This window comes from Micromonospora orduensis, assembly GCF_006228125.1.
Taxonomy (GTDB): Bacteria; Actinomycetota; Actinomycetes; order Mycobacteriales; family Micromonosporaceae; genus Micromonospora; species Micromonospora orduensis.
Window position 1 is genome coordinate 1 of the sequence record NZ_VDFY01000111.1, and the last position, 40587, is coordinate 40587.

General features: G+C 72.3%; 34 protein-coding genes and 1 pseudogene. 17 read left to right on the top strand and 18 right to left on the bottom strand.

All coding sequences use genetic code 11. The annotated features are described in order from the left end of the window. The first annotated feature begins 311 nt into the window (after window positions 1–311). Window positions 312–1913, top strand: coding sequence for a cellulase family glycosylhydrolase (locus FHG89_RS07645; RefSeq protein ID WP_139583661.1), 1602 nt, complete (start codon window positions 312–314; stop codon window positions 1911–1913). A 239-nt stretch (window positions 1914–2152) separates the two neighbouring features. Continuing rightward, window positions 2153–2896, top strand: coding sequence for a cellulose binding domain-containing protein (locus FHG89_RS33615; RefSeq protein WP_244295234.1), 744 nt, complete (start codon window positions 2153–2155; stop codon window positions 2894–2896). A 77-nt stretch (window positions 2897–2973) separates the two neighbouring features. Here the strand turns inward: FHG89_RS33615 and FHG89_RS07655 are convergent, their stop codons facing one another. From FHG89_RS07655 to FHG89_RS07670, 4 genes are all read right to left on the bottom strand, one after another. After that, window positions 2974–3420: a hypothetical protein gene (locus FHG89_RS07655; protein WP_139583662.1), complete on the bottom strand. Its 447-nt coding sequence runs from the start codon at window positions 3418–3420 to the stop codon at window positions 2974–2976. A 75-nt stretch (window positions 3421–3495) separates the two neighbouring features. Further along, entirely contained in the window at window positions 3496–4899 is a 1404-nt protein-coding gene (gene sthA / locus FHG89_RS07660; protein ID WP_139583663.1) for a Si-specific NAD(P)(+) transhydrogenase, read from the bottom strand. A gap of 131 nt (window positions 4900–5030) precedes the next feature. Next, the gene (locus tag FHG89_RS07665; protein ID WP_139583664.1) at window positions 5031–5669 is read right to left on the bottom strand and encodes a response regulator; all 639 of its coding nucleotides are present in this window, start codon (window positions 5667–5669) and stop codon (window positions 5031–5033) included. Beyond that, window positions 5666–6865 (bottom strand): sensor histidine kinase, encoded by a 1200-nt coding sequence (locus tag FHG89_RS07670; protein WP_139583665.1) that lies wholly within the window; start codon window positions 6863–6865, stop codon window positions 5666–5668. The genes FHG89_RS07665 and FHG89_RS07670 overlap by 4 nt, the downstream gene beginning before the upstream one ends. A 146-nt stretch (window positions 6866–7011) precedes the next feature. On the opposite strand from FHG89_RS07670, the gene FHG89_RS07675 reads away from it, so the two are divergent. Next, window positions 7012–7770: an ABC transporter ATP-binding protein gene (locus FHG89_RS07675; RefSeq protein ID WP_139583666.1), complete on the top strand. Its 759-nt coding sequence runs from the start codon at window positions 7012–7014 to the stop codon at window positions 7768–7770. After that, window positions 7767–10301, top strand: coding sequence for an FtsX-like permease family protein (locus FHG89_RS07680; protein WP_139583667.1), 2535 nt, complete (start codon window positions 7767–7769; stop codon window positions 10299–10301). Before FHG89_RS07675 ends, FHG89_RS07680 begins: the two co-directional genes overlap by 4 nt. A gap of 46 nt (window positions 10302–10347) precedes the next feature. Here the strand turns inward: FHG89_RS07680 and FHG89_RS33275 are convergent, their stop codons facing one another. The 3 genes from FHG89_RS33275 to FHG89_RS07690 all read right to left on the bottom strand — a co-directional run bounded on the left by FHG89_RS33275 (window position 10348) and on the right by FHG89_RS07690 (window position 12479). Then, the gene (locus tag FHG89_RS33275) at window positions 10348–10920 is read right to left on the bottom strand and encodes a hypothetical protein (protein WP_208760891.1); all 573 of its coding nucleotides are present in this window, start codon (window positions 10918–10920) and stop codon (window positions 10348–10350) included. Between the two features lie 9 nt (window positions 10921–10929). Next, window positions 10930–11961, bottom strand: a complete 1032-nt coding sequence (locus FHG89_RS33280) for a ricin-type beta-trefoil lectin domain protein (RefSeq protein WP_244295236.1) — start codon at window positions 11959–11961, stop codon at window positions 10930–10932. Between the two features lie 95 nt (window positions 11962–12056). Beyond that, complete coding sequence (locus FHG89_RS07690; protein ID WP_139583668.1) at window positions 12057–12479, bottom strand: DUF2000 domain-containing protein; 423 nt, start codon at window positions 12477–12479, stop codon at window positions 12057–12059. A gap of 50 nt (window positions 12480–12529) precedes the next feature. On the opposite strand from FHG89_RS07690, the gene FHG89_RS07695 reads away from it, so the two are divergent. After that, a complete protein-coding gene (locus tag FHG89_RS07695; RefSeq protein ID WP_208760893.1) occupies window positions 12530–13357 on the top strand; it encodes a helix-turn-helix transcriptional regulator in 828 nt (275 codons plus the stop codon). A gap of 85 nt (window positions 13358–13442) precedes the next feature. Here the strand turns inward: FHG89_RS07695 and FHG89_RS07700 are convergent, their stop codons facing one another. From FHG89_RS07700 to FHG89_RS07720, 5 genes are read right to left on the bottom strand one after another with little or no spacing between them, the layout of a single operon-like run. Continuing rightward, window positions 13443–14408, bottom strand: coding sequence for a quinone oxidoreductase family protein (locus FHG89_RS07700; RefSeq protein WP_139583670.1), 966 nt, complete (start codon window positions 14406–14408; stop codon window positions 13443–13445). Continuing rightward, on the bottom strand, window positions 14405–14767 hold the full coding sequence (locus FHG89_RS07705; protein WP_139583671.1) for a hypothetical protein: 363 nt from the start codon (window positions 14765–14767) through the stop codon (window positions 14405–14407). Before FHG89_RS07705 ends, FHG89_RS07700 begins: the two co-directional genes overlap by 4 nt. Further along, entirely contained in the window at window positions 14764–15627 is an 864-nt protein-coding gene (locus tag FHG89_RS07710) for a DODA-type extradiol aromatic ring-opening family dioxygenase (protein WP_139583672.1), read from the bottom strand. Before FHG89_RS07710 ends, FHG89_RS07705 begins: the two co-directional genes overlap by 4 nt. 32 nt (window positions 15628–15659) lie before the next feature. Further along, window positions 15660–16430: a citryl-CoA lyase gene (locus tag FHG89_RS07715; RefSeq protein WP_139583673.1), complete on the bottom strand. Its 771-nt coding sequence runs from the start codon at window positions 16428–16430 to the stop codon at window positions 15660–15662. Further along, on the bottom strand, window positions 16415–17551 hold the full coding sequence (locus tag FHG89_RS07720; protein WP_139583674.1) for a CaiB/BaiF CoA transferase family protein: 1137 nt from the start codon (window positions 17549–17551) through the stop codon (window positions 16415–16417). The genes FHG89_RS07715 and FHG89_RS07720 overlap by 16 nt, the downstream gene beginning before the upstream one ends. A gap of 195 nt (window positions 17552–17746) precedes the next feature. Here FHG89_RS07720 and FHG89_RS07725 point away from each other — a divergent pair, with 195 nt between their 5' ends. The 3 genes from FHG89_RS07725 to FHG89_RS07735 all read left to right on the top strand — a co-directional run bounded on the left by FHG89_RS07725 (window position 17747) and on the right by FHG89_RS07735 (window position 22095). Continuing rightward, window positions 17747–19183, top strand: coding sequence for an amidohydrolase family protein (locus tag FHG89_RS07725; RefSeq protein ID WP_139583675.1), 1437 nt, complete (start codon window positions 17747–17749; stop codon window positions 19181–19183). Window positions 19184–19186: 3 nt separating this feature from the next. Continuing rightward, complete coding sequence (locus FHG89_RS07730; protein WP_139583676.1) at window positions 19187–19990, top strand: IclR family transcriptional regulator domain-containing protein; 804 nt, start codon at window positions 19187–19189, stop codon at window positions 19988–19990. A 524-nt stretch (window positions 19991–20514) separates the two neighbouring features. Further along, window positions 20515–22095 carry a DHA2 family efflux MFS transporter permease subunit gene (locus tag FHG89_RS07735; RefSeq protein WP_139583677.1) on the top strand — a complete coding sequence of 527 codons (1581 nt, stop codon included), beginning with the start codon at window positions 20515–20517 and terminating at the stop codon, window positions 22093–22095. Window positions 22096–22147: 52 nt separating this feature from the next. Here the strand turns inward: FHG89_RS07735 and FHG89_RS07740 are convergent, their stop codons facing one another. Together FHG89_RS07740 and FHG89_RS34415 are read right to left on the bottom strand one after the other, a co-directional pair. Continuing rightward, window positions 22148–22609: a DUF5709 domain-containing protein gene (locus FHG89_RS07740; RefSeq protein WP_139583678.1), complete on the bottom strand. Its 462-nt coding sequence runs from the start codon at window positions 22607–22609 to the stop codon at window positions 22148–22150. A gap of 428 nt (window positions 22610–23037) precedes the next feature. Further along, window positions 23038–23145, bottom strand: a pseudogene (locus FHG89_RS34415) (sigma factor); the annotation flags it as partial. A gap of 284 nt (window positions 23146–23429) precedes the next feature. Between FHG89_RS34415 and FHG89_RS07750 the strand changes: the two are divergent. Continuing rightward, window positions 23430–24194, top strand: coding sequence for a YqjF family protein (locus tag FHG89_RS07750; RefSeq protein WP_139583679.1), 765 nt, complete (start codon window positions 23430–23432; stop codon window positions 24192–24194). Here the strand turns inward: FHG89_RS07750 and FHG89_RS07755 are convergent. Further along, window positions 24188–25165 carry an aldo/keto reductase gene (locus FHG89_RS07755; RefSeq protein WP_139583680.1) on the bottom strand — a complete coding sequence of 326 codons (978 nt, stop codon included), beginning with the start codon at window positions 25163–25165 and terminating at the stop codon, window positions 24188–24190. The genes FHG89_RS07750 and FHG89_RS07755 overlap by 7 nt on opposite strands. A gap of 122 nt (window positions 25166–25287) precedes the next feature. Here FHG89_RS07755 and FHG89_RS07760 point away from each other — a divergent pair, with 122 nt between their 5' ends. Beyond that, the gene (locus FHG89_RS07760; protein WP_139583681.1) at window positions 25288–26196 is read left to right on the top strand and encodes a hypothetical protein; all 909 of its coding nucleotides are present in this window, start codon (window positions 25288–25290) and stop codon (window positions 26194–26196) included. A gap of 452 nt (window positions 26197–26648) precedes the next feature. Here the strand turns inward: FHG89_RS07760 and FHG89_RS07770 are convergent, their stop codons facing one another. Together FHG89_RS07770 and FHG89_RS07775 are read right to left on the bottom strand one after the other, a co-directional pair. Next, window positions 26649–26855 carry a DUF397 domain-containing protein gene (locus FHG89_RS07770; RefSeq protein ID WP_139583682.1) on the bottom strand — a complete coding sequence of 69 codons (207 nt, stop codon included), beginning with the start codon at window positions 26853–26855 and terminating at the stop codon, window positions 26649–26651. Then, window positions 26848–27735, bottom strand: coding sequence for a helix-turn-helix domain-containing protein (locus tag FHG89_RS07775; RefSeq protein WP_139583683.1), 888 nt, complete (start codon window positions 27733–27735; stop codon window positions 26848–26850). Before FHG89_RS07775 ends, FHG89_RS07770 begins: the two co-directional genes overlap by 8 nt. Window positions 27736–28046: 311 nt before the next feature. Between FHG89_RS07775 and FHG89_RS07780 the strand changes: the two genes are divergently transcribed. From FHG89_RS07780 to FHG89_RS07800, 5 genes are all read left to right on the top strand, one after another. Then, on the top strand, window positions 28047–30716 hold the full coding sequence (locus FHG89_RS07780; RefSeq protein WP_208760895.1) for a carboxylate--amine ligase/circularly permuted type 2 ATP-grasp protein: 2670 nt from the start codon (window positions 28047–28049) through the stop codon (window positions 30714–30716). A gap of 98 nt (window positions 30717–30814) precedes the next feature. Next, the gene (locus FHG89_RS07785; protein WP_139583684.1) at window positions 30815–32593 is read left to right on the top strand and encodes an N-acetylglutaminylglutamine amidotransferase; all 1779 of its coding nucleotides are present in this window, start codon (window positions 30815–30817) and stop codon (window positions 32591–32593) included. Next, window positions 32594–34429, top strand: a complete 1836-nt coding sequence (locus FHG89_RS07790; protein WP_139583685.1) for a S9 family peptidase — start codon at window positions 32594–32596, stop codon at window positions 34427–34429. Between the two features lie 17 nt (window positions 34430–34446). Next, window positions 34447–35013, top strand: a complete 567-nt coding sequence (locus tag FHG89_RS07795) for a hypothetical protein (protein ID WP_244295238.1) — start codon at window positions 34447–34449, stop codon at window positions 35011–35013. Between the two features lie 73 nt (window positions 35014–35086). After that, window positions 35087–35641, top strand: coding sequence for a dihydrofolate reductase family protein (locus tag FHG89_RS07800; protein ID WP_139583686.1), 555 nt, complete (start codon window positions 35087–35089; stop codon window positions 35639–35641). Window positions 35642–35649: 8 nt separating this feature from the next. On the opposite strand, the gene FHG89_RS07805 is transcribed toward FHG89_RS07800, so the two are convergent. Next, window positions 35650–38682, bottom strand: a complete 3033-nt coding sequence (locus tag FHG89_RS07805) for an AfsR/SARP family transcriptional regulator (RefSeq protein ID WP_139583687.1) — start codon at window positions 38680–38682, stop codon at window positions 35650–35652. Window positions 38683–38747: 65 nt separating this feature from the next. On the opposite strand from FHG89_RS07805, the gene FHG89_RS07810 reads away from it, so the two are divergent. Next, window positions 38748–39155 (top strand): hypothetical protein, encoded by a 408-nt coding sequence (locus FHG89_RS07810; protein ID WP_139583688.1) that lies wholly within the window; start codon window positions 38748–38750, stop codon window positions 39153–39155. Window positions 39156–39452: 297 nt separating this feature from the next. Further along, window positions 39453–40587: amylo-alpha-1,6-glucosidase (locus tag FHG89_RS07815; RefSeq protein ID WP_280116054.1), on the top strand; the 1135-nt coding region annotated here is incomplete at its 3' end.

Below are 40587 nucleotides of genomic sequence, written 5' to 3' on the forward strand. Positions count from 1 at the left end.
GAGGTGTATAAGAGCCAGGAGCGGGGCAGGGCATGGGCGCCGGGATGGCTCGGGCGGGCCGGATGGCTGGTTGACGCATCGAGGTGGGCTGATCAGAATGAGCGGCGGAGCCAGGTAGGGCACCGGCACGAGGGCGACGAGGGCGGGGACACCGCCGTCGGAGGGTCGCCGGTGAGCGTTCGCGAGTGTCCACGTCCGCGTGACATGGGTCGTCGCGCACTGTCCGCGTACCCCTTGAGGGGCGTGACATGCGGACGGCCGCCCGCCGACGTCGTTCATCGACGGCGTCGGACCTCCGAAGTGGAGCTCGAATGTTCCGTCCCACCGCTCTCGGCGGCGCCTTGACCGCGCTCGCCACCGTCGCGGCCGGCGTGTTCATCGCCGCCGCCGTCAGCACCAGCCCGGCCGTGGCCGCTGGCACCGGTACCGGGTACCTGCACACCAACGGCAATCAGATCGTGGACAGCACCGGCGCCACGGTCCGGTTGACCGGTATCAACTGGTTCGGCATGGAGACCGACAACAAGACCTTCCACGGGCTGTGGTCGAGCAACCCGTGGCGGGGGCAGCTCGACACGATGGCCCGGCTGGGTTACAACACGTTGCGGGTGCCGTACTCGAACGACGCGTTGAAGCCGGGCGCGACCGCCAGTGGGGTCAACGACTTCGTCAACCCGGACCTGGTCGGGCTGTCGCCGTTGCAGATCCTGGACAAGGTCATCGACTACGCCGGCAGCAAGGGGATGCGGATCATCCTGGACCGGCACCGGCCGACGGCGGCCGGGCAGTCGCCGCTGTGGTACACGTCGACGGTCTCCGAGGCGACCTGGATCAACGACTGGAAGATGCTCGCCCAGCGGTACGCGGGCAACCCCACGGTGATCGGCGCGGACCTGCACAACGAGCCGCACGCGGAGGGTACGAACCCGGCGGCCACCGGCGCGTGCTGGGGCTGCGGCGACACCGCGCGGGACTGGCGGCTCGCCGCCGAGCGGGCCGGCAACGCCATCCTCGGTGTCCAGCCCAACTGGTTGATCTTCGTGGAGGGGGTGAGCTGCCCGAGTGGTGGCCTCTCCAACGTGTGGGACAACGACCCGAGCAACGACGAGGACTGTGGCTGGTGGGGTGGCAACCTGTCCAAGGCCGGCCAGTTCCCGGTACGGCTGAGTGTGGCCAACCGGTTGGTCTACTCACCGCACGAGTACGCGACGTCGGTGTACCGGCAGACCTGGTTCGACGCCCCGGACTACCCGGCGAACATGCCGGCGATCTGGGACAGGTACTGGGGTTACCTCTACAAGCAGAACATCGCGCCGATCATGATGGGTGAGTTCGGCAGCACCCTGGCCGACCCGAAGGACCGGGTGTGGCTGGAGAAGCTGATGGCGTACACGGGCACCGGGGTCACCGGGATGTCCTTCACCTACTGGTCGTGGAACCCGAACTCGGGTGACACCGGCGGCATCGCGCTGGACGACTGGACGAACATCAACACGACCAAGCAGGCGATCCTCCAGCCGTACCTGATCGCGCCGTCCGGCGGCACGGGTGGGCCGACCGGCGGTCCGACGGGCGGTCCGACCGGCGGTCCGACGAACCCGCCGGCGGGCGCCTGCACCGCCACCTACCGGCAGGTCAACGCCTGGCAGGGCGGCTTCCAGGGCGAGCTGACCGTGAAGAACACCGGCTCGGCCGCGGTGAATCCGTGGTCGGTCACCTGGAGCTGGCCGTCCGGGGTGACGTTGGGCAGTGGCTGGAACGCCACAGTCACGCAGTCCGGCACGACTGTCACCGCGGCCGCGCCGAGCCACGCCCCCTCCCTGCCGGCGGGCGGGTCGGTCACCGTGGGCTTCACCGCCAACGGCACCGCCAGCGCCCCGGCGACGGTGAAGCTCAACGGCACCGGCTGCTGAGCTACCGGGGCGGCCGGCACCGAGGTACGGGTGGCGGCCGCCCCGAGCCATTTACATTCAGATGCTTCTATGTTCTCATCGGGAAAGCGCTTGCCCTCGGTGGTCAGCGCGAGCGCGGGAGCCGCTTTCCTTCACGAACCTGCACCGGCGGGCCCGAGGACCACTGGTCCCGGCCGAGATTCGCCGCCCACGGGCATGGGCGTCGCGACGGACCGTCCGCCTCATCGAAAGGAAGCAGCATGCGCACAGGACGGCGTCGGATGACGCTGATCGCCAGCACCGCCGCAGCCACCGCCACCCTCGTCACCGCCAGCCTGCTGACCGCCGTCACCGCGCAGGCGGCGGCCGGCTGCCAGGTCGCGTACTCGGTCGCCAGCCAGTGGCCGGGTGGGTTCACCGGCAACGTCACGGTCACCAACCTCGGCGACCCCGTCTCGGGGTGGACGCTGCGCTGGTCGTACGGCGCCGGCCAGCAGGTCAGCCAGGCGTGGGGCGCAACCGTCTCGCAGAGCGGCGGGCAGGTCTCCGCGACAAACGTCGACTACAACGCCAACCTGGCGACCAACGGCAGCACCTCGTTCGGCTTCAACGCGAGCTGGAACAGCTCCAGCAACCCGGCTCCGACCAGCTTCACCCTCAACAACGTCGCCTGCACCGGCGGCACCACGCCGACCACCCCGCCGCCGGGGCCGGGTGGCTGCACCGCGACGGTGACGGTGAACCAGTGGACGGGTGGCTTCGTCGCGAACGTTCGGGTGACGGCCGGCTCGTCGGCCCTCAACGGCTGGACGGTGACGATCGCCCTGCCGTCGGGCGTGACGGTCACCAACGCCTGGAGCGCCGACCGCAGCGGTAACACCGGCACGACGAACTTCAGGAACGTGGCCTACAACGGCCAGGTCGGCGCCGGACAGTCCACGGAGTTCGGCTTCCAGGCCAACGGCACCGCAGGCACCCTGACCCCGACCTGCGCAGCGGGCTGACGCAGACACCGGCCGGTGTGGAGGGTGCCCGGAACCTCCGCACCGGCCGGCCCGCGCCCGGGGACGCCGTGGCTCCGTCAGTCGCCGGAGAAGCCCCAGAAGTAGATCTCCTGCGGCGCGCCCTGGGCGTCGTGCAGGACGGCGCAGCGCCCGAACCAGCTCCGCGTCTCGATTCCCTTGAGCACGCCCAGGTGCTCGCGGGTGAGTCGTTCGGTGCCGGTCAGGCGTCGCGCCTCGGCGGCGCTCACCGGCTCGACGGTGCCGAAGTCGGGCGTCTCGCCCTCGTTCAGGACGCGGTAGACGTCGAGGATCGAATGGGTGCCGGACTCCTGCACCGCCTCGTCGTCGAAGAGCTCCTTCATCGTGGCGGGACGGTCGGGGTAGTCGCTGGCCGCGTTGGGAACGTCCTCACCACCGGCCCACCAGTAGTCGCCCTCGGCGAAGACCCTGTCCCGTAGGGCGTCCAGCGCCTCGTCCAGGTCTGGCTGGTACGCGACGACGTAGCTCCACCCGGATGCGCCCACGACTGCCCCTCTCTCCCACGCGTCAACAGTGCCGGCACCGTAGCGGCGACCACCGACAGGCGGGAAAGACCGCTGCTAGCCGTCGATGCGGCTGATGTTGCGGATCTTGTTGGACGCGTCCAGGGCGGCCACCTTGTACGCCTCGGCGAGCGTCGGGTAGTTGAACACCGCGTCGATGAGGTAGTCGATCGTGCCCCCGCAGCCGATCACCGCCTGGCCGATGTGGACGATCTCGGTGGCGGCGGTGCCGAACACGTGCACCCCGAGCAGTCGGCCGTCGTCGGGGGAGACGAGAAGCTTCAACATGCCGTACGAGTCACCCACGATCTGGCCCCGGGCCAGCTCCCGATAGCGCGCGACGCCCACCTCGAACGGTGTCGAGCTGTCGGTCAGCTGCGCCTCGGTCTGCCCCACGAAACTGATCTCCGGGATCGTGTAGATGCCGATGGGTTGCAGGCCGTGCATCTCGCGGATCGGTTCGCCGCAGGCGTGCTGGGCGGCCAACCGACCCTGCTCCATCGAGGTGGACGCGAGCGCCGGAAAGCCGATCACGTCACCGACGGCGTAGATGTTGTCGACCGAGGTGCGGTAGTTGGCGTCGACACTGATCCGGCCCCGCCGGTCCGCCTGCAGCCCGGCGGCCTCCAGCGCCAGGTCGTCGGTCTGGCCCTGCCGGCCCGCCGAGTACATCACCGTGTCGGCGACGATCCTCTTGCCGCTCTTGAGGACGCACAGTGCTGCTGTCTGGTGCTTCTCCACCGCGGCGACCTCCTCGCCGAAGCGGAACGCCACGGACAGGTCGCGCAGGTGGTACTTGAGCGATTCGACGACCTCGTCGTCGCAGAAGTCGAGCATCCGGTCGCGGCGTTCCACGACTGTCACCTTCGTGCCGAGTGCGGCGAACATGGATGCGTACTCCATGCCGATCACGCCGGCACCGACCACCACCATGCTCCGGGGCACCGCCTGGAGGTTGATCACGCCGTCGGAGTCGACGATGGTGCGGTCGTCGAAGTCGACGCTGTCCGGGCGGGCCGGGCGGGTGCCGGCCGCGATGATGATTTTGTCGAAGGTCACTCTGGACTCGCGGCCGGAGCCGCCGTCGACCCAGATCGAGTGCGCGTCCGCGAAGCGCCCCGTTCCAGTGATCATCGCGACCCGGTTGCGGGCGAGCTGGTTGCGGATGACATCGGTCTGGCGGGCGATCACGTGCTGGGTGCGGGCGGCCAGGTCGCTGACCGTGATCTCCTCCTTGACCCGGTAGCTGCTGCCGTACAGGTCCCGCTGGCTCAGGCCGGTCAGGTAGAGCACGGCCTCGCGGAGCGTCTTGGACGGGACCGTGCCGGTGTTGATGCACACCCCGCCGATCATGTCGCGGCGGTCCACGATGCCGACCCGCCTGCCGAGCTTGGCGGCGGCGATCGCGGCCTTCTGCCCGCTGGGCCCGGAGCCCAGCACAACCAGGTCGTAGTCATACACGTGGGTCAGCGTCGCAAGATGTCGGGGCGCGCGCCAGAGTTGCGCCGCGAGCGTTACTCTTCCGCCACCACGCAGGCGCCGCCGTTCAACGTGACCTCCTGCGGCAGTTGCGTGCCGGTGGCGACCACGACCTAGCCGACGAGACGGCGTTCCCAGGCCCAGGCGGCGATCTCGACCCGGTTACGGGCCGGCAGCTTCGTCTGCACGCTGGCCAGATGGGTCTTGACGGTGCCGATGGCGATGAAGAGCCGGGCGGCGATCTCGGCGTTGGTCAGGCCCCGGGCGACGAGCTTGACGACGTCGAGTTCCCGCGGCGACAGCCCGGCGTCGCCGTACGCGGGAGCGGGCGAGCTGAGGTGCTCCAGCAGCCGTACCGTGATGGACGGGCTGATCAGCGCGTCACCCGACACGGCCGCGCGGACCGCCTCCACGAGCAGCGCCGGGCCGGAGTCCTTGAGCAGGAAGCCGCAGGCGCCGTTGGACAGCGCGGTGTGCACGTACTCGTCGAGGTCGAAGGTCGTCACCACGACGACCCGGATGGGGTCGGCGACACCCGGCCCGGCGAGCAGCCGCAGCGCTTCGAGGCCGTCGAGGCGTGGCATCCGGATGTCCAGCAGCACGACGTCCGGCCGCAGGCGCCGGGCCAGCTCGACGGCGGCGACGCCGTCGGCCGCCTCGCCGACCACCGCCATGTCCGGCTGCGCGCCGATGATCATGCCGAAGCCGGTACGGACCATCGCCTGGTCGTCGGCGATCAGCACCCGGATCACCGGGCCACCGCCGAGCGCAGCGGGAACGCGGCGTCGAGCACCCAGCCACCGGCGACGCCGGGCCCGGCGGTGATCGTGCCGCCGAGGGCGCGTACCCGCTCGGTGAGGCCGATCAGGCCGAAGCCGTGTCCCCGGGCCGGCGCGGTGCGCGGGGTCGCGCCGTCGTCGGCGACGCGGACCAGCAGCCAGTCCGGGGTACGACGCACGGACACGTTCACCGCCCGCGCGTCCGGTGCGTGCTGACGGGTGTTGGTCAGCCCCTCCATCACCACCCGGTACGCCGACGTCGACACCTCGACCGGCAGCCCGTCCAGGTCGCCGTCGACGTGCAGCCGCGCCGGCGCGTTCGCCGTTCCGTTGAACCCGGTCAACAGCGGCATCAGGTCGGTGACTCCGGCCAGCGGGGCCAGCGGCGCGTCCGGCGGGGCATCCGGGTTGCGCAGGATCCCGACCATCCGCCGCATCGAGGCCATCGTCTCGGCACCGGCCCGCTCGATCTGTTCCAGGGCGACGATCACCCGGCGCGGGTCCTGCTCGGCGACGAACCGGGCGCCCTGCGCCTGCACCACGATGCCGGTCACGTGGTGGGCGATGAAGTCGTGCAGGTCCCGGGCGAACTCGGCGCGCTGCTCGGCCCGGACCAGCGCGATCGCCCGCTCCCGACCGGCGGCGACGACGCGCAGGTAGAGCCCCACCCCGGCGGCGCCGGCCGCCGCGAGCGCCTGGAGCAGACCGAAGATCACGAGCAGGCTGTCGGTGCCGAGGCGCAGCGGCATCGCCGCGACGGCGAGCCCGGCGGCCACCGCGGCCCCCAGGGCGAGCCGGGGCGCGCCCCAGCGCGTCACCACGAACACCACCCCGATCAGCCCGGCCGACTCGGCGAGCCCCCAGCTGCGGGCGACCAGGATGCCGCCCCCGGAGAGGAACACCACCCCTGCGGTCACGGCCAGTGAGGCGGTGGCGAGTGCCAGCGCGGCTAGCGGCAGCCCGCGGGAACCCGGCCGGTGTACGGGCAGCCAGAGCGGCACCGTCGCCACCGCCAACCCCATCGGCACCACCAGCAGCAGGAGAGTGGCGATGCTGGAGTCATCCGCAGTGCTGGCCGCGAAGTCGAAGAGGGCGAGCAGGCCAAAGGCCATCAGGCCGGCGGCCTGGGCCAGGCGTACCCACCAACGTCGAAGATCCGGCGCGTTCATGATGACCCAGCGTAGCCAGCCGCGTGTTGGTGGAGATCAGCCGAAAGGCAGACCCGGCGGCGGCGATACCCGGCCCCGGACCGATGCGCCCACCCGCCGGTGGCGGCGACGCTTCCTCAGGTCACATCGCAGCCACTGGAGGAACAATGGCACCCCACGCCCCGCCGCAGACCACGCATGCCGCGGTCGCCGCCGTCGACCTGGTGAAGGTGTACGGCACCGGTGACACCGCGGTCCGTGCGCTGGACGGGGTCTCGGTCGGCTTCGGCCGCGCCGAGTTCACCGCGATCATGGGATCGTCCGGGTCCGGCAAGTCGACCCTCATGCACTGCCTCGCCGGCCTGGACACGGCGACCTCCGGCCGCGTCCTGCTCGGCGGGACGGAACTCACAGGTCAGTCCGACCGGACGCTGACCCGGGTGCGTCGCGACCGGATCGGGTTCGTCTTCCAGGCGTTCAACCTGCTGCCGCAGCTCACGGCCGCGCAGAACATCACCCTGCCGCTGGACCTCGCCGGCCGGGAGCCCGACCGGCAGCTGCTGGAGCACCTGGTGCGGGTGCTGGGCCTCGGCGACCGGCTGGGCCACCGGCCCAGCGAGCTGTCCGGTGGACAGCAGCAGCGGGTGGCGCTCGCGCGGGCGCTGGTGTCGCGGCCCGAGGTGGTCTTCGCCGACGAGCCGACCGGCAACCTCGACTCCCGCTCCGGGGCGGAGGTGCTCACCATCCTGCGCGAATCGGTACGCGACCTCGGCCAGACCGTCGTGATGGTCACCCACGACCCGATCGCCGCCGCGTACGCCGACCGGGTCGTCCTGCTCGCCGACGGGCGGGTCGCCGGCGAGATCGACAAGCCGGACCAGGGCTCCGTGACCGACGCGCTGCGTGAACTGGCGGCCCGCGCATGAGGGCGACAGTGCTGCGTACCCAGGTGAGCGCCGCCGCCCGCCGCCCCGGCCGGCTGATCCTGACCGGCCTGGCCATCCTGGTCGCCGCGTTCGTCGTCTTCGGCACCGTGCTCGTGCAGGAGATCACCGAACGGACCGTGCGGGACAACCTCAGCGGCACCCCGGCCGCCACCGACCTGGTGATCGGTGACAACGAGCAGCCGCCACCCACTGCGGCGGAGCTGCAGCGGGTCCGGGCCGTGCCCGGTGTGGCCGAGGCGGTGGGCCGGTCGTCGGTCGGTGTCTCCTTCGGCGAGGGGTACCTCAACCTCCAGGCCGACCCCGGTGTCGGCCCGCTGGCCACGGTGCACGTGATCGAGGGCAGCTACCCGGACCAGCCCGGCGAGATCGCGATCACCCCGCGTACCGCCGAGCGGCTCGGGCTCGCGGTCGGCGCCTCGACCAGCGGCACCGGCGGTGAACTCACCACGCCCGCCCGGCTCACCGTCACCGGCCTGGTCGACACCCCCGACGACGCCGGCCTGGACGCGTACGCGCCGGACAGCGTCGTGACCGCCTGGGCGCACCTGGACACCGTGCAGCGCATCGACGTTCGGGTGGCCTCCGGCGAGTCCGCCGAGTCCGTCCGCCAACGGGTGACCGCCGTGGTCGGCGCCGAGCAGCCGGTCCGCTCCGGGGCCGAGGTGCGCGAGGCCGAGGCCAACGAGGCCGCCGAGCAGGTCGGGAGACTCTTCGCGCTGGTCGGCGTGTTCGTCGCGATCGCTGTCATCGCCGCGGCGCTGGTGGTCACCTCGACCTTCCGCATCGTCTTCGCCCAGCGGATGCGGCACCTCGCGCTGCTGCGCGCGGTAGGTGCCGGGCGCGCGACCCTGGTGGGCGCGTTGACCGCCGAGGGAGCCCTGACCGGGCTGGTCGCCGGCGCCGTCGGGGTCGCTGGCGCGCTCGCCCTCGGGTACGCCCTGCCGGCGGTGTTGCGCACGGCAGGCATGGCGGTGTCGTCGCCCGGTCTGCCCCTCGCCGCGGCGGTCGCGGTGATCGTCGGCGCTGTCGTGATCACCGTCCTGGCAGTGCTGGCGCCGGCGCTCTCCGCCTCCCGGGTCTCCCCGCTGGAGGCGCTGCGCACGGCGAGCACCACCGCCGGCCAGCGCGGCATCGGAGCGCTCCGCCTCGGCGCGGGCCTGCTGCTGGCCGTGGGCGCGGTCCTGGCCGCCGTCGGGACGTGGCATCGGTTGCCGACGCCGGAACAGGAGTCGTACGACCCGACGGTGCCTCTGCTGCTGCTGGTCGGCTCCGGCGCGCTGGCGTTCTTCGCGCTGGTGGCCCTCGGTCCACTGCTGGTGCGGCCGGTGCTGGCCGTGGTGGGCTGGCCGCTGCGTCAGCTCGGCCCGCACGGCCGGCTGGCGGTCGGCGGGATCGGTGGTACGCCGCGCCGTGCCGCAGCGGTCTCCGTCGTGGTCGCGCTCGGGGTGACCCTGATCTCCGGGGTGGTCATCGGGGGCGCGTCGATGGGGGTGCTCGCCGATCGGGAGATGGCGCTCTCGGCGCCCACCGACTTCGAGGTCACCACGAACGGCGGAACGCTGCCGGCCTCGGTCGTGACCCGGGCCGAGACGGCACGCGGAGCCCTCGCCCGGGTGGTGCCGTACCGGCGGGTCGCCGACGTCACGCTGACACGCGGCGCCGACCGCCTCGGCGACGTCGAGTCCGGCTACCCGACGAGTGACCTGGACGTGGCCGCGTTGCCGACGACCCGGAGCCTGGACGTGGCGCAGGGCTCCCTTGCCGACCGTGGGCCGGGCCGCGTCGTGCTCGGCAGGTGGGTGGCCCGCGACACCGGCCTGCGGGCCGGCGACACCGCCGCGCTCGCCCTCGGCGGCAGGACCGTCGACGTACGCGTCGCCGCGGTCCTGCCCGACCACGGCCCGTTGCACGCCGGCATCCTGGCCGACCGCGGCGACCTCGACCGGCTCGGTGTGCCCACGGCGTACACCGGTCTGCTGGCCGACGCGGCGAGGTCCGGCGAGGACGGCCGCACGGCCGGGGTGCGGGCGCTGCGGCAGGCGATCCAGGGCAGCGAGGGGGTGGGGCTCTCGGTGCTCGCCGACGAGCGGGACCGCAACGACGAGGTGCTGGGCACCCTGGTCTGGATCGCGGTCGGCCTGGTCAGCCTCACCGTGTTGATCGCGGTCGTCGGCGTGGGGTCCACCACCGCGCTCTCGGTCGTGGAGCGCATCCGCGAGTCCGGTCTGCTCCGCGCGATCGGTCTGTCCCGGGTCGGCCTGCGCACCATGCTGACCGCCGAAGCCGGCCTCTACGGGGTGATCGGCGCGACCATCGGCCTGCTCCTCGGTGTCCCGTACGCGTGGCTGGCGGTGCGGACGCTCGGGATCAACGCACCCCTGACCGTGCCGGTGCTGTCGCTGGTCGGGCTGTTCCTGGTGCTTGTCGCGTTGACCGCGCTGGCCGGGGTGCTGCCGGCGCGGCGGGCGGCGCGGGTCAGCCCGGTGGTGGCGCTCGGGGTGGACGGCTGAACACGACAGTGGGTCGGCGCCGCGGCGCCGACCCACTGTCGCCAGGTCAGTTGGGGTTGTCGGCGTGGGTCAGCGTCTCCCAGGCGACGAAGAGGTTGTTGGTGCCGGCCGGCCGCTGCTGCAGCGTGAGGGTCTGCGTGTTGGTCATGAGGTTGCCCAACCGGTTGCTCATCGCGTTGAAGCCGACCTCGGTGATCGGGCCGAGGCCACGGGTGAGGCTGCCGCCGCAGAGCCAGGAGGGCGGCGCCTCGCCGAGCTGGTAGCGCGAGTGGAAGCCGAGCGCCTGCCGCAGCCGCTCACCGACCTGGGGGTAGAGGTCCCGCCCCTGGATCCGGGAGGTCTCGGCGACGTGCGAGATGGCCGAGATCCCGTACCCGGTGTGGACGAAGTCCCGGCAGGTCTCCTGCGCGAGGCCGGCGACGAACGTGGACTGGCCCTGCCAGTAGCCGATGATCTCGGAGCTGGTGTCCAGGCCGCTGCCGGGCACCGTGTACGGCAGCGCGCCGTCGCTGGGCAGGTAGACGAAGGCCCGGGCGCGGTTGAGGAAGCGGGTGACCGCCGCGTCGTAGGCGGTACGGTCCTCCAGGAAGACGGCGATGCCGACCGCGGCCTCCATCATTGTCAGTTCTCAGTTGCCGTTGCTGTTCGACCCGTTGCGGACGACCGGCAGGTAGACCGTACGCAGCATGGTGGCGAACCGGTTGGCGTTGGGCCAGCTGGTGTACGTGTACTTGATGATCTCGGCTGCTCGGGGCCAGGCCGAGGCGGCCCAGCCGGTCTGCAACGGCGCGTTGCTGCCGGTGTGCGAGGTGATCGTCGCGGACCAGGCGTCCATGATCTGGATCGACTTCTGCGCGTACCGGGCGTCGCCGGTGAGATACCAGGCGAGCGCGTCGGTGTACGCGGCGATGGCGTCCTCGCGTTCGTCGGTGCAGCCGTTGTTCGGGTTGGAGTACGACCCACACTCGACGACCGCGCGGGGCGCCGGGGTACGCGACAGCGAGGCGTACCGGCTGCTCATCATCTGGTTGTAGGCGGCCGCCCACGGTTGTGCGCCGGCCTGCACCCGCCCCCGGACGAAGTCGAGCTGGCCCCGGCTGACCAGGACGCCGGGGTGGGTGAAGCCGCCCGAGGACGGCGGTGGGGTGCCGCCGCCGGTGGGCAGTGTCCAGGTCTGGTTGGCGGTGCCGGTGCAGCTCCAGATCTGTAGCGGCGTCCCGTCGGCGGAGCTGGGGCCGGTCGCGTCGAGGCACTTGCCGGAGGTGGGGTTGACCAGCTGCCCGGCGCTGGCCGACCACTGCTGCGCGCCGGTGCCGTTGCAGTCGTAGATCTGCACCCGCGCGCCGTTGGCGGTGCTGGCGGCGGCGATGTTGAGGCATTTGCCCAGCGCCCTGATGGTGCCGTCGTCGCCCACCGTCCACTGTTGCGCGGTCGAGCCGTTGCAGGTGTAGAGCTGCACCGGTGTGGCGTTGGCCGGGTTGGCGGCGGCCACGTCGACGCACTTGCCGCCGTATCCGGTGATCGCGCCCGTCGTGGCGGCGGTCGCGGCGGGGGCGCCGACGACCAGGCCGGTCGGTACGGCGAGCAGGGCCGCGGCGAGGGCGGCGGTCAACCTGATGCGGGCAGGGCGGGGTGTGGGCCCGGCCATTCGTCGCGCCATGTCGGAGTCCTTCCGGGCGGCGAAACAACTGTAAAGTCTGTTAATCATTACAGCCACGTGCATCGATATCAATGTCTTCGCCGCACTTGCCGCCGTCATGGATGCATCGTCGCTCCCTTGAGGACCTTGTCCACGACGGTGCGCCCCGCGTGCAGGGCCAACCCCACCAGGTCGAGCTTCTCCCGGCCGACCGCCTGCACGGCGGCCCGGTTGTCCCGGTCGTTGCCGGTGGCGAACAGCTCGGACGTGAACACCGCGAGCCGCAGCCCGCGAGCGAGAGCCCGCGAGTGCGCGTTTGTCAGGGTCGCCCGGTCGCCGGCGAAGACCAGCACCGGCTGGCCGAACATCGACAGGTACGCCGTACCGTCCGCGTCGCGGTACTCCTCGCCGAGCAGCTCCGGCTCGGCGTGCGCGATGCCACTGACCAGGAAGGCGGTGACGTTGAGTCGCTGCCAGCCGACCAGGTCGTTGCGGAGCAGCACGGCGATCTTGGTGGGAAAGCGGATCGGTTCGGTCATGGCGTCGAGCCTGCCGGTGCCGACACCCACCGGTCTTGTACGTTCTTAGCGTGGCCACCCGCCCGGCCGGCTCGCAGGTCAGCGCGTGGCGACCCGCCGTCGCCGGGGTCGCCGAGGTCTTCCACGCCCATTTCGTGGACCACGCGTACCCACGGCACGTCCACGACGTGTGGACGCTGCTGATCGTCGACGACGGCGCGGTCCGCTTCGACCTCGACCGGCACCGGCACGGCGCGCTGCGCACGTCGGTCACCCTGCTGCCGCCGTACGTGCCGCACGACGGCCGCTCCGCCACGGCGAGCGGCTTTCGCAAACGGGTCCTGTACCTCGACACCTCGGCCCTCGCCCCCGACCTGGTCGGCCGGGCGGTGGACGAACCGGACCTGGCCGATCCGCGTCTGCGGGACCGGATCCACCACCTGCACCACGTGCTCGCCACGCCGGGTGAGGAGTTCGAGGCCGAGAGCCGACTCGCGCTCATCCTGGACCGGCTGCGCGCGCAACTCTGCGGACGGGCGCCGGTCAGCACCGCGCCGGGGGTGCCCGGCCTCGCCGACCGGCTACGTGAGCTGCTGGACGCCCGGACCGTCGACGGCGTCACACTGCGCGAGGCCGCCGAGCTGCTGCACGCCCACCCGACCCACCTGGTCCGGGCCTTCACACGCGCACACGGGCTGCCACCGCACTCGTACCTGACCGGTCGCCGGGTCGAGCTGGCGCGTCGCCTGCTCCTCGCGGGTCAGCGCCCCGCCGAGGCCGCCACAGCCGCCGGGTTCTTCGACCAGGCGCACCTGAGCCGGCACTTCCGGCGCTTTTTGGGCGTCAGCCCGGCCCGCTACCCGGCGGCCCCCGGGTTCAGAGGCGCCGACCGCCGATGACCGCGAGCAGCCGCAGCTTCTCGTCGCTCTCCGAGCCGGGCACGGCGGTGAAGTTGGGCGGGGGTGTCGTGCATCCGGTCGAGGCTCAGAGCGCGAGGACGATACGGCCGCCGGCGGTGCCGGAGTCCTGGCGTTCCCAGGCGTCGGCGACCGAGTCGAACGGCACGATCTCGTGGTCGACGGTGAGCCGGCCGGCCGCGGCGTGCCCGGCCACCAGCGCCAGCGACGCCGCCCGATCGTCGGTCGACAGGCCGTTGTTGGTGTAGCCGACCATGCGCAGCGACCCGCCGCGCAGCACGGCCGACTCGATCGGCGCGGTCGCGCCGGCCGCGCTGCCCAGGTTGACCAGGCGGCCACCGGGGCGCAGCACCCGCAGCGCCGCCGCGGCCGGCACACCGAACACCGGATCGAGGACGAGGTCGACCGGGCCGTCGGCGCCGTCCCGCAGCCGCTCGGCCATCGACGCGACGTCGTCGCCGGGGAGCAGCGGGATCGCGACCGCCGCGCCGAGCTCCTCGGCACGGGACCGCGCCGCCGCCGAGCGGGCCACCGCGACGACCCGGCGGGCCCCGCCGAGCAGGGCCAGCTGGATGGCCGCCTGGCCGACCACACCACCGGCGCCGAGCACGACGACCTGGTCGCCGGCCGCCAGGCCACCGGCGTACGTCAGGGCGGCGTGCGCGGCGACGGCGGAGAGGCCCAGGGCCGCGAGCAGGGTCAGCGGTACGCCGGTCGGCAGCGTCACCACGTCGGCGGCGGGCACCGCGACAGTTGTCGCCATGCTGCCGTCCACCCCGGACCGCATCCCGGCCGACGTGCCGAACCAGACGGGCGTGCCGTCGACGAGACGGCCGACGCCCTGCACACCCGGCACGTACGGGGTGGCCGGCGTGCCGAAGTAGCTGGTGCCGCTGGCACAGAGCACGTCCAGCGGGGTGATCGGCACGGCCTCGACGGTGACCGTCAGTTCGCCGTCGGCCAGCTCGGGGGCTGGCCGCTCGACGACCGTCGGTGGGGCGCCGCAGGTGGTGAGCAGGGCCGCGCGGATCACGTCGCGATGTCCGGGTAGGGCATCGAGATGTGGGCCAGCCGCGCGCCGTACGACTTCTGGTACTCCAGCGGCTCGGTGTTGTCCCGCTCGAAGAGGGCGATGAAGAGGGTCAGGGTGAGGAACGGGTGCGCCCCCAACTCGAAGAGCTTCACGTGGTCGTGGTTGGCCAACGCCTCCCGCTCCGCGTCGTCGAAGCGCAGCCAGGTGCTCGCCTCGCCGGTGTGGCAGTTCAGCACCGTGTTGGCGCACTCGGCCTCCCACCAGGCGACCAGCTCGCGCGGCTCGCTGCGGTAGCGCTCGACCAGCTCGGGGTCCCGGTCGACCATGAACAGGAACTTGTTCAGCAGGTACTTGCTCACGCCGCTGCTCCGTTCGGGTACCAGGTGAAGTACGCCTCCATGGTGTGGAACAGGTCGAGGGTGTCGACGTAGTCGGCCTTCACGCCCGCGCCGGCCACACCCATCATCAGCATGAAGTCCATGAAGCCGTGGGTGGCGTTGCCGGGCGAGTGCAGGCTGTCCAGGGTGACCTCGCGCAGGCACCCGTCGAGGTCCCCGTTGGCGATCCACTCGACGGCCCGCCTGTCGAACTCCGGGTCCGGGCCGTGCGGGCCGAACTGCCGGGGGCCGCCCAGCTCGAGCGAGAGGTGACCGGTGCCGATGACGGCCACCCGCAGGTGCGACGGCCAGGACTCGACTATCTCCCGGATGGCCGCACCGAGCTGGACGAAGCGCTTCGGCTGCGGCAGCGGCGGAGCGAAGATGTTCGTGTAGATCGGCACGATCGGCAGGTCGGCCTCGGGCCGCAGCGTGATGATCGGGCAGGTGATGCTGTGGTCGATGCGCAGCTCGTTGCTGAACGCCAGGTCGAAACCGGAGTCCAGGCCCGCCCGCAGGATGTGCGCGGACAGGTCCTCCTGGCCGGTGAGCAGCATCCGCGGCAGCCCGAACTCGCGTTCCTCGTTGTACCAGTTGGCGTCGTAGAAGGGCGCCTTGCCGACCAGGAACTGCGGCATGTTGTCCAACCAGAGCTGGTGGAAGTGGTCGGAGCCGACCATCACCAGCACGTCGGGTCGGGCCCGGGTCAACGTCTCCCGGAAGGCCAGGATCTTGCGGGTCCACTCGTCGGCGAACGGTGGCCGGTCCTCGCCGGTCGCGGTGCTGGCCCGGTAGTAGAAGGGGTGGTGGGTGGAGGCGATGACCGCGACGATGGAGGCCATTCCCACTCCTTTCGGGGGCGGAAGAGGGGGAGTCAGGGTTCGTAGACGGCGTTGCGGTCCACGGTGCGGTAGATGTCCATGCCGAGCGGCCGACGTCGCTCCTCGGCGAGGTGCCCGAGCAGCCCCGCCGCGCGGGCCAGCAGGGCGAAGCCGCGCAGCATCTCGACGGGGAGGCCGAGGTCGGCGAGCGCCGCGCCGCACACCCCGGCGCCGTTGAGCGGCAGGGTACGACCGAGCACCTGCGGGTGTACGCGGCCGATCGCCTCGAACAAGCGCAGGTGCGGGCCGTGCAGACCCTCCTCGGTGGCGATCCGGATCAGCACGGGGGTGCGCGGGTCCTGGTCCTTGTGCACGGGGTGCCCGAGGCCGGGGACCAGCCGGCGCTCCCGCTTCGCCCGGGTGACGGCGTCGAGGGCCAGCGCGTCGTAGTCGGTCACGTCGCCGGCCTGCGCGAGCGTGTCGGCGAGGAACCGTCCACAGTCCTCGGTGACGCCGAGGAAGCGGGAGCCGCCGCCGAGCAGCCCGGCGGCGAGCGCGCCCTGCAACGACTCGGGCGCGGACAGGTACGTCAGTCGGGCCGCGATGGCCGTCGGGGTGAAGCCGTGGTCGGCGAGCGCCACCAGCACCGCCTCGAAGACCCGTACCTCACCCGGGGTGGGTCGGCGGCCGGCGACCAGCCAGTACGCCAGCTCGCCGAAGCCGACAGTGCCCATCAGGTCGGCGGCCAGGTCCTGCCCGAGCAGGGAGATGGTGGTGGGGTCGGAGGTGCCGATCCCGGTGGGGAAGCTCAGCTCTTCAGCCACGCGCGGATCTCCTCGCCGTGTTCGTCGAGCCCGGGCGGCGGCAGCTCGTACCGGGCCGGGGTGTCGGAGAAGGTGATCGGGTTACGGACACCGGGCACGGCGTCGACGGTGACGACCGGGTCGAGCCCCAGCTCCTCGGCGAGGGCCACGCCGCCGTCGATGGTGTTGATCGGCGCGCAGGGGACACCGGCGGCGAGCAGGTCCCGGAACCACTCGTCCTTGGTCCGCTTGGCGAGCCGTTCGACAAGCAGGGGCCGCAGCTCCTCCCGGTTGGCGGTGCGGTCCTGGTTGCGGCCGAAACGCCTGTCGTCCGGCAGGCCGGGCAGGTCGAGCACCTGGCAGAGCTTGCGGAACTGCCCGTCGTTGCCGGCGATGACGATCAGCTCGCCGTCGGCGGTGGGCAGTGGCTCGTACGGGAAGAGGCTGGGGTGCGCGTTGCCCATCCGGAACGGGACGGTGCCGCCGGCGACGTAGCCACTGGAGTGGTTGACCAGGCCGGACAGCGCCGAGCTGAGCAGGTTGACCTCGACGTGCTGTCCGCGTCCGGTCTCTCCACGATGGTGCAGGGCGGCGAGGATGCCGATGCTCGCGTGCAGCCCCGCCATCACGTCGAAGACCGAGATCCCGGCCCGGTACGGCGAGCCGTCCGGGTCGCCGGTGAGGCTCATCAGGCCGGAGATCGCCTGCACCATCAGGTCGTAGCCGGGGAAGTCCCGGCCGGCGCCGGTGCCGAAGCCGCTGATGCTCGCGTACACGATCTTCTCGTTGTTCGCGGTGACGGTGTCGTAGTCGAGGCCGAACCGGGCGAGGCCGCCGGGTCGGAAGTTCTCGATCAGCACGTCGGCGCGGCGGGCCAGCTCCTGGGCGGCGGCCAGGTCGTCCGGCTGTTTGAGGTCCAGGGCGACCGACCGCTTGTTGCGGTTGATGCCGAGGTAGTACGTCGAGACGCCGTCGCGGGTGGGTGGCATCCAGGTGCGGGTGTCGTCGCCGCCCGGGCTCTCCACTTTGATCACCTGTGCGCCCAGGTCCGCCAGGAGCATCGTCGCGTACGGCCCGGCGAGGATCCGGGAGAAGTCCGCGACGAGCAGGCCGGCCAGCGGCCCGGTCGATTGCTGCACCATGTTTCCGCCCGTTCTACGGACACCTGTCCGCCGAACCAGCTTGCGACACCACGCGGGCACTGTCAACGGGCACTTCATCGCGACGACCCACCCTCTTGACATGAATCGTGACCGGGACCACACTTGCGCCACTCGGGCTGGCCGCACAGCGGACAATAGTCCGGATCCCTCGTACCCGGAGAGGAATGGGTGGCGATGAGCGCAACCGACCGGCCGGTGATCTTCCGCAACGGCCTGGTTCTCACCATGGACGACGCCCACACGGTGCTGCCCGGCGCCGACGTGCTGGTCGTCGGCGACCGGATCGCGGAGGTCGGCGTCGGTCTCACCGCGCCCGACGACGCCCTGGAGATCGACGCGACCGACGGCATTCTCATGCCGGGCATGGTCGACACCCACCGGCACATGTGGCAGACCGCAATGCGCGGGTACGGCGCCGACTGGACGCTGACGCAGTACTTCGTCTGGTACTACCTCGAATCCGGCAAGCTGTTCAGCCCCGAGGACGTGTACGCGGGAAACCTGCTCGGTGCCATCGAGGCGATCGACGCCGGCGTGACCACCACTGTCGACTGGTCACACGGCCTGCAGACGCCCGATCACGCGGACGCTGCCGTCGACGCCCTCGAAGCGGTGCCGGGCCGGTTCGTGCTGGCCTACGGCAACATCCAGCAGGGGCCGTGGGAGTGGGCCACCTCGCCGGAGTTCCGCGACTTCCACCGCCGGCGGATCGACGGCGGCAAGCTGGCCGGCTTCCAGATGGCGTTCGACGTCACCGGCGACCCCGCGTTCCCCGAGCGGGCCGCGTTCGAGGTGGCCCGGGAGTTGGGCGCCGCGGTGACCACGCACGCCGGCGTGTGGGGCGCCACCAACGACGACGGCATCCGGCTCATGCACGAGGGCGGCTTCATGACCCCGTCGACCGTGTACGTGCACGCGGCCACGCTCACCCACGACTCGTACAACCGGATCGCCGCGACCGGCGGCTCCGTCTCCGTCTCCACCGAGAGCGAGCAGAGCGCCGGGCAGGGGTACCCGCCCACCTGGCAGTTGCGCCACCACGACATTCCGGTGTCGCTGTCGATGGACACCAGCGTGTGGTGGAGCGGTGACCTCTTCTCGGCGATGCGGAGCACGCTCGGCGCCGACCGCTCCCGCGAGCACCTGGAGGCGCACGCCAAGCAGGAGACCATCACCCACTGTCACCTGCGCGCCGAACAGGTCGTCGAGTGGGCCACCCGAGGCGGCGCCCGTGCCCTCGGCATGGACTCCACGGTCGGTGCCCTCACCGCCGGCCGGCAGGCCGACGTGGTGCTGATCAAGAACGACGCCTCTCCGGTGATGTTCCCGATCCTGAACCCGCACGGTCACGTCGTCTTCCAGGCCCAGCGCGGCGACGTGCACACCGTGCTGGTGGGTGGCCGGGTCGTGAAGCGGGACGGCCGCCTCGTCGGTGTCGACCTGGCCGCCGCGCGGGCCCGGGTGGCGGCGACCATCGACCACCTGCGCGAGGCGATGGGGGAGGAGGCGTGGCAGCGTGGCATGAACCCGGACGTCCCGGAGACCGCCATCCTGGAGAACCCGTACCAGTACACCGAGTGGGACGCCGGCTCGGCCCAATGGAAGCATTAGGACATGAGTGACAACGGAAGGGGCGCCGGGCCCGACTTCATCGAGGCTCTCGCCCGTGGCCTCGACGTCCTGCGCTCCTTCCGTCCCGCCTGCCCGTCGATGACGCTCAGTGAGATCGCCGCCGCCACCGGCCTGGCCCGGCCCACCGTCCGACGCATCCTCATCACGCTCGAGTCGCTGGGCTACGTCCGCGCGGTCGGCCGTGGCCACGCCCTCACCCCGCGCGTCCTGGAGCTGGGGATGGCGTACGTCAACGCGCTGAACATGTGGGACGTGGCCCGCCCGCACATGGAGAAGCTCGTCGCGCAGACCAACGAGTCGACCTCGATGGCCCAGCTCGACGGCAGCGACATCGTCTACGTCGCCCGGGTGGCCGTCCCGAAGATCGTCACGCTCGGTGTCACCATCGGCACCCGCTTCCCGGCTCCCGCGACGTCGATGGGCAAGGTGCTGCTCGCGGCCCTGCCGCCGGAGGCTCTGGCCGCAGTGCTCGCTGAGCCGACGCGCTCCGGCATCACGCCACGCTGGCAGCCCTCGCCGGGCGAACTCGACGCGGTGCTGCGGGAGGTTCGGGCGAAGGGCTGGGCACTCGCCGACCAGGACCTGGCCCCGGGGATCCGGTCCGTCGCCACCGGCGTGCGCGACGGCGACGGGCGGGTCGTCGCGGCGATCAACGTGACCGTGCACGCGGCCGAGACCTCCCTGGACACGTTGGTCGACGACCATCTGCCCCTGCTGCTCCGCGCGGCCGCGGACATCGGGCACGACTGGGCGCTGACGGCCGCCGTGCCGGTGGTCACCGTCTGAGGGTCACCGCCCCGGACCGTGCGCCGGGGCTGGCAGCCCCCCTCGCCTGCGCTCTCCGGCTCTGCGCTCTCCGGCTCTGGGCCCTTCGGCTCTGCGCCCTCCGCGTGGGTCTCGCAGGCCCCAACCTCTCGCTGTGGGCCCTTTGCTCTGCTTACCTCCGTGCGCCAGGGCGGGCGGGGTGCCGCAGTGTCGCATGGAGGTAAGCAGAGCAAAGGGTGTCGTCAGGGGGTGGGCCCCCGAACCGGGGCCACGTTGCGCCTCCACACGGGCACTGCTCTGCCAACTCTTCGCCGGTGGCCTCGGGCGACTCCCAGGCTGATCGACACACCGACGATTGGTCGTAATCGCACGGCCGTTCGGATGCGGGAGCGGGTGGTCACGAAATCCGGCGGCGAACCGTCACAACTGGCGGTTACTCTGCCTCCGCGCGTCGTTGCCCCGGTGCGACGCGCCCCGCGCCTGGTCGGCGCGGCATCGCCGCCACCGCCCACCACAGGCCGGCTCATACGACTTCAGGAGTGTTTGTGACACAGCAATCCGTCGCGACATCGGACAAACTCGACGCCGCGGTGCTCAAGGTGGCCGGCGTCGTGGTCCTCGGCGCGATCATGTCGATCCTCGACGTGACGGTGGTCAGCGTCGCGCTGCCCACGTTCCAGACCGAGTTCGACGCGTCCTACGCCCGCGTCGCGTGGACGATGACCGCCTACACCCTCGCCCTGGCCACCGTGATCCCGCTCAGCGGTTGGGCGGCCGACCGGTTCGGCACCAAACGCCTCTACATGGTGGCGCTGGCGCTGTTCACCATCGGGTCCGGGCTCTGCGCCACCGCCGACACGATCGGCGAGCTGATCGGCTACCGCGTGTTGCAGGGCCTCGGCGGCGGCATGCTCATGCCGCTGGGCATGACCATCATGACCCGCGCGGCCGGGCCGCACCGGATCGGCCGGCTGATGGCCGTCCTCGGCATCCCGATGCTGCTCGGGCCGATCGGCGGCCCGATCCTCGGCGGCTGGCTGATCGACACCGCGAGCTGGCACTGGATCTTCCTGATCAACCTGCCGATCGGTGTCGTGGCGCTCATCTACGCGCAGCTCGCGCTGCCGAAGGACGCTCCCGAGCCGTCCGAGTCGTTCGACTTCGTCGGCATGCTCATGCTCTCGCCGGGCCTCGCGCTGTTCCTGTACGGCGTCTCGTCACTGCCGGAGGCGGGCACCTTCACCGAGGCCAAGGTGTGGGCCCCGATGCTGGTGGGTGGCGCGCTGGTGGTGGCGTTCGTGCTCTACTCGTTCAAGCCCCGGCACCCGCTGCTCGACCTGCGGCTGTTCCGCAACCGCAACCTCACCATCGCGTCGGTGACGCTGTTCGTGTTCATCATCGCGTTCATGGGCGCCGGCCTGCTGTTCCCGAGCTACTTCCTGCAGGTGCGCGGCGAATCCACGTTGGCCGCCGGCCTGCTGATGGCCCCGCAGGGCATCGGCGCGATGATCACCATGCCGATCGCCGGCACGCTTGCCGACCGGGTGCCGATCGGGCGTACCGTCCCGTTCGCGTTGGCCCTCATCGTGGCCGGGTTCTTCAGCTTCACCCAGGTCGACCCGCAGACCTCGTACTGGCTGCTCGGTGGGTCGCTGTTCGTGATGGGCCTGGGCATGGGCGGCACCATGATGCCGATCATGACCTCGGCGCTGCGGACCTTGCAGGCCCAGGAGGTGGCCCGCGGCTCGACGCTTGTCAACATCCTCCAGCAGATCGGCGGGTCGGTCGGCGCCGCCGTCATGTCGGTGATCCTCACCAACGAGCTGAACGGCTCCCGGCCGATCCCCGGCGCGGTGGACCCGAGCGGCAAGCCGATCACCGAGGCCGGGCTGGCCATCGCCGCCCAGCAGCGACCGGAACTGCTCCAGCAGACGCCTGTGGATCCGTCGCTCATCGAACGCGGGCTCAACTTCGCCGCCACGGCGTTCGCCCACACGTTCTGGGTCGCGTTCGCGCTGGTCGTGCTCACGTTCATCCCGGCCGCCCTGCTGCCGCGCCGGCGTCCCCCGGCGCAGCTCGACGACCAGGAGGTCGAGCAGCTCAAGACGCCCATCGCCATGCACTGAGCGTCCCGCCGCGCTCAGCTCCCGGTGCGGGGCTGGGCGCGGCGGTTCGGGGTCAGCGCAGCGGACCGTCGCCGGGCCCGTTCGGGTCGTCGACCAGGTGGATCGCCGCTTCCTCGGCGCTGGCGGCGCCCGCGTCGATCCCGACGTCCCAGGCCACCGACTCGGCCTCGTCGTCCTCGCGGACACCCTCGTCGTGGGCGACGAGACGACCCGCGCGCCTCTCGGCCTCGTACCCCCGTCGGGTCAGCTCGTCCTCGTCGTCGCCGCCCTCGGCGTACGGGTCGACGTCCGGCTCCTCCTGGGCGAGGTGCTGCTCCAGGGACTCCCCGGCCCGCTCCTCGGCGGGGGTGGTGCCGAACCGGTTCGCCGCCGTCCAGTGGTCCTCGGCCACGATGCCGGTGTCGAGCGGGTCGCCGACCCGGTCGTCGTCCAGAGTGTCGGAGGCGTCCAGGACGCCGTCGTCCTCGGCCACGTTCCACTCGTCGACGGAATCCATCCGCTCGGTCTGGCTCACGGCGGTCTCTCCTTCGTCACGGCGCAGCGAAGTGCCAAGCCTATGACCGTGCAACGCCGCCGCCTCCCGAGGCGTGCCCGCTGTGACGAACGGACCTCGGCGGCGGCGTACGGGGTCAGCGCCGCAGCAGCTCCGCCACGGCCTCGGTGAACTCCGCCGGCTGCTAGACGGCCGCGATCTCCTCGTACGACGAGGCGTCGCTGAAGTACCGCAGCAGGGTGACGAGCCGGTCGGATTCGGACAGCTGCCCGACGGCGTGCCACACCCAGTCCCGCAGGACGGTCCGGTCCAGCGCCTCCTCGGGGGTTGGGGGTGGTGGAGGGCGGCGTGAACCATTCCGGCTCGGCGACGGAAACCGGCCGGGGACCGCGCAGCGTCATGCGGGCGTTGTTGCGCACGATCGTGCGCAGCCACGGGCCGATCGCGGCGGGGTCGCGGACCTCACCGATGCGCCGCACCGCTACCACCATCGCGTCCTGCACCGCGTCCTCGGCGTCCGGCCCGTAGCCGAGGAGGCTCAGCGCGACGGCCCGCATCCCGGCCTCGTGGCGGGCCAGCAGCACACCGAGCGCCCCCGCGTCTCCGGCCTGCGCGAGCAGGACCAGATCGGCGTCACCGTGCGTCACGTGTACGTCCTCCCGCGCGTCCCGGGTCACCCTTTATGCAGGGCTCCGGGCGTTTTCCGGGTGCCCACCCACGCGTACCAGCCTACGACGGGTGACTGCGCCGTCCGATGGGCCGGTGCGGCTGCTGCCCTACTTCGTCGACCCTCGGCACGGTCGGTGTCGGCCCGCGCGCCTGAGCCAGGCACGATGAGGCGGTGCACATCGAACCGGTCGATTGCTCGCCCCGACAGGCGTTCTCCTGGGCGGTCCTGCGTCAACGCTGGGAGGACCTCACGTTCCTGCACTGGGCCGTCGATCCGGCACTCGTCGCACCGCTGCTGCCGGCGGGGACCCGTCCGGACACCCTGGACGGTGTCAGCTACGTCGGGCTCATCGGCTTCCGGATGGTCGGGCTGGGCCTCGGTCGCGGCCCCGGCGTCCCGTACTTCGGCACCTTCGCAGAGACAAACGTCCGGCTCTACTCGGTCGACGACACCGGCCGCCGGGCGGTCGTGTTCCGCTCACTCGACGCGTCCCGCCTGGTGCCGGTGCTTGTGGCGCGGGTGACGCTGCGTCTGCCGTACCTCTGGTCGTCGATGCGGTTGGACCGCGACGGCGATTTGCGCACCTACCGGTGCCGGCGTCGCTGGCCCGGCCCGGCGGGTACGACGAGCCGGATGGTGGTGCGGGTGGGGGAGCGGATCGACGATCCAACGCCCCTTGAGCATTTCGTCACCGCCCGCTGGGGGCTGCACACCCGGGGGTACGGGCGCACGCTGCACCTGCCGAACTGGCATCCGCGCTGGCCCCTGCACCGGGCCGAGGTGCTGCACCTGGACGACGAGCTGGTCGCCGCCGCCGGGTTGCCGGCACCGGTCGGGCCGCCGGTCAGCGTGCTGTACTCGCCGGGTGTCGGGGTGGTGTTCGGTACGCCGGTGGCGGCCCGGCCGGACGGTGCCGGGCCGCCGGGCACTCAGTAGCGACCGCCCTCGGGCGTGGGGAGCGCGTCCAGGTCGGCCAGGTCCTCGGCGCTGAGCCGCACGTCGCCGGCCGCGCAGTTGTCCACCAGGTACTTCGGGGTCTTGGTGCCGGGGATCGGGATGACGTGGCGTCCCTGGGCGACGACCCACGCGAGGGCTACCTGCGCGGGGCTGACCCCGGCCCGGTCGGCGATCTCGCGGACCCGCGCGACGATGGCGAGGTTGGCCCGCAACGCGTCCTGCTGGAAGCGCGGCAGGCCCCGGCGGAAGTCGTCGGCCGGCAGGTCGTCGAACGAGGTGAACCGGCCGGTGAGGAACCCCCGACCCAGCGGCGAGAACGGCAGGAAGGCGATGCCCTGCTCGGCGCAGTACGGCAGCACCTCGGTCAGCGGGTCGCGGGTCCACAGCGACAGCTCGGACTGCACCGACGCCACCGGGTGCACCGCCTGGGCCCGGACGATCTGGGTCACGCTCACCTCGGACAGGCCGATCTGCCGCGCCTTGCCCGCCGCCACGACCTCCGCCATCGCACCCCAGGACTCCTCGACGGGCACGTCCGGGTCGACCCGGTGCAACTGGTAGAGGTCGACGTGGTCGGTGCCGAGTCGGCGCAGGCTGGCGTCGATCGCCGCGCGGATGTGCTCGGGGCGCCCGTTGTTGCCGATCTTCGGTGAGTTGCCGGGGCCGCCGGCCGGGGAGGTCGCCACCAGCCCGACCTTCGTCGCCAGGACGGCCCGTTCCCGGTGGCCGTCGGCCAGCGCCCGGCCGACCAGCTCCTCGTTTGTGTACGGCCCGTACACGTCGGCCGTGTCGATCAGGGTGGCGCCCAGGTCGAGGGCCTGCCGGATCACCGAGATCGAGGTGTCGTCGTCGCGGGGGCCGCTGATGTCGTATCCGTGGGTCATGCCCATGCACCCGAGACCGATGATGCCGACCTCGGGGCCCGCACTGCCCAGCGTGGTGGTTCGCATGCGCCCTACGCTACGACCGATGCCCCAGCCCGATGTTCTCTGCTCCGAGCCGCTCAGCCGGTAGGCGTCGATTCGCCCTCGTTGCCGGGGATGCCCGGTGGACGCCCCTAGAATCGATAACCTTGACTGCCGGCGGTGAGGTGTCGCAGGTGGCCGGCGCGAAGGGGGTGCGGGAATTGGGACCGGACGAGCGGGGAAGGCTGTTCGAGCGGGCGCGCGAGTTGTCGCAGCGGCAGGACGCCTGGGCGGAGGCCGACCGCCTGTGGGTGCGGGTGATCGACGCCTACCGGCAGGCGGTGCGCGACCCGGGTCGGGCCGACCGCCGCGACCACCAGCAGTTGGCGCGGGCGCTGTGGCGACGCGGAATGCTGCTGTCCGCGCGTGGTCGGTCCGCCGAGGGGATGGCCCCCGGCGGCGAGGCGGTCGCCATCTTCGAGCGGGTGTACGACGCGGTGGCGGCCGAGGGTGGGAACGTGACCGCCGCGCCCCGGGACGACGCGCTCGCGGAACTGGTCACCGCGCTTGTGGATCTCGCCGAGATCGCGTTCTCCGCCGGTCAGCCCGCCACCCGCCGGGACCTGCTGGACCGGGCGGTGGCGGTGGGTCTGACCTCGGCCGGCGATCCGCCGTCCGCCGGGCCGCGCACCCGGGAGGCGATGGGTACGGCCTACCACAACCAGGCGACGGCGCTGCTGCACAGGCACCTCACCCGGCCGTCGTCGGCGGACGGCGCCCAGGAGGCGGCGCTGGCGGCGTCGCGGGCCTGCGAGCTGCGGCAGGGGCTGCTCGACCTGGCGCGCCCGCTGACCTTCTGGGAGATGGCCAACACCTATGGGGTGTACGCGCAGTGCCTGGTCCTGATCGGCGACCTCGACCGGGCGGCCATGGTGCTGGCGATGGGCAACCGGTTCGTGGAGACGCTGGGCCCGGCCGCCGAGGTGCCCGCCCAGAAGTTGCGGATCGCGGCCGAGATGCTGGCCAAGGAGAGGGGTGGGAGCACCCCGCGTCGCTGGGGCTGGCGGCGGCGCTGACCCGCTTGCAGGCCATAGCGGCCGATCGACACTGTGCCTTGATCAACTCCAGGTGGCCGATGTAGCCCTTGCGGACCACCAGGCAGGTCACCGCCCAGACGCCATCGTCGTCCTTCTCCTCGTCGCGGCCGAGCCAGGGCACCCGTTGGTTGCGCAGCTTGGGGTACGCCGTCCGCGGCTCGACCGCGACCCACCCCACCGGCTGGTCGCCGAGGTACGCGACAAGCCCAGTGGTGTCCGTGGCGTCCGGCTCACCACAGCCGGTCTGCTCGCGGAACGCGGCGGTCCGCTCCTCCTGGTTGGACGCCTGCCACAGCCAGCCCCTGACCTTGAACCACTGGCACTGGCACCGTTTCGCGTCGGCTGTGTCGAGGACGGTCTGGAGGTCCTCCCACGACGCCTCGTTCGCGGGCACGATCCGGACGTCGTGGTCACCGATCGGCGCCCGCGGGTCAGCCAACCGAGGGCCCCTCGACGCCGACCGACGCGACGAACGCCGTCCAGGCGGCCGGTGGGAAGAGCAGCACCGGACCCCGCCGGTCCTTCGAGTCCCGGATGGGCACCACGCCGGAGAGATTGGTGGCGACCTCGACGCAGTTGCCGCCGTTGTCGCCGCTGCGGGTGCTCGTGCGCCAGATGGCGGTGCTCAGATCAGTCATGCCGCATCTCCCCGATGATGGTCTTGATCATGTCCCTCGATTCTGCCTCCGTGAGCGCCAGCCTCACTACTCCCTGCCAGGCATCCTCGTAGGCGCGTAGCTCGTCCGGCTTGTCGAGGTACAGCGCTCCGGTGAGCGATTCGCTGTAGACCACCGACGGCTCGGGTACCGCCCGGCCGCCGTCGTCCGCGGGGAAGTCGAGGATGACGAAGGAACCGGCGACCGCTCCCGGATGCGGCCCGGCGGCGAGCGGAACCACCCGCACCGACACGTTCGGTAGTTCGGACACCTCGAGCAGGTGGGTGAGCTGCGCGGTCATCACGCTGTGACTGGCGACGACCCGGCGAAGGACGGCCTCCGAGAGCACCGTCTCCAGGTGGGGAGGCTGCGGCAGACGACGCCTCAGCAACGCCTGCCGTTGCAGCCTGACCTCGACGGCCCGTTCGCGGTCCCGGGCGCTGATCCGGCTACCCGTCTGGTACAGCGCGACGGCATAGTTGCGCTCCTGGAGCAGTCCGGGAATCAGAGTCTCCCCGTACTCGCGCAGGCGGGAGGCGGCGGATTCCAGGCCGACGTACAGCTCGAACCAGCTCGGCACCGCGTCACCGTACGCGTGCCACCAGCCCTTGGACTTCGTCTCGACGGCCAGGCCGCGCATCGCGGCGGTCATCTCCGGCGGAACCCCGTACAGCTCGCACATCGCCTTGACGTCGAGCACCCGGACGGACCCGGTGCCGCACTCGATGCGCCAGATCTTCTGCCGGCTGTACTCCAGTGCCTCGGCGGCGGCGTCGAGCGTCACCCCGGCCTCGTTGCGGTACTGCCGCAGCAGCCGGCCGAGTTGCCGGCGCGGCACGGTCGATCCAACATCCTCCGCCATTCGCACACTCCCCGATTTCATGCCGCAACGCTGCGTCACGCCGTTCTGCAACACCTACGTGGTGCAGCGGCGAAAGTCAATGCACAGCAAGGGCTTCGCGGTTTCGGACGTTGCATCTCCGCTGCTGACCGTCACAGGGTGACCACACGGCGACATGCCCCGGTCGGCCGCGATGACGACGGTCCGGTGTCCGAAGAGGATCAGCCCGGCAGAACGGCGCGTCACCTTAACGCGCCGGAAACACCCCCGGCACCAAGCCTGGGAACGCTCGTCGGACAGTCGAGACCACCGACACGCGAACCGGGGTGACCATGGCCGACAACACCACGAACGCGGCGACATTCGACGGGCCGGTGGGCCGGTCCGGCAACGGCCGGACCGTGCCCACGTCCCGTCCCGCCCCTGCCGCGCCGGTGCACGACGACGACCCGGCGGACCTCGCCACCATCGGCGTGGAGGAGGAGTTCCACGTCGTCGACCTGCACACCCGGGAGCTGGTGCCCCGGGCCGGGGAGCTGCTCGACCGGCTGCCGGCCACGTCGTTCACCGCCGAGCTGCACCGCAGCGTGGTGGAGACCAACACCGAGGTCTGCCGCACCCTGGACGAGATCCGCGCCGAGCTGACCCGGCTGCGCCGGTCGGCGGTCCAGGTCGCCGACCGGGCCGGGCTGGGCATCGTGGCGGCCGGCACGGTGCCGCTGCGCGCCGACGGCGACCCGAGTGTCACCCCCACCTCGCGCTACCGACGGATGCTCGACGAGTACCAGATGCTCGCCCGCGAGCAGTTGATCTGCGGTGCGCAGGTGCACGTCGGGGTCTCCGACCGGGACCTGGCGGTGGCCGTCACGCGACGCGTCCAGCCGTGGCTGCCGGTGCTGCTCGCCCTGTCCACCAGCTCGCCGTACTGGATGGGCCAGGACAGCGGCTACGCCAGCGTCCGCTCGCTGGTCTGGCAGCGGTGGCCGACGGCCGGTGACCCGGGCGAGGTGACAAGCGCGGCCGACCACGAGGCCCTCGTAGCCGAGCTGATCGCCTCGGAGACCATCACCGACCCTGCCATGATCTACTTCGATGTCCGGCCGTCGGCGCACGTGCCCACCGTGGAGCTGCGCATCACCGACGCGAACGCCGACGTGGAGACCATCGTCCTGCTCACCGGGCTGTTCCGGGCGCTCGTGCGGCGGGAGGTCGCCGCCCTGCGCGCCGGGGTCGAGCGCACGGCCGTCCGGCCGCCGGTGCTGCGCGCCGCCGTGTGGCGGGCCGCCCGCTCCGGGCTGGAGGGTGACCTGCTCGACCTGCCCCGCTCGGCCCGGCCGGTGCCGGCCGCCGAGGCGGTCCGCCGTCTCGTGACCGACCTGCGCCCGCAGTTGGAGGCGACAGGCGACGCCGAGCAGGTCCGCGAGCTGACCCGGTACGCGCTGGAGCGCGGCAGCTCCGCCGCCCGGCAGCGGCGGGCGTACGAGCGGCGTGGCCGGCTCGCCGACGTGGTCGACCTGCTGCTCGACGAGACCCGGGGCCGGGTGCGCCCACCCCTTCCCGGTACGCCGCCACCGCCCGCGCTGTCCACGTACACCGATGCCGGTGACGAGGTCTTCGGGCCGGGCGGGCCGGAGCCCGCGTACCGTCCGCTTCTCGCGGCCCTGCGCACGCTCGGCGCCGCTGGCCTGCGTCAACGCGAGCACGACCGGGACGAGGAGCAGCGCGCCCGGGGCGTGACCTTCAGCGTGGCCGGCGAAGCCAGCACCCGGCTCTTCCCGGTCGACCTGGTGCCCCGGGTCGTGCCCGCCGACGACTGGCGGGCGCTGCGCACCGGCCTGGTGCAGCGCGCCCGCGCGCTCGACGCGTTCCTGCGCGACGTGTACGCCGACCGGGCCGTGGTGGCCGACGGGGTCGTGCCGGCCTGGGTGGTGGAGTCCTCCCCGGGGCTGCGCCCGACCGGGGCGCTGATGGGCCGGCGCGGTACGCGCGCCCAGGTGTCCGGAACCGATCTCGTCCGCGACCCGGACGGCGGCTGGTACGTGCTGGAGGACAACCTGCGGGTGCCCTCGGGTATCGGGTACGCCGTGCAGAACCGCCGGCTCACCCGGGCGGTGCTGCCCGAGCTGCCGGTGCCCGACGACCTGCTGCCCGCCGACGAGACACCGGCGATGCTGCACCGGGCGCTGCTCGCCGCCGCTCCCGCCGCCGCCGACGACCCCGCCGTGGTGGTGCTCAGCAGCGGGCCGGGCGACCCGGCCTGGTTCGAGCACCGGCTGCTCGCCGACGAGATGGGCGTGCCGCTGACCGAGAGCAGCGACCTGCTCGTCCAGGACGGCCGCGTCCACCTGGTCCGGGAGGGCCGCCGCAGCCCGGTCGACGTGCTCTACCTGCGGATGGACGAGGAGGCGTTGCTGCACGCCCCGGGCGCCGACGGCGTTCCGCTGGGCTGGCCGCTGCTCGCGGCGGTGCACGCCGGGCGGCTCACGTTGGCCAACGCGCTGGGCAACGGCGTCGGCGACGACAAGGCGCTGTACGCGTACGTGCCCCGGCTCATCGAGTACTACCTGGGGGAGAAGGCGCTGCTCGGCGACGTGCCGACGTACCTGTGCGGGCTGCCCGAGCAGCGCGCCGAGGTGCTGGGCCGGCTCGCCGAGCTGGTGCTCAAGCCGGTCGACGGGTACGGCGGCGACCGGGTGGTGATCGGCCCGCGCGCCGAGGCCGAGGAGCTGGACGCCGTCCGGGAGCAGATCCTCGCCGCGCCGCACCGGTGGATCGCCCAGGAGATGGTCGCCCTCACCACGCACCCGGTCTTCGACGGTACGGCGCTCGCTCCCCGCCACGTCGACCTGCGGGCCTTCGTCTTCCTCGGCGCGACGGCCGAGGTGGCGCCGGTGGCGCTGACCCGGGTCGCGCCGGCCGGCAGCATGATCGTCAACTCGTCGCGGGGCGGTGGGTCGAAGGACACCTGGCTGCTCGGCGGAGCCGACCAGCCACCGGCGTAACCCACGCTTGACCCGGATGACATCGGGGCGCAACCCGGTCCGCCAAGCCTGGACCGGTCAGCGGCCCGAGCGGACCGAGCCGATGAGAGGTGCGTGCCATGTGCGGTATCGGAGGCGAGTTCCGCCTCGACGGGGCGCCACCGGACCTGGCGGCCCTGGAGCGGATGCTCCCCGTCCTGTCCTCCCGGGGCCCGGACGGCGAGGGGCGCTGGCAGCACGGCAACGCGGCGCTGGTGCACCGCCGGCTGCGCATCATCGACCTGTCCGACACCGGCGCCCAGCCGATGGTCGACCCCGAGCTGGGCCTCGCCCTGGTCTTCAACGGCTGCGTCTACAACTACCGGGAGCTGCGCGACGAGCTGACCGCCGCCGGCTACACCTTCCGGTCCACCTCGGACACCGAGGTGATCCTCAAGGCGTACCACAGGTGGGGGACGGCCTGCGTCGAGCGGTTCTACGGGATGTTCGCGTTCGCGCTCGTCGAGCTGGCCACACGCACCCTGGTGCTGGCGCGCGACCGGCTCGGCATCAAGCCGCTCTACCTGGCCGAGACACCGGGCCGGATCCGCTTCGCGTCGACCCTGCCGGCGCTGCTCGCCGCCGGTGACGTCGACACCGACCTCGACCCGGTGGCGCTGCACCACTACATGAGCTTCCACTCGGTGGTGCCGCCACCGCGCACCATCCTGGCCGGCGTCCGCAAACTCCCACCCGCCACCGTGCGCACCATCACCGCCGACGGCCGCGCCACCGACACCGTCTACTGGCGGCCGGAGTTCACCCGCGCCGCCGCGCCGGCCATGTCCGCCCAGGAGTGGCAGGAACGGATCATGGCGGCGCTGCGCACCGCCGTACGCCGTCGGATGGTCGCCGACGTGCCGGTCGGCGTGCTGCTCTCCGGCGGCCTGGACTCCAGCCTGATCGTCGCCCTGCTGGCCGAGCAGGGCCAGACCGGGCTGGCCACGTTCAGCATCGGCTTCGAGGCGGCGGCGGGGGAGAGCGGCGACGAGTTCCACTACTCCGACCTGGTGGCCCGCGAGTACGACACCGACCACCACCAGATCCGCATCGGCGCGGCCCGGTTCGTGCCGGCCGTGCACGAGGCCATCGCGGCGATGAGCGAGCCGATGGTCAGCCACGACTGCGTGGCGTTCCACCTGCTCTCCGAGGAGGTCTCGCAGCGGATCACCGTGGTCCAGTCCGGCCAGGGCGCCGACGAGATCTTCGCCGGCTACGACTGGTACCCGCCGATGGCCAACGCGGCCCGCGCGGACGCCGTCGAGGCGTACGCCCGGGTGTTCTTCGACAGGCGGCACGACGCGCTCGCCGGGCACCTGGCGCCGGAGTGGATGCTCGACCACGACGCCAGCCTGGAGTTCGTCACAGACCATTTCGGAGCGCCGGGCGCGGACACCGCGCTGGACGCGGCGCTGCGCCAGGACAGCCTCGTGATGCTCGTCGACGACCCGGTCAAGCGGGTCGACAACATGACGATGGCGTGGGGGTTGGAGGCCCGGGTGCCGTTCCTCGACCATGAGGTCGTCGAGCTGGCCGCCGCCTGCCCACCGGCGCTCAAGCTGGCCCAGGGTGGCAAGGGCGTACTGAAGGCCGCGAGCCGGGGCATCGTGCCCGACGAGGTGATCGACCGGCCGAAGGGCTACTTCCCGGTGCCCGCCATCCGGCACCTGTCCGGCCCGCTGCTCGACGACGTCCGGGACGCGCTGACCGCGCGGCCGGCGCGCGAGCGCGGCCTGTTCCGCAAGGACTACCTGGAGGAGTTGCTGGACGCGCCGAACGCCCGGCGGACCACGTTGGGCTCCAACGCGCTCTGGCAGCTCGGGCTGCTGGAGCTCTGGTTGCAGCGGATCGGGGTTTAGATGAGCGTACGGATCGAGGTGCCGCGCCGGGTCCGACCCGTGCGTCACCGGCCGGCGGTGACCCTGCCCCCCGGCGAGGACTTCGCGCCCGCGCCGTCCCCGGACGGGCGGCGGGTGGCGTACCTCTCCGACCGGGCCGGGACGCCGGGCGTGTGGGTCCGCGACGTCGACGCCGCCGAGGCGGTCGCGCTGCCCGGCGGCGACGAACCGGTCCTGGCGGTGAGCTGGTCCCCGGACGGGCAGTGGCTGGCCTGCGTCGTCGCGCCCGGCGGCGCCCCCCGCACCGAGTTGTGGGTGCTGCGCCCGGACGGCACGCAGCGCCGCCAGGTCGCCGGGTTCGGCCGCCGCAGCGCCGCCCTGTCGGGTTGGCTGCCCGGCGGCGCGCTGATGGCGGTCACCGAGACCGCCGAGCGGGGTGCCGCCGTGCTTGTCGACGCCGGCACCGGGCACCGACGGGTGCTCGCCGAGGACGACCTGCTCACCCTCCTGGACGTCACACCGGACGGCGGGGCCGCCCTACTGCGCCGCGGCCCGCGCAACGCCCGCTGGCTGGAACTGCTCGACGTGGCCACCGGCGTTCGACGGCGGCTGTTCCCGGACACCGGGCGGGGCAGCACCGACCAGGGCTGGTTCGGCCCCGACGCGACGAGCGTGCTGGCGCGTACCGACGCGTTCTCGGAGCTGGCCGCGCTGGTGCGCGTCGACCTCGCGCGACAGGCGCTGGCCCCGGCGCGGCTCGCGGCGCGGCCGGACGCCGAGCTGGAGCACGTGGCGTTCAGCGCCGACCGGCGGCGCGCCGCGCTGCTGTGGAACACCTACGGCGGGCGGAGCGAGCTGAGCCTGCTCGACCTCGCCAGTGGGGTGCAGCGGGCCGTCGCCGCCCCGGGGGAGGTGCTCGACGGCGCCGTCTTCGCCGCCGGCGGCGACCTGCTCTGCGTCACCGCGCAGGGGCCGGTGCAGCCCCGGGAGGTCTGGCTGGTCGATCCGGCGACCGGCACGCCCCGCCCGCTGCGGCCCGACACCGGCGCCGCGCGTACGGGCGACAGCGGTGTCGCGCCGCAGCTTGTCGACCTGCGCGCCCGCGACGGGTTGCCGCTGTCCGGCTGGCTCTACCGCCCGCCCGGTCCGGGCCCCTGGCCGACCGCGATCAGCCTGCACGGTGGCCCCGAGGCGCAGGAGCGTCCCGGCTACAACCCGCTGTTCCAGGCCCTCGTCGCGCAGGGAGTCGCGGTGTTCGCGCCCAACGTGCGCGGCTCGTCCGGCTTCGGTCGCACCTTCGTCGCCGCCGACAACCTCGCCGGCCGCTACGGGGCCATCGCCGACGTGGCGGCGTGCGCCGAGCACCTGCTCGACAGCGGTGTCGCGATCCTGGGCCAGCTCGGCTGCCTGGGCCGCTCCTACGGCGGCTACCTGGTCCTCGCGGTGCTGGTGAACTTCCCCGGCCTGTTCGCCGCCGGGGTCGCCGAGTGCGGCATCTCCGACTTCCACACGTTCTACGCCGGCACCGAGCCGTGGATCGCCGCCGCCGCCGTCAGCAAGTACGGCGACCCGCACCGGGACGCCGACCTGCTGCGCGACCTCTCCCCGCTGACCCACATCGACCGGCTGGACGTGCCGGTGCTGCTCATCCACGGCGCCAACGACACAAACGTGCCGGCGGGCGAGTCGGCGCAGGTCGCCCAGGCGCTCGCCGCCCGGGGTGTGCCGCACGGGCACCTGGTGCTCGCCGGGGAGGGGCACGACTTCCTGGCGTGGGCCAACGCCGAGGCGGCCCGTACGGCCACCACCGGCTGGCTGACCCGGCACCTCGCCGCGACCGCGACCGTCGTCGGCTGAGGCGTTATCCTGCGCCGGTGGAGGTCGCGGCGCAGGGCGAGCGGTTGGCCGCGGACCTGAGTCGCTGGCTGGCCGAGGTGACCTTCGTCGACCTGGACACCGATGAGGTCACCGCGCGGGTGATCGACTCGGTGGTGCGGTGGGCAGAGGCCCAGGGCTGGCGGGTCTACCGGCGCGCACCCAGCGTGTTGCCGTTGCCACCGCCGCTGGAGCAGCGGCACTCGGTGCTCGACGTGGCGTGTGCCCGCCCCGACGGTCCGCCCGTCGTGGTGGAGGTCGACCACACCGACCGGGCCCGTACGGTGCAGAAGTTGCGCGCGGAGGCGGACGCCGGCCGGATCCCGATCTGGGTGCGATGGGGCGTCGGGCGTTTCACCGCGCCGCCACCGCCGGTGCGGATGGTGACCGTCGAGGTGACCCGGCGGGCCGGTCCGGCCGGGCGCGGGCGTCTGCACAGCCGCGTCGGTGACCGCCCCGCCCCGGCCCACTCGACCGGCGGCGGCACGGTGACCCCGCAGGCGCTGCCGATCCCGCTGACCGACCCGGCGCCGGGCACGGCCGAGGGCGCGGGTAAGGGCGCCTGAAGCGAATCGTAAGCGGGTACCGGCAGAGTTCTGGGTGTCACCGGAGCACACGACACACACCCAGGAGATCCCGATGCGCAAGCTCGTCAACTCGACCTACATCACCCTCGACGGCGTCATCGACAACCCGATGTGGACCGCGCCGTACTTCGACGAGGAGGCCGCCAGTCTCGCCGGGGCGCAGACCGAGGAGGCCGACGCGATGCTGATGGGCCGGGCCACCTACGACGGCATGTCCGCCGCCTGGCCGAACATGGACGAGAGCGACCCGACCACGGGCGCCGCGTACTTCAACAACGTCAAGAAGTACGTCGCCTCGACCACCCTGACCAACCCCACCTGGAACAACACGGAGGTGCTCCAGGGCGATCTGGTCGAGGCGGTCACCGCGCTCAAGGCGCAGCAGGGAAAGAACATCATCCAGTACGGCTTCGGCTCGGTCACCGCCCAGCTGATCCGGGCCGGGCTGGTGGACGAGGTCCGGTTCTGGATCCACCCGGTGCTGGAGGGCGGCCCCAGCCTCACCGCGCCGCTGGCCGACGTCAAGGCGTCGTTCGACCTGGTCGACACCCGGGTGCACAAGAGCGGCCTGATCGTAGCCTCGTACCAGCCCAAGGTGACCCCCTGAAGCACCGGTCAGAGCTGGGCCCGGGCCTCGCCCGGGCTCAGCTGCGCGCCCTCGGCGAGCAGCGCGTCGAAGCGTTCCGGCCCGAGTTCGGCCCGCAGTCGTGCGGTCACCCGGTCGGTGTCGTCGCGTTCGGCAGGCGCGGCGGGGGACTGCGTGCCGAGCCGGGCGGCGGCTGCGGCGCCCAGCAGCCGGGCGGCGACCTCGGGGGAGCGCACCGCCGCCGCCATCCCCTCCAGGGGGCCGATCGCGTCGCGCATCGTCGCCATCGCCTCGGCGGCCTCGAACGCCTCGATGTGCAGGGCCAACGCGGCGTCCGGGTCGCCGCCCTGCTCGACCGCGTAGCCCAACTCCACCAGCACCATCGGCAGGTAGAGGGCGGGTTGGCTCTCTCCCCGGCCCAGGTCGGAGAGGCGGCTGAGGTGGGTGACGGCCAGGTCGAGCTTGCCGTCGCGGCGGGCCGCCAGCCCGAGGCTCATCTCCGCGAAGATCAGCGCACCGGGCGAGCCCTGCTCCACCGCCAGGTCATACGCGCGCTCGGCCAGTTCCCGAGCCTGGGCGTAGTCGCGGGTCTGCACGGCGAGCCAGGCCAGCCAGGACAGCTCGGCGCAGACCTGCGGCCACAGCGCCAACTCCTCGGCCCAGCGCAGCCCCTCCCGGTGCAATGCGGCGGCGCGCTCGTGCTCGCCGCGCATGTCGGCCAGCCCGCCCACCCACTCGGTCGCCCGGAGCCGACCCCACCGGTCACCGAGGTCGGCGAAGAGCGCGGCGCTGCGGGTCGCGGTGCGCTCCAGGGTGGCCTGGTCACCGTTGGCGTGTGCGATGTGGGCCAGGGAGGTGAGCACCGCGGCCTCGGTCCACGAGTCGGCGGCGGCGGTGGGCAGCAGCTCCGACACCAGGGCCAGGTCGCCGTGTTCGATCACCGCGTTGGCCGCGAACCACGCGGCGTGGCTGTCCGGGTCGGCGGCCACCGCGGCGCGCACGTCGTCCGGTGCGATCACCTCACCCTGGGACAGGGCGAAGCCGACCCGCCAGGGGGCCGCGCGGGCCTCCTGCTCCGGGTCGCCGGGCACGGCCAGTGCCCGCCGTGCCTCGGTGAGCCGGCCGCGCAGGAACCAGTACCAGCTCAGCGCGACCGCCAGGCGCAGCCCGCCACCGTGCGTCAGCGCCGACCGCAGGTTCGCCAGTTCGGTGTCGAGCAGCGCCAGCCACCGCTGCTGGTCGGACCCGCGCAGCCCGGGGTCGGCGCGCTCGGCCAGCTCGGTGTAGTAGGTGGCGTGCCGCCCGCGTACCTCGTCGGCGTCGGTGAGGCGTTCCAGGCAGAACGCGGCCACCGATTCGAGCAGCCGGTAGCGGGGGGCCGCGCCGGAGTCGTCGAGCACCACCAGCGACCGGTCCACCAGCCGGGCGAGGGCGTCCAGGTCGGTGCGGCAGACGTGTTCGGCGGCCTCCGGGGTGCACCCGTCCGGGAACACCGCCAGTTGGGCGAGTACCACCCGGTCGGACTCGTCCAGGAGGTCCCAGCTCCAGCCGATCACCGCGGTGAGCGTCCGCTGCCGGGGCGGCACGTCCCGCTGCGCGGTGGTGAGCAGCCGGAACCGGTCGTCGAGCCGGTCCACCACCCCGCGTACGCCCAGCGCGCGGACCCGGGTCGCGGCCAGCTCCAACGCCAGCGGCAGACCGTCGAGGCGGCGGCACAGCTGGGCCACCGCGGTCGCGGTCTGCCCGTCGAGGCGGAAACCGCGTTGCTGCGCGGCGGCGCGGGCGACGAACAACCGGGCTGCCGCCGAGCGCCGGGCCGCGTCCAGGTCACCGTCGTCCGGCACCGGCAGTGGGGGTACCTCCCAGAGCAGCTCACCGGTCAGCCCGAGTGGCTCTCTGCTGGTGGCCAGCACGCTCACCCCGGGCACGTCGCGCAGCAGCCGGGCGACCAGCTCGGCGACCGGTTCGATGACGTGTTCGCAGTTGTCCAGCAGGAGCAGCAGTTGCCGGTGCCGCAGGGCCGTGACCACCCGGTCGGCGGGGGAGAGGGTCGTTCCGGCGGCCTCGTGGGCGCCCAGAGCGCCGAGCACCTGTTCGGCGACGTGCTCGTCACCGGCCGGGAGCGGGGCCAGCTCGACCAGCCGTACCCCGTCCGGATAGGACGCCGCGCGGGCCGTCTCGGTGGCCAGCCGGGTCTTGCCGACGCCACCCGGCCCGACCAGCGTGACCAGCCGCTGCCGGGGCAGCAGGCCCCCTACCTCGGCCAGCGCCTCGGCCCGCCCGATCAACTCGTCGAGCGGGGCCGGCAGGTTGTTCCGGATGATCGCCGCCTTCGGCGGGGCGTTCAGGCCGGCGTCCTGTTCGAGGATCCTGCGGTGCAGGGCGACCAGCTCCGGGCCGGGGTCGAGGCCCAGCTCCTCGGCGAGCCGGGCTCGCAGCTCGGCGTAGCTCTCCAACGCCTCGGACTGACGGCCGGCCGCGTACAAAGCGCGCAGCTGCACCGCCCGCAGGCCCTCGCGCAGTGGATGCCTGGCGACCAACTCGGCCAGGTCCGCGGCCACCAGGTCGTGCTCACCCCGGGCCAGCCGGGCCTGCGCCAGCCGCTCCTGCACGACGAGGCGCTGCTCGGTGAGGCGGCCCGCCTCGGCCCGCACGAACTCGGCGTCGGCCACGTCGGCGTACGCCTCGCCGCGCCACAACGCGAGGGCCTCGGTCAGCCGCTCGACGTCGGCGCAGCGGGCCAGCTCGTCGAAGCGGCCGACGTCGACCGCGTCGACCCGCAGCAGGTAGCCGGGTGGCCGGGACTCGACCAACTCGCGGGCGCCGGGCTCGGCATCGTTGAGCGCTTTGCGCAGCTGCGACACCCGCACCTGGAGGGCGCCGGCGGGGTTGGTGGGGCCGTCGTCACCCCACAGGTCGTCGATGAGGCGGTCCGCCGAGACCACCTGATTGCGGTTGGCCAACAGGTCGGCCAGCAACGCCCGTACCTTCGTGCCGGGCACCACCACCGGCTCGCCGGCGTCCGTGGTCACGGCGAGCGGCCCGAGCACCCCGAACTGCACGGCCGCCATCCTAGCCGCGCGGCGACGACCCGAAGCAGACCGTAAGCGCGGGCGCGGAGGAACCCGTGGACCACGACCTGCTGCGCGGCACCTGCCCCGCCTGCCAGGTGACCATTGGCGAGATGCACGCGGACGACTGCGACGTGGCCGAGTGCCTGATGCGCGGCTTGAAGCGCATGTACTGCCGGGCCCTGGCCGACACCGCGGGCCACGACTGCGGCGCGTCGACGTGGACCGGCGGCTGGCCGGGCCACCGCGAGGCCCGCGAGTTCGGCTGGCATGTCCGCTGGGACGCCGAGGCCCGGACGTGGGCGCGGTGCGCCCCGGAGGTGCCCGGCTCGGGGCCCGACCTCAACCGGCTGTACGAGCACGCGCGGTGGAACGCCGAGGCCCGCCGCTGGGTGCGGCGCTGGGCCGTGGTGTTCTTGCGGGCCGTACGCGGCGGCCGGGCCGGGTCGCGACCCCGGCGGTGATGATCCGGCGATAGCGCCCTCGGCGCCGACCGCCGCGTCAAGCCCCGCGTATGCACAGGTCAAGGTCGGTGTGCTGTGCGCGCAGGTCGAAGCGACCGTGGTGGCCGACGACCTCGCCACCCTCACTTGCCGCCCCTTCGGAAGGGCCGACGCTGGCGGTGGGCAGGTTGTCCCGTATCCGGCTAACACTCCGATACGGAAGCCGTGGTGTAACCACACCTAGAAGGGTAACCACCACCCCACAGGCACCGAACTGGCCAGCGGCGGCGGCTCGTGTAGCCAGAGCGGAGGGGCAGCGTGCGGCTCGACCAGATCAATATCCTGCAGGGAGACGCCTTCGTTGTAAGCGACCGGCAGGGTGACATCAACCCGGCCGCTAACGTCCCCGACGGGCTGTTCTATCGCGACATGCGGCACTTATCGCGATGGCAGCTGCGCCTCAACGGCCACCAACTGGAGGCGCTGAGCGCGGACAACCTCGAGTACGACGAAGTTGTTTTCTTTCTGATCGAGCCGACCGGAACGATCTACCGAAACCCCTCGCTGTCGGTCACCCGCCGCCGTGCCGTGGCGACTGGCATGCACGAGCGCATCACGGTCCACAACTTCGGCAACACGCCGGTCGCGTTCGAACTCACGATGATATTCGACGCCGACTTCGCCGACATCTTCGACGTCAAGGACCAGATGTCAAAAACCGGCCATCTGTACCGCCATCGGCGCGACGGCGGGATCACGTTGGGCTACAGCCGCGCCGACTTCTGCCGGGAAACGCACATCGACGCCCCCGGCGCGTTCGTTACCGAAGAATCGCTCACCTTCCGACATGAGCTACCACCTGCGCAAGAGTGGGACGTCGACATCAACATCCGGGTCGGGGTGGAAGTGGACGTGGCGTTAGAGCGCCACCACCGCTGCCCGGACATGCCTTGCACGATTCGGGAATGGCTGGACGCGTCACCCATCTTGGACACGGATTGGGACGACTTGCTGCACATTTACCACCGCAGTCTTCTCGACCTCGCCGCGCTGAGGTTCTACCCATTCCCTGGAGACAAAGCCTCTCTGCCCGCCGCCGGGCTGCCCTGGTTCATGGCGGTGTTCGGCCGCGATAGCCTCCTAGTCAGCTATCAGATGCTGCCGTTCCACCCCGAACTTGCCTATACGACTTTGCGGGCCCTCGCCGAGCGGCAGGCGATCCATGAGGACGACCACCGCGATGCCGAACCAGGCAAGATCCTGCACGAACTGCGCAACGGGGAGCGTGCCCATTTCGGCGAACGTCCGCAGTCCCCGTACTTCGGCGCCGCTGACACGACGCCGCTGTTCCTGATCGTCCTAGACGAGTACGAACGGTGGACCGGTGACACGCAGACTGTCCAGGACCTCGAGCCCGCGGCCCGCGCGGCGTTGCGGTGGCTGGAGACGTACG

What these genes read in the sequence shown, in the direction of transcription:
- FHG89_RS07725 (WP_139583675.1), top strand. Translation starts at nt 17,747, where the DNA reads ATGAGCGCAACCGACCGGCCGGTGATCTTCCGCAACGGCCTGGTTCTC.
- FHG89_RS33615 (WP_244295234.1), top strand. Translation starts at nt 2,153, where the DNA reads ATGCGCACAGGACGGCGTCGGATGACGCTGATCGCCAGCACCGCCGCA.
- FHG89_RS07770 (WP_139583682.1), bottom strand. Translation starts at nt 26,855, where the DNA reads ATGACTGATCTGAGCACCGCCATCTGGCGCACGAGCACCCGCAGCGGC.
- FHG89_RS07720 (WP_139583674.1), bottom strand. Translation starts at nt 17,551, where the DNA reads ATGGTGCAGCAATCGACCGGGCCGCTGGCCGGCCTGCTCGTCGCGGAC.
- FHG89_RS07755 (WP_139583680.1), bottom strand. Translation starts at nt 25,165, where the DNA reads ATGCGAACCACCACGCTGGGCAGTGCGGGCCCCGAGGTCGGCATCATC.
- FHG89_RS33280 (WP_244295236.1), bottom strand. Translation starts at nt 11,961, where the DNA reads ATGGCGCGACGAATGGCCGGGCCCACACCCCGCCCTGCCCGCATCAGG.
- FHG89_RS07675 (WP_139583666.1), top strand. Translation starts at nt 7,012, where the DNA reads ATGGCACCCCACGCCCCGCCGCAGACCACGCATGCCGCGGTCGCCGCC.
- FHG89_RS07790 (WP_139583685.1), top strand. Translation starts at nt 32,594, where the DNA reads ATGAGCGTACGGATCGAGGTGCCGCGCCGGGTCCGACCCGTGCGTCAC.
- FHG89_RS07785 (WP_139583684.1), top strand. Translation starts at nt 30,815, where the DNA reads ATGTGCGGTATCGGAGGCGAGTTCCGCCTCGACGGGGCGCCACCGGAC.
- FHG89_RS07775 (WP_139583683.1), bottom strand. Translation starts at nt 27,735, where the DNA reads ATGGCGGAGGATGTTGGATCGACCGTGCCGCGCCGGCAACTCGGCCGG.
- FHG89_RS07680 (WP_139583667.1), top strand. Translation starts at nt 7,767, where the DNA reads ATGAGGGCGACAGTGCTGCGTACCCAGGTGAGCGCCGCCGCCCGCCGC.
- FHG89_RS07645 (WP_139583661.1), top strand. Translation starts at nt 312, where the DNA reads ATGTTCCGTCCCACCGCTCTCGGCGGCGCCTTGACCGCGCTCGCCACC.
- FHG89_RS07730 (WP_139583676.1), top strand. Translation starts at nt 19,187, where the DNA reads ATGAGTGACAACGGAAGGGGCGCCGGGCCCGACTTCATCGAGGCTCTC.
- FHG89_RS07710 (WP_139583672.1), bottom strand. Translation starts at nt 15,627, where the DNA reads ATGGCCTCCATCGTCGCGGTCATCGCCTCCACCCACCACCCCTTCTAC.
- FHG89_RS07780 (WP_208760895.1), top strand. Translation starts at nt 28,047, where the DNA reads ATGGCCGACAACACCACGAACGCGGCGACATTCGACGGGCCGGTGGGC.
- FHG89_RS07800 (WP_139583686.1), top strand. Translation starts at nt 35,087, where the DNA reads ATGCGCAAGCTCGTCAACTCGACCTACATCACCCTCGACGGCGTCATC.
- FHG89_RS07670 (WP_139583665.1), bottom strand. Translation starts at nt 6,865, where the DNA reads ATGAACGCGCCGGATCTTCGACGTTGGTGGGTACGCCTGGCCCAGGCC.
- FHG89_RS33275 (WP_208760891.1), bottom strand. Translation starts at nt 10,920, where the DNA reads ATGATGGAGGCCGCGGTCGGCATCGCCGTCTTCCTGGAGGACCGTACC.
- FHG89_RS07690 (WP_139583668.1), bottom strand. Translation starts at nt 12,479, where the DNA reads ATGACCGAACCGATCCGCTTTCCCACCAAGATCGCCGTGCTGCTCCGC.